Annotated in this window: 48 protein-coding genes and 3 pseudogenes (1 of these 51 cut by a window edge); 25 read left to right on the top strand and 26 right to left on the bottom strand. The window is 62.8% G+C overall.

The annotated features are described in order from the left end of the window. From BLO80_RS00895 to BLO80_RS00935, 9 genes are all read left to right on the top strand, one after another. Positions 1-1,366, top strand: partial view of an LLM class flavin-dependent oxidoreductase gene (locus tag BLO80_RS00895; RefSeq protein ID WP_092326164.1) — the 3' portion only. The gene continues 53 nt to the left of window position 1, outside the view; only the last 1,366 of its 1,419 coding nucleotides appear in the window; the start codon falls outside the window, past its left edge; its stop codon occupies positions 1,364-1,366. 4 nt (positions 1,367-1,370) lie between these two features. After that, complete coding sequence (locus BLO80_RS00900; RefSeq protein WP_092326165.1) at positions 1,371-2,342, top strand: AMP-binding protein; 972 nt, start codon at positions 1,371-1,373, stop codon at positions 2,340-2,342. After that, on the top strand, positions 2,339-3,109 hold the full coding sequence (locus tag BLO80_RS00905) for an ABC transporter ATP-binding protein (RefSeq protein ID WP_072405043.1): 771 nt from the start codon (positions 2,339-2,341) through the stop codon (positions 3,107-3,109). The genes BLO80_RS00900 and BLO80_RS00905 overlap by 4 nt, the downstream gene beginning before the upstream one ends. Further along, positions 3,106-3,987 carry a branched-chain amino acid ABC transporter permease gene (locus tag BLO80_RS00910; protein ID WP_092326167.1) on the top strand — a complete coding sequence of 294 codons (882 nt, stop codon included), beginning with the start codon at positions 3,106-3,108 and terminating at the stop codon, positions 3,985-3,987. The genes BLO80_RS00905 and BLO80_RS00910 overlap by 4 nt, the downstream gene beginning before the upstream one ends. A gap of 4 nt (positions 3,988-3,991) precedes the next feature. Then, positions 3,992-5,056, top strand: a complete 1,065-nt coding sequence (locus BLO80_RS00915; protein ID WP_092326168.1) for a branched-chain amino acid ABC transporter permease — start codon at positions 3,992-3,994, stop codon at positions 5,054-5,056. A gap of 105 nt (positions 5,057-5,161) precedes the next feature. Further along, positions 5,162-6,496, top strand: a complete 1,335-nt coding sequence (locus BLO80_RS00920; RefSeq protein WP_092326170.1) for an ABC transporter substrate-binding protein — start codon at positions 5,162-5,164, stop codon at positions 6,494-6,496. A gap of 65 nt (positions 6,497-6,561) precedes the next feature. After that, positions 6,562-7,338 carry an ABC transporter ATP-binding protein gene (locus BLO80_RS00925; protein WP_092326171.1) on the top strand — a complete coding sequence of 259 codons (777 nt, stop codon included), beginning with the start codon at positions 6,562-6,564 and terminating at the stop codon, positions 7,336-7,338. Between the two features lie 159 nt (positions 7,339-7,497). Continuing rightward, positions 7,498-8,730: an SfnB family sulfur acquisition oxidoreductase gene (locus BLO80_RS00930; RefSeq protein ID WP_092326173.1), complete on the top strand. Its 1,233-nt coding sequence runs from the start codon at positions 7,498-7,500 to the stop codon at positions 8,728-8,730. 9 nt (positions 8,731-8,739) lie between these two features. Continuing rightward, positions 8,740-9,135: a hypothetical protein gene (locus BLO80_RS00935; protein ID WP_092326174.1), complete on the top strand. Its 396-nt coding sequence runs from the start codon at positions 8,740-8,742 to the stop codon at positions 9,133-9,135. A 76-nt stretch (positions 9,136-9,211) separates the two neighbouring features. On the opposite strand, the gene BLO80_RS00940 is transcribed toward BLO80_RS00935, so the two are convergent. The 5 genes from BLO80_RS00940 to msuE form a co-directional block, all read right to left on the bottom strand. Further along, positions 9,212-10,060 carry an amidohydrolase family protein gene (locus tag BLO80_RS00940; protein WP_092326176.1) on the bottom strand — a complete coding sequence of 283 codons (849 nt, stop codon included), beginning with the start codon at positions 10,058-10,060 and terminating at the stop codon, positions 9,212-9,214. Continuing rightward, on the bottom strand, positions 10,057-11,187 hold the full coding sequence (gene ssuD, locus BLO80_RS00945) for an FMNH2-dependent alkanesulfonate monooxygenase (RefSeq protein WP_092326177.1): 1,131 nt from the start codon (positions 11,185-11,187) through the stop codon (positions 10,057-10,059). Before ssuD ends, BLO80_RS00940 begins: the two co-directional genes overlap by 4 nt. Before the next feature lie 127 nt (positions 11,188-11,314). After that, the gene (locus BLO80_RS00950; protein ID WP_092256295.1) at positions 11,315-12,418 is read right to left on the bottom strand and encodes a sigma-54 interaction domain-containing protein; all 1,104 of its coding nucleotides are present in this window, start codon (positions 12,416-12,418) and stop codon (positions 11,315-11,317) included. An 8-nt stretch (positions 12,419-12,426) separates the two neighbouring features. Beyond that, complete coding sequence (locus BLO80_RS00955; RefSeq protein WP_092326179.1) at positions 12,427-13,614, bottom strand: acyl-CoA dehydrogenase family protein; 1,188 nt, start codon at positions 13,612-13,614, stop codon at positions 12,427-12,429. A gap of 59 nt (positions 13,615-13,673) precedes the next feature. Next, positions 13,674-14,237 carry an FMN reductase gene (gene msuE / locus BLO80_RS00960; RefSeq protein ID WP_092165460.1) on the bottom strand — a complete coding sequence of 188 codons (564 nt, stop codon included), beginning with the start codon at positions 14,235-14,237 and terminating at the stop codon, positions 13,674-13,676. 139 nt (positions 14,238-14,376) lie between these two features. Between msuE and BLO80_RS30105 the strand changes: the two genes are divergently transcribed. Together BLO80_RS30105 and BLO80_RS30110 are read left to right on the top strand one after the other, a co-directional pair. Continuing rightward, positions 14,377-14,586: a hypothetical protein gene (locus BLO80_RS30105; protein ID WP_256574051.1), complete on the top strand. Its 210-nt coding sequence runs from the start codon at positions 14,377-14,379 to the stop codon at positions 14,584-14,586. Between the two features lie 24 nt (positions 14,587-14,610). Further along, positions 14,611-14,775 (top strand): annotated as a pseudogene (locus tag BLO80_RS30110) (YceK/YidQ family lipoprotein); the annotation flags it as partial. A 32-nt stretch (positions 14,776-14,807) separates the two neighbouring features. Here BLO80_RS30110 and BLO80_RS00970 read toward each other — a convergent pair. Genes BLO80_RS00970 through BLO80_RS00980 form a run of 3 tightly spaced genes read right to left on the bottom strand, consistent with a single transcriptional unit; the run spans position 14,808 to position 17,952 of the window. Further along, complete coding sequence (locus BLO80_RS00970; RefSeq protein ID WP_092326180.1) at positions 14,808-16,112, bottom strand: CitMHS family transporter; 1,305 nt, start codon at positions 16,110-16,112, stop codon at positions 14,808-14,810. Between the two features lie 54 nt (positions 16,113-16,166). Further along, positions 16,167-16,895 carry a transporter substrate-binding domain-containing protein gene (locus tag BLO80_RS00975; protein WP_092326182.1) on the bottom strand — a complete coding sequence of 243 codons (729 nt, stop codon included), beginning with the start codon at positions 16,893-16,895 and terminating at the stop codon, positions 16,167-16,169. A gap of 10 nt (positions 16,896-16,905) precedes the next feature. After that, positions 16,906-17,952 carry an Ldh family oxidoreductase gene (locus BLO80_RS00980; protein WP_092326184.1) on the bottom strand — a complete coding sequence of 349 codons (1,047 nt, stop codon included), beginning with the start codon at positions 17,950-17,952 and terminating at the stop codon, positions 16,906-16,908. A 161-nt stretch (positions 17,953-18,113) separates the two neighbouring features. On the opposite strand from BLO80_RS00980, the gene BLO80_RS00985 reads away from it, so the two are divergent. Further along, on the top strand, positions 18,114-19,001 hold the full coding sequence (locus BLO80_RS00985) for a LysR family transcriptional regulator (RefSeq protein ID WP_092326185.1): 888 nt from the start codon (positions 18,114-18,116) through the stop codon (positions 18,999-19,001). A gap of 13 nt (positions 19,002-19,014) precedes the next feature. Here the strand turns inward: BLO80_RS00985 and BLO80_RS00990 are convergent, their stop codons facing one another. After that, entirely contained in the window at positions 19,015-19,884 is an 870-nt protein-coding gene (locus BLO80_RS00990; protein WP_092326187.1) for an NmrA/HSCARG family protein, read from the bottom strand. 141 nt (positions 19,885-20,025) lie between these two features. Here BLO80_RS00990 and BLO80_RS00995 point away from each other — a divergent pair, with 141 nt between their 5' ends. Next, complete coding sequence (locus BLO80_RS00995; protein ID WP_092326188.1) at positions 20,026-20,901, top strand: LysR family transcriptional regulator; 876 nt, start codon at positions 20,026-20,028, stop codon at positions 20,899-20,901. Between the two features lie 6 nt (positions 20,902-20,907). On the opposite strand, the gene BLO80_RS01000 is transcribed toward BLO80_RS00995, so the two are convergent. Further along, on the bottom strand, positions 20,908-21,366 hold the full coding sequence (locus BLO80_RS01000) for a winged helix-turn-helix transcriptional regulator (protein ID WP_092326190.1): 459 nt from the start codon (positions 21,364-21,366) through the stop codon (positions 20,908-20,910). Between the two features lie 125 nt (positions 21,367-21,491). On the opposite strand from BLO80_RS01000, the gene BLO80_RS01005 reads away from it, so the two are divergent. Beyond that, complete coding sequence (locus BLO80_RS01005) at positions 21,492-22,817, top strand: MFS transporter (RefSeq protein ID WP_092326191.1); 1,326 nt, start codon at positions 21,492-21,494, stop codon at positions 22,815-22,817. On the opposite strand, the gene BLO80_RS01010 is transcribed toward BLO80_RS01005, so the two are convergent. Further along, on the bottom strand, positions 22,742-23,632 hold the full coding sequence (locus BLO80_RS01010; protein ID WP_003200706.1) for a LysR family transcriptional regulator: 891 nt from the start codon (positions 23,630-23,632) through the stop codon (positions 22,742-22,744). The two genes, BLO80_RS01005 and BLO80_RS01010, sit on opposite strands and share 76 nt — an antisense overlap. Positions 23,633-23,800: 168 nt before the next feature. Between BLO80_RS01010 and BLO80_RS01015 the strand changes: the two genes are divergently transcribed. The 5 genes from BLO80_RS01015 (at position 23,801) to BLO80_RS01035 (ending at position 30,561) form a co-directional block, all read left to right on the top strand. Further along, a complete protein-coding gene (locus tag BLO80_RS01015; RefSeq protein WP_092326193.1) occupies positions 23,801-24,883 on the top strand; it encodes a 4-oxalomesaconate tautomerase in 1,083 nt (360 codons plus the stop codon). A 42-nt stretch (positions 24,884-24,925) separates the two neighbouring features. Continuing rightward, on the top strand, positions 24,926-26,251 hold the full coding sequence (gene dctA / locus BLO80_RS01020) for a C4-dicarboxylate transporter DctA (protein ID WP_092326195.1): 1,326 nt from the start codon (positions 24,926-24,928) through the stop codon (positions 26,249-26,251). A gap of 142 nt (positions 26,252-26,393) precedes the next feature. Beyond that, complete coding sequence (locus BLO80_RS01025) at positions 26,394-27,698, top strand: CitMHS family transporter (protein WP_092326196.1); 1,305 nt, start codon at positions 26,394-26,396, stop codon at positions 27,696-27,698. A 93-nt stretch (positions 27,699-27,791) separates the two neighbouring features. Then, on the top strand, positions 27,792-29,045 hold the full coding sequence (locus BLO80_RS01030) for an OprD family porin (RefSeq protein ID WP_092326198.1): 1,254 nt from the start codon (positions 27,792-27,794) through the stop codon (positions 29,043-29,045). 241 nt (positions 29,046-29,286) lie between these two features. Further along, positions 29,287-30,561 (top strand): MFS transporter, encoded by a 1,275-nt coding sequence (locus BLO80_RS01035; RefSeq protein ID WP_371914557.1) that lies wholly within the window; start codon positions 29,287-29,289, stop codon positions 30,559-30,561. A gap of 33 nt (positions 30,562-30,594) precedes the next feature. Here BLO80_RS01035 and BLO80_RS01040 read toward each other — a convergent pair whose 3' ends face one another. From BLO80_RS01040 to BLO80_RS01050, 3 genes are read right to left on the bottom strand one after another with little or no spacing between them, the layout of a single operon-like run. Beyond that, positions 30,595-31,965, bottom strand: a complete 1,371-nt coding sequence (locus tag BLO80_RS01040; protein ID WP_256574053.1) for a sensor histidine kinase — start codon at positions 31,963-31,965, stop codon at positions 30,595-30,597. Further along, entirely contained in the window at positions 31,958-32,644 is a 687-nt protein-coding gene (locus BLO80_RS01045) for a response regulator transcription factor (protein WP_092326200.1), read from the bottom strand. The genes BLO80_RS01040 and BLO80_RS01045 overlap by 8 nt, the downstream gene beginning before the upstream one ends. Continuing rightward, positions 32,644-33,441: a MipA/OmpV family protein gene (locus BLO80_RS01050; protein WP_092326201.1), complete on the bottom strand. Its 798-nt coding sequence runs from the start codon at positions 33,439-33,441 to the stop codon at positions 32,644-32,646. Before BLO80_RS01050 ends, BLO80_RS01045 begins: the two co-directional genes overlap by 1 nt. A gap of 97 nt (positions 33,442-33,538) precedes the next feature. On the opposite strand from BLO80_RS01050, the pseudogene BLO80_RS30515 reads away from it, so the two are divergent. After that, a pseudogene (locus BLO80_RS30515) lies at positions 33,539-33,631 on the top strand (hypothetical protein); the annotation flags it as partial. Between the two features lie 27 nt (positions 33,632-33,658). Here BLO80_RS30515 and BLO80_RS01055 read toward each other — a convergent pair. The 9 genes and pseudogenes from BLO80_RS01055 to BLO80_RS30120 all read right to left on the bottom strand — a co-directional run. Beyond that, positions 33,659-34,414, bottom strand: a complete 756-nt coding sequence (locus tag BLO80_RS01055; protein WP_092165480.1) for an ABC transporter ATP-binding protein — start codon at positions 34,412-34,414, stop codon at positions 33,659-33,661. Beyond that, entirely contained in the window at positions 34,408-35,469 is a 1,062-nt protein-coding gene (locus tag BLO80_RS01060; protein ID WP_063321700.1) for a FecCD family ABC transporter permease, read from the bottom strand. The genes BLO80_RS01055 and BLO80_RS01060 overlap by 7 nt, the downstream gene beginning before the upstream one ends. Then, the gene (locus tag BLO80_RS01065; protein WP_092326202.1) at positions 35,466-36,653 is read right to left on the bottom strand and encodes an ABC transporter substrate-binding protein; all 1,188 of its coding nucleotides are present in this window, start codon (positions 36,651-36,653) and stop codon (positions 35,466-35,468) included. The genes BLO80_RS01060 and BLO80_RS01065 overlap by 4 nt, the downstream gene beginning before the upstream one ends. A gap of 64 nt (positions 36,654-36,717) precedes the next feature. Beyond that, positions 36,718-39,129 carry a TonB-dependent receptor gene (locus BLO80_RS01070; RefSeq protein ID WP_092326203.1) on the bottom strand — a complete coding sequence of 804 codons (2,412 nt, stop codon included), beginning with the start codon at positions 39,127-39,129 and terminating at the stop codon, positions 36,718-36,720. A 100-nt stretch (positions 39,130-39,229) separates the two neighbouring features. After that, positions 39,230-40,207, bottom strand: a complete 978-nt coding sequence (locus BLO80_RS01075) for a FecR domain-containing protein (RefSeq protein ID WP_092326204.1) — start codon at positions 40,205-40,207, stop codon at positions 39,230-39,232. Beyond that, a complete protein-coding gene (locus BLO80_RS01080; protein WP_072405012.1) occupies positions 40,208-40,723 on the bottom strand; it encodes a sigma-70 family RNA polymerase sigma factor in 516 nt (171 codons plus the stop codon). A gap of 97 nt (positions 40,724-40,820) precedes the next feature. Further along, a complete protein-coding gene (locus BLO80_RS01085; RefSeq protein WP_092326205.1) occupies positions 40,821-42,065 on the bottom strand; it encodes an MFS transporter in 1,245 nt (414 codons plus the stop codon). A 16-nt stretch (positions 42,066-42,081) separates the two neighbouring features. Next, entirely contained in the window at positions 42,082-42,291 is a 210-nt protein-coding gene (locus BLO80_RS30115) for a hypothetical protein (protein ID WP_256574094.1), read from the bottom strand. Between the two features lie 95 nt (positions 42,292-42,386). Continuing rightward, positions 42,387-42,455: pseudogene (locus BLO80_RS30120) on the bottom strand (hypothetical protein); the annotation flags it as partial. 114 nt (positions 42,456-42,569) lie between these two features. Between BLO80_RS30120 and BLO80_RS01095 the strand changes: the two are divergent. Continuing rightward, complete coding sequence (locus BLO80_RS01095; RefSeq protein ID WP_092326206.1) at positions 42,570-44,792, top strand: TonB-dependent receptor; 2,223 nt, start codon at positions 42,570-42,572, stop codon at positions 44,790-44,792. Positions 44,793-44,926: 134 nt separating this feature from the next. Here BLO80_RS01095 and BLO80_RS01100 read toward each other — a convergent pair whose 3' ends face one another. From BLO80_RS01100 to BLO80_RS01110, 3 genes are all read right to left on the bottom strand, one after another. Continuing rightward, positions 44,927-45,145, bottom strand: a complete 219-nt coding sequence (locus BLO80_RS01100; protein WP_003200762.1) for a tautomerase family protein — start codon at positions 45,143-45,145, stop codon at positions 44,927-44,929. Between the two features lie 137 nt (positions 45,146-45,282). Next, positions 45,283-47,067 (bottom strand): IlvD/Edd family dehydratase, encoded by a 1,785-nt coding sequence (locus BLO80_RS01105; RefSeq protein ID WP_092326207.1) that lies wholly within the window; start codon positions 47,065-47,067, stop codon positions 45,283-45,285. Between the two features lie 47 nt (positions 47,068-47,114). Beyond that, entirely contained in the window at positions 47,115-48,296 is a 1,182-nt protein-coding gene (locus tag BLO80_RS01110) for a fumarylacetoacetate hydrolase family protein (RefSeq protein ID WP_092326208.1), read from the bottom strand. A gap of 114 nt (positions 48,297-48,410) precedes the next feature. On the opposite strand from BLO80_RS01110, the gene BLO80_RS01115 reads away from it, so the two are divergent. The 4 genes from BLO80_RS01115 (at position 48,411) to BLO80_RS01130 (ending at position 52,651) form a co-directional block, all read left to right on the top strand. Further along, on the top strand, positions 48,411-49,349 hold the full coding sequence (locus BLO80_RS01115; RefSeq protein ID WP_072404995.1) for a LysR family transcriptional regulator: 939 nt from the start codon (positions 48,411-48,413) through the stop codon (positions 49,347-49,349). A gap of 306 nt (positions 49,350-49,655) precedes the next feature. Further along, positions 49,656-51,035 (top strand): MFS transporter, encoded by a 1,380-nt coding sequence (locus BLO80_RS01120; RefSeq protein WP_092203592.1) that lies wholly within the window; start codon positions 49,656-49,658, stop codon positions 51,033-51,035. Further along, a complete protein-coding gene (locus tag BLO80_RS01125; protein WP_092326209.1) occupies positions 51,032-51,772 on the top strand; it encodes an SDR family oxidoreductase in 741 nt (246 codons plus the stop codon). The genes BLO80_RS01120 and BLO80_RS01125 overlap by 4 nt, the downstream gene beginning before the upstream one ends. Positions 51,773-51,802: 30 nt before the next feature. Continuing rightward, positions 51,803-52,651 (top strand): ureidoglycolate lyase, encoded by an 849-nt coding sequence (locus BLO80_RS01130; RefSeq protein ID WP_092326210.1) that lies wholly within the window; start codon positions 51,803-51,805, stop codon positions 52,649-52,651. Positions 52,652-52,766 lie beyond the last annotated feature (115 nt).

Raw genomic sequence — 52,766 nt, forward strand, 5'->3', positions numbered from 1 at the left:
GTCGCCCGGTCTCTGGAGGCATCCCAAGGATCGCGCCTGGCAGTACAAGGACCTGGATTACTGGACCGACTTGGCCAAGCTGTTGGAGCGCGGCAAGTTCGACGGCATCTTCATCGCCGATGTGATTGGTATCTACGATGTGCTCGGTGGCAATGGCGATGCGGCCATCCGCCAGGCGACGCAAGTGCCGGTCAACGATCCCTTGGCGTTGATCACGCCGATGGCGCTGGTGACCGAACACCTGGGCTTTGGCCTCACCGCCTCGCTGACCTTCGAACACCCTTATCCCTTCGCCCGTCGCCTGTCCACGCTGGACCACCTGACCAAGGGGCGCATCGGTTGGAACATCGTCACCTCTTACCTCGACAGCGGGGCGCGCAACCTTGGGCAGAAAGCCCTGAGCGATCACGATGCGCGCTACGACTACGCCGACGAATACCTGGAGGTGCTCTACAAATTGTTCGAAGGCAGTTGGGAGGAGGGCGCGGTGGTGCGCGACCGTGAGCGCGGCATCTTCAGCGACCCGAGCAAGGTCCACGAGATCCGCCACCAGGGCAAGCACTTCCAGGTGCCGGGCATCCACCTCTGCGAGCCGTCGCCGCAGCGCACGCCGGTGCTCTATCAAGCGGGAGCGTCGAGTCGTGGCAAGGACTTCGCCGCCGGCCACGCGGAATGTGTGTTCGTTGCCGCACCGTCCAAGGTGATCCTGAAGAAGACCGTGGCCGATATACGCCGGCGTGCTGCCGAAGCCGGACGCGACCCACGCAAGGTGCTGATCTTCAACCTGCAGACGGTGATCGTCGACGAGACCGACGCCAAGGCGCAGGCCAAGTGGCGGGAACTGAAATCCTACAGCAGCTATGAGGGCGCGCTGGCGCTGATCTCCGGTTGGACCGGTATCGATTTCGGTCAATACCGGCCCGACCAGGTGCTCAAGCACATCCATACCAACGCCATCCAGTCGGCCGTGGAAACCTTTTCTACCGCCGACCCAGACAAGCAGTGGACCGTCCAGGAGCTGGCCGACTGGGTCGGTATCGGCGGCTTCGGCCCGTTGATTGTCGGCAGCGCGCAAACCGTGGCCGACGAGCTGCAGGCCTGGGTCGAGGACACCGATGTGGACGGTTTCAACCTGGCCTACGCCTTGGCCCACGAAACCTTCCGCGATGTGGTTGAGCTGCTGGTGCCCGAGTTGCAACAGCGCGGTGCGTACAAGACCGAATACCGCCCTGGCACCTTGCGCGACAAGTTGTTCGGCGACGGTCCGCGATTGCCCGCTAACCACCCTGGCGCCGGCTATCGGGACTTGAAGCGCCTCGCTCCGCGCAGCCGCCTCGCTGAACCGGCCCTGGCTGGTGAGGAGTAAGCGCATGAGTATCTACGAACTCAATTCGCCGCTGCTCGACCGAGTGACGGACAGCGCCCTGGCGGCCTTGCAACGCTGGGCCAGGGAACGACCGACGCAGATCGCCCTGCGCCATCGGCGCCTCGGTCTCTGGAAGGCCTGGCGTTGGATCGATGTGCAGCGCGAGGTCGAGCGTGTGTGCGATGGCTTGCGCCAGCAGGGCTTCGCCCCTGGCGCGCGGCTAGCCCTCAGTGGTGCCTTCGAGCCGAGCCTGCTGATCCTGGCACTGGCCGCGCGCCAACTGGGTGGGCACAGCGTGGTGATCGACCGCGACAGCCGGGGTGAGGATCTACAACGTCAGTTACGCCTGACCCGCCCGGCGTTCGCCTTTGTCCAGCGCCGCGAAAGCGTGTCGCACTGGCTGCAGTGCGGCCTGGATGAGGAGTGGCCGCTGCGGCTGTATTCGGCCCAGGTCAACATAGCGAATCGGGGTCTGTGGCAGGTGCAGTCGCTGTCGGTGCTGTTCGTCACCGAGGCACCGAGCGCGCAACGCCAGGGCTGGGCCCAGGTCGCCGAGGACGCGGTGGTGTGGGTCGATGAAGGCACCGAGTGGCGCGATGGCCTGGCCCACTTGTTCAGTCGCTGGCCGGAGGACGGCGAAGGCTTGGCGTTTCCGGAAACGCGCGAGTCAGCCAGTCGCGATCGTCGCGAGATCGCCCCCACGGCCTTATTGCTGTCCGCGGTGCGAGTCGAATCCCTGGCGGCGGAAATCGAAGCTCGCCTGCCACTTCCAGGCAGTTGGCGCCGACGCCTGTGCGAATGGACCCTGGACGATCCGCGGCGTGGCCTGCGACGTTGGCTCAAGGCGCGGGTACGGCACCTGCTCGGCTTCCAGCGGCTGCGCCGGATCGAAGTGCCGAGCGCGCCCGCAGACGCGGTGCTGCAAGGCCCGGCACGCCAAGCGTGGTTGCGGGAGTACCTGGAGCGAGCGGCATGAGTGCGCTGCTGGAGGTGCGCAACGTGTCGCTGTCGTTCCAGGGCGTGAAAGCGATTTCCGACCTTTCGTTCAGCGTCAAGCTTGGCGAGATCTGCGCGCTGATCGGGCCGAACGGCGCGGGCAAGAGTTCGCTGCTGAACATCCTCAACGGCGTCTACCGGGCCGACGCCGGCCAGTTGTTCTTCGCCGCCGAACCGTTGCGTCGCCCGCATCCGCTGAAAGCGGCGCGACTCGGTATCGGTCGGACGTTCCAGAACAATGCGCTGTTCAAGAAAATGAGCGTGGTGGACAACCTGCTCACCGGCCTGTCGCGCTTCCAACGGACGTTTTTTCTCGAGCAGGCCTTGGGTTTGCCGCGTGCCCGGCGCGAGGCGCGGGCGTTCGCCGAGCGTGCCGAGCGGGTGCTGGAATTCCTCGAGTTGCAGGCCTGGCGCGACGTCGCCGTGGGCAGCCTGGCCTACGGCCTGCAGAAACGCGTGGAGCTGGGCCGGGCATTGATCGCGCAGCCGACGCTGCTGTTGCTCGACGAGCCGATGGCCGGCATGAACGCCGAGGAGAAACAGGACATGAGCCGCTTCATCGCCGATATCAATCGTGATCTTGGCACCACGGTGATTCTCATCGAGCACGACATCCAGGTGGTCATGGGCTTGTCCAGCCATGTGGTGGTGCTGGATTACGGACGCAAGGTCGGCGACGGCTCGCCGGCCGAAGTACAGGCCAATCCCGATGTGATCGCTGCCTATCTGGGGACGCCTCGCCCATGAATTTCTTTCTGGAAACCCTGATCGGCGGGCTGCTGGCCGGCACCTTGTATTCGCTGGTAGCCATCGGTTTCGTGCTGATCTACAAGGCCAGCGGCGTGTTCAATTTCGCCCAGGGCGCCATGCTGTTGTTCGCCGCGCTGACCTTCGTCAGCTTGCGCGAACAGGGCCTGTCCTTTGCCCTGGCGTTGCTCCTGACGGTGTTGGTGATGGTCGTCGGTGCGCTGCTGATCGAGCGCCTGGTATTGCGGCCGTTGGTCAACCGTTCGCAGATTACCCTGTTCATCGCCACCCTCGGCCTGTCGTTCATTATCGAAGGCCTGGCCCAAGGCTTGATGGGCGCCCAGGTGCGCGCGCTGGACCTGGGCATCGAGGACGTCCCGCTGTTCGTCGGCGAGATCATGATCAGCCAGTTCGACCTGATCGCCGCCGGGGTGTCCGCGCTGACCGTGGCGGTGCTGGCCCTGCTGTTCAACAAGACCCGCATTGGTGTTGCCCTGCGCGCCGTGGCCGACGACACCCGTGCAGCGCTGTCGCTGGGCATCAACCTCAACCGCATCTGGCAGATCGTCTGGGCCGTGGCCGGGGTGGTCGGGCTGGTCGCCGGGCTGCTCTGGGGCGCGCGCCAGGGCGTGCAGTTTTCGCTTTCGCTGGTGGTGCTCAAGGCGTTGCCGGTACTGATCATCGGGGGCTTCACCTCGATTGGCGGGGCCATCGTCGGCGGGCTGATCGTCGGTGCCGCCGAGAACCTCGCCGAGGCCTATATCGGCCCGCTGATCGGCGGCGGCATCACGCCCTGGTTCGCCTATTTCCTCGCCTTGATCTTCCTCTACATCCGACCGGCCGGCCTGTTCGGCGACCGGATCATTGAACGGGTATGACGCCATGACCGCTACTGTTCCGCGCCTGACTGCCAGCTTCGACGAGGCGCCCCTGACCCTGGTGCGCCGGCGCTGGCGGCCGGGCTTGCTGCTGTTGTTGCTGGTGGCCTTTGTCGGCCTGCCGTGGCTGGGCAACGACTATTGGCTCAACGCGATCCTGATTCCGTTCCTGGTGCTGTCGCTGGCCGGCCTGGGGTTGAACCTGCTGACCGGCTACACCGGCCAGACGTCGGTCGGCGCCGCCGGCTTCATGGCGGTGGGCGCGTTCGCCACCTACGGCCTGCTGCTGCGCGTACCCGGATTGCCGCTGCCACTGGCGCTGATCGGCGGTGGTTTGATCGCCGGGCTGGTGGGGTTGCTGTTCGGCATCCCCAGCTCGCGGATCAAGGGCTTCTACCTGATGGTCACGACGCTGGCCGCGCAGTTCTTCCTGGAGTGGGTGTTCGCCAAATTCCCCTGGTTCTACAACTACGCCTCGTCCGGCACCATCAGCGCCCCACGACTGGAGCTGTTGGGCCATAACCTGACCACCCCAGTCGGTCGCTACCTGTTGACCCTCAGTTGCGTGGTACTGCTGACCTGGATAGCGGCCAACCTGGTGCGCAGCCAGGTCGGCCGTAACTGGATGGCGATCCGTGACATGGACACCGCTGCCGCCGTGATCGGCATTCCTGTGGAACGCTACAAGCGCCTGGCCTTCGCGGTCAGTTCCTTCTACCTGGGCATCGCCGGGGTGCTCTGGGCGTTCGCCTACCTGGGCACGGCCAGTGCCGGCAGCTTCGACATCAACCGCTCGTTCCAGATTCTGTTCATCATCATTATCGGCGGCATGGGCAGCATCGCCGGCAGCTTCATCGGCGCGGCCTTCATCAGCCTTGTGCCAATCCTGCTCAGCCATGCCGGGCTATGGCTGTTCAACGGCAACGTCGACGCCGGGCAGTTGCAGAACCTGCAGAAGGTGCTTTTCGGCGGCCTGATCATCTGGTTCCTGATCAAGGAGCCGGAAGGGCTGGCCCGCCTGCTTGGTGACTTGCGCGAACGCATCAGGGTCTGGCCGCTGCGGTTCTGAGCGCCGACCCACGACCCAACAGACCTTGACCCGACCCAGGGAAAGGAGGTTTCCAACCGCCGGCCGTCATGACGCGGCCAGGCACTCAAACCGAGAAAGACAATCATGCATGCAACCTTCAAACGTCGTCTCGCCGCCATCGGCCTGGCACTCGGCGCCTGCGCGGCGCTGGTACCGGCTGCCCAGGCGGCCAACGAACAATTCTTCCCCCTGGCCACCTACCGGGTCGGCGCCTATGCCTCCAGCGGCATTCCGGTGTGGGCCGGAATGATCGACTACCTGCGCTACATCAACGAGGTGGAAGGTGGCATCAACGGCGTCAAGCTGGTCTGGCAGGAGTGCGAGACCGAATGGACGGCGGAGAAGGGCATCGAATGCTACGAGCGCTTCAAGAACGGTCTCGATGGCGCGCCGGTGGCGGTCTATCAGCCCAACGGCGCACCGGCTGCCTACGCCCTCGCGGACAAGGCCGAGGCCGACAAGATTCCCTTGATCACCCTTGGCTATGGCCGTACCGAAGCCACCGACGGCAGGGTGTTCCCCTATAACTTCCCGGCCATGCTGACGTTCTACAGCGAGGCCTCGGCGTTCATCAACTACGTGGCCGAGCGGGAGGGCGGGTTGGACAAGCTCAAGGGCAAGAAAATCGCCACCGTCTACCACGACTCCGCCTACGGCCGGGAAACTCAGGGGCCGTTGGCGTTGCTGGCGCAGAAGTACGGCTTCGAGAACATCCAGATCGCGGTGGCCGATCCGGGTAACGAACAGGCCGGGCAGTGGCGCCAGGTGCGGCAACTCAAGCCGGACTGGGTGTTCCTGCGGACCTGGGGCGTGTCCACGCCGGTGGCGATCAAGACCGCGGCACGTTTCGGCTACCCGGTGGAACGCATCGTCGGCGACATCTGGGCCAGCTCCAACGAAGACGTGCTACCGGCCGGTGAGGCGGGCAAAGGGTATCTGGCATTGACACCCTATCCGGGCGGCGCCGACTTCGACATCCACCAGCGTATCCGCCAGCACATCCTCGATACCGGCAAGAGCGACCTCAAGGATCCGAAGAGTTTTGGCAGCGTCTACTACAACTCCGGCCTGGTGAATGCCGCCATTGCCGTCGAAGCGATCCGCACCGGGCAGAAGCATTTCGGCAACCGTCCGCTCAACGGTGAGGAAGGTCGCTGGGGCCTGGAGCATCTCGACCTCAACGATGCGCGCCTCAAGGAAATCGGTTTTCTTGGGCTGATGCAGCCGTTGCGGTTGTCCTGCAGCGACCACGAGGGCGGCGGGGCGGCCAAGGTGCAGCAATGGGACGGCCAGCAGTGGAACCTGATCACCGACTGGGTCCAGGCCGATCGCGCCACGTTGCGCCCGTTGATCGATGCCAAGGCCGCCGAATACGCGAAAGAGAAGGGCGTGACCCCTCGCGATTGCGCGGCGCAGTGACCCTGCACACGGCTCGGCAAATCGAAACGCAACCGGGCGCGACTGCGCCCAAGGAGTAGGGAACCATGACCCTTGCGGCCCTGGCGGGCGCCGAAAGCAGCGAGTTGCTGGCGGTGCAAGACATCGAAGTGATCTACGACGGCGCGATCCTCGCCGTGGCCGGGGTTTCCCTGCGGGTCGGACAGGGCGATATCGTCGCCCTGCTCGGCGCCAACGGCGCGGGCAAGAGCACTACGCTCAAGGCCATTTCCGGGCTGGTCCAGGCCGATCGGGCGCAGGTCAGCCGTGGGCGGATTGTCTTCCAGGGACAGGACACCGCCGGGGTTGCGGCCAATCTGCTGGCCCGCCAAGGCATCGTCCATGTGCTGGAGGGGCGGCATGTGTTCGCCCACCTGAGCGTCGAGGACAACTTGCGCAGCGGCGGCTTCCTGCGCAAGCCGACGCGCCGGGAGCTGGAGCAGGATCTGGAACGGATCTACGCCTGGTTCCCGCGGTTGAAGACCAAGCGCAAGACCCAGGCCGGGCTGACCTCGGGCGGCGAGCAGCAGATGCTTGCCATCGGCCGGGCCTTGATGACCCAGCCTCGACTGGTGCTGCTCGATGAACCCTCGATGGGGCTGGCGCCGATTCTCGTCGAAGAGATTTTCGCCATCGTCGCGCAGCTCAATGCTCAGGAGGGCGTGAGCTTTCTGGTGGCCGAGCAGAACATCAATGTCGCCCTGCGCCATGCCAGCTACGCCTACATCCTGGAGAACGGGCGGGTAGTGGGCGAGGGCGACGCCACTGAGCTGGCGGCGCGGGAAGACCTCCAGCATTTTTACCTGGGTGGCAAGGCTCGCTGAGGAACTGTTCGCTGGGCAACAGTTCACCGACAGTTTGCCGCTCGCGGGGCTTTCAAACGTTCCCGGGTATTTCTTCAAGTAATTGAATATAAAGCGTTTTTAATGTTGGTACGGGCTGTGCTTTAACGCTGGATGAACCCGTTATGCATGGAGTAGCACATGACCGCCTCACCGTCTTTCGATCTGCCTGGACAGGCCCATCCGGCACCGCGCAGTCCGGCTCACATTATCCGTAGCGACGCCGAGGCCATCGAGGTGGCCCAGCGCCTGGCCGAGGATTTCGCCCGCGAGGCGGCCTTGCGCGACCGCGAGCGACGGCTGCCCTGGGAAGAACTCGAACGTTTTTCCGCGAGCGGGCTGTGGGCGATCCGTGTGCCGAAGGCCTACGGTGGCGCCGAGGTGTCCTATGCCACCCTCAGCGAAGTGATCGCGATCATTTCCGCTGCCGATCCGTCCCTCGGCCAGTTGCCGCAGAACCATTTCGGTGTGCTCAGCAACCTCAGCCTGACCGGCAGCGAGGAGCAGAAGCGCCACTACTACGCCAAGGTGCTGCAGGGCTATCGTTTCGGCAACGCCTTTTCCGAAGCGCGCAGCCAGTATGTCACCACCTTCCAGACGCAGATCCGCTTCGACGGCGACACGGCCGTACTCGACGGCGAGAAGGCCTACTGCACCGGTGCGTTGTTCGCCCACATCGTGCCGGTCGCCGGGGTGGACGAAGCGGGGCACGTGCATATCGCCTTCGTTCCACGGGATGCGGCGGGCCTGACGGTGATCGACAGTTGGGACGGCTTCGGTCAGCGCATCACCGCCAGTGGCCAGGTGCGCATTGAAGGTGTACGGGTACCGGTGAGCGACGTGGTGCCGGCCTGGAAGGCCTATGACCAACCCACCTCCGATGGCCCGATCTCGCAAATCATTCAGGCTGCGGTGGACACTGGTATCGCCCGGGGCGCGTTCGCCGAGACCTTGCGCGTAGCACGCCAGGCGCGGCCATGGGTGGACAGCGGGCTGCAACACGGCTGGCAGGACCCGCTTGGCCAGGCGCTGATCGGTGAGTTGGCCTGGCGCCTGCAAGCGGCCGAAGCGATTCTGCGTCGCGCGGCGCACGCGGTCGACCGGGCCGTCGCCGAGCCCAGCGAGGAGCGGGTCGCTGAAGCTTCGGTGATTGTCGGCCAGGCCAAGGTGCTGTCCACCGAGATTTCCCTGGAGGCTTCCAGCCGTCTGTTGGAGTTGGGCGGCACCCGCAGCGTCTCGGCCAGCCAGGGGTTGGACCGGTTCTGGCGCAATGCGCGGACCCACACCCTGCACGATCCGGTGCGCTGGAAATATCACTTGGTCGGCAATCAACTGCTCAACGGCATCCAGCCGCAACGTCATTCCTGGAACTGAGGTATCGCCATGTCCAACTTACATTCCCCAGGCCGTAGCGACCTGGCCCATGCTCGGCATGTCGAGGTGGCGCTGATCGACTATCTGCGTGCGCAAAGTGCCCGCCACGAAGCGCTGGTGATCGCCGCCGTCGGCGAACTGCGCATCCGCATCGACGCTGCTGACGCCTTGCTGGAATACGCCGATGAGTCCCAGTCGGCCGCCATTGCCTTTCGCTTGGCTGCCGCGGAGGCGGTGCGCCTGGCGGGTGACGTGTACTTCGAACTGGCCGGCAGAAGCCTGCCGCGGCCCCTGCCACACAGCGCCGAACCGGTATTGCCGACCCAGCGTCGACTGCTGGGCGACCACTACCTCAACGGCGCCGCGTTGGCCGACGAGCAAGAAGGGCGCCTGGCTGCGGGATAGGCGATGGATCGGCCAGGCAACGTGATGAAATCGGGGAGTGCCGGAGTGCTCCCCGGGAAACAGAGCCGACGCCGGCTCAAGCCAGCCCAAACACCCTGCGCGCGTTACCGTGGAAGAACTTCTCCAGCACCTCGTCTTTCAGCCCCAGTTGCAGGGCGTCTTCGATGCTTTGACGGATCGGTCGGAAGGTGTAGGAGGAGCCGAACAGCAACTGGTCGGCCAGGTAGCCGTTGGCCGCTTGCACGTAACCCTCGCTGCCCGGCTGGAACAGGTACATGTCCGGCACCAGGTGAATGTTTTCAAAGCGGAAAGCAACGCCGAGGGCCTGCTGCACGTTGGGCCAGTAGCCGTGGTAGACGACGATCGTCAGCTCCGGGAACGCACGGGCTACGGCCGCCAGGCGTGCCGGGTCGTTGTAGCTCGGGTCCGGGGTGGTCGGCCCGCTCATCAGGAACAGCGGGATACCGCGCTTTTGCAGGTGTTCGTAGAGCGGCCAGTACAGCGTATCGTCGGGGTGCCGGGCCGGCTCGGCGAAGCCCGGTTCCAGGTCGATGCCGGCCAGGCCCAGGTGATCGATCGCCCGATCTATTTCCGCCAAGGCGCCTTCGACTCCTTGTAGCACCGGCTCTACCGAACCGATGCCGATCAGCTCGTCGTGACCCCGAACGATTTCATGGATGCGCTCATTCGGCAGGTGCTGGCTCGGTGTGTGGCGGCCCACCACCACGGCTTTGTCCAGCCCGGCGTCACGCACCTCGGCGAGAAAACCCTCCGGTGTCAACGAACGTTCGAAGTGATCGTCCGGGCCGCGGGTGCCGACGCGCCGGTTGAGCCAGCGCGCCACGGCGTGTTCGGGCGAGCCCGGTACCCCGCCGAAGAATGGGTGCAGGTAGGCCGGGCGACAACGCAGGTCGATGACGTTCATGCGACTTTCTCCTTGCCGGCGCGAACGTCGAAGGCGCCGCCAGTGAAGGCGCCTTCCACGGTGACCTTGCCCTTGCCCGGCAAGAGCGGGAACACCAGTTCGGCGAAGCGATAGGCCTCTTCCAGGTGCGGGTAACCCGAGAGGACGAAGCTGTCGACGCCCAAGTCGGCGTATTCCAGCAGACGTGCGGCGACGGTTTCCGGATCGCCGACCAGTGCCGTACCGGCACCGCCGCGCACCAGGCCGACACCGGCCCAGAGATTGGGCGCCACTTCCAGCTTGTTGCGGTCGCCGCCGTGCAACGCGGCCATGCGCCGCTGGCCTTCGGAATCCATCTTGACGTAGTTGGCCTGGGCTGCGGCGATGGTGGCGTCGTCGAGGTGGCTGATCAACTCGTCGGCAGCGGCCCAGGCGGCTTCGCTGGTTTCCCGCACGATCACGTGCAGGCGCACGCCGAAGCGCACGCTGCGGCCATGCCTGGCGGCACGAGCGCGCACGTCGGCGATCTTCTCGGCCACGGCCGCCGGCGGTTCGCCCCAGGTCAGGTAGGCATCGACATGCTTGGCTGCCAATTCGTGGGCGGCCTCTGATGAACCGCCGAAGTACAGCGGCGGGTGGGGGTGTTGTACCGGCGGGAAGAAGTTCTGGGCGCCACGCACTTTCAGGTGCTTGCCGTCGAAGTCGACGGTTTCGCCCTGGAGCAGGCGACGCCAGATGGTCAGGAACTCATCGGAGGCGGCATAGCGCTCGTCGTGCGTGAGGAACACTCCGTCGGCTTCCAGTTCGGTGGCGTCGCCGCCGGGTACGACGTTGAGCAGCAGGCGGCCACCACTGGCCTGATCCAGGCTGGCGGCCTGGCGCGCCGACGCCGTGGGGTTGCCCAGCGAGGTGCGCAGCGCCACCAGCAGCTTGATGCGCTGGGTCACCGGAACCAGGCTGGCGGCGGTCACCCAGGGATCCAGGCAACTGGCCCCGGTGGGGATCAGCAGGCCATCGTAGCCGAGCTGATCGGCGGCCACGGCGATCTGGCGCATGTAGGCATTGGTCGCCGGTCGGCCACTGTCGGAGTGTCCCAGGTAACGAGTGTCGCCGGAGGTGGGAAGGAACCAGAAAATATCCAGGCTCATGAGGTTCGGTCCTTGTGCGGTTGGGCGTATGGAAGGGCGCATGGGCCCTTCCGGCATCGCAACGCTTGGCATATTGGGGCGTTGTCGGTCACCCACGGGGGCGCCGCATCGCCTGGTTTTATTGTGCTCAGATCGACAGTTGCAGCGCCCGATCCGGGCGTGTGTGGGTGTCCGGGCGACGTCGATTGACCACCAACTCGCCAATGGCGATCAGGCGTGCTCGCGTGACGTTGCGACTCAGGCCCAGCAAGCTGGCGGTGCGCACCTGGTTGCAGTGGCAGAAGCGGTAGGCGGCGCGCAGTAGGCTGTCTTCAACCTTCTCGTGGAGGCCGCCAGCCTGTTCTTCGAACAACCGGTGGAACGTGCGCAACAGTTGTTCGTCGGCGCTCTCGCCGAGGGCGGCCTGCGGTGGCTCCTGGCGCTCGATGCGCAGGGACGACAAGCGCAAGTCGTCTTCCTGCACCAGACCGTTGCGGCACACCAGCAGGGTGTGGTGGATGACGTTCTCCAGTTCGCGGATGTTGCCCGGCCAGCTGTAGCCCGCCAGTTTGCGCTCGGCTCCGGAAGTCAGGCGCACTTCGCCGTAGCCCAGGCGGTTGCAGTAGGTCTTGATGAAGTGACGGGTCAGCGGCAGGATGTCGCCGGGCCGTTCACGCAACGGATAGAGTTGCAGGCTGACCACGTCGAGACGGTAGTACAGGTCTTCGCGGAAGTGGCCGGCGCCGATGGCCTTGTCCAGCTGCACGTTGGTGGCAGCGACCACTCGCACGTTGATCGGGATGCTCTTGCGCGAGCCCAGGCGCACCACCTCGCGCTCCTGCAGCACCCGCAGCAGCTTGACCTGGATGGCCATCGGCAGGTCGCCGATCTCGTCGAGGAACAGTGTGCCGCCGTTGGCTTCCTCGAACCAGCCGGCCTTGGCGGTGAGGGCGCCGGTGAAGGCACCTTTCTCGTGGCCGAACAGCTCCGCCTCCACCAGCGATTCGGAAAAAGCCCCGCAGTTGACGGCGACGAAGGGCCCGGCGCGACGGCCGCTGAGGTTGTGGATGTGACGTGCGACCAGCTCCTTGCCCGTGCCGGTCTCGCCAATGATCAGGACGCTGGCCTCGCTGGGGGCGACCTGTTGCACGTGGGCGAGCAGCGCCTGCGATCTAGGGTCTTCGAAGACCTGTGCGGTCGCCCGGATCGAGGTAGCCAGTGTCGGCGAAGGGGGGAGAGTCAGCAGTTGCATGGGCATCCCTATGAGTAGAAGGAGGGGGTGGGGCGCGTCTGGTTCAGTGCCCATTCACCCAGTTCGTGGAGTTTGTAATCCACGGGGTCGTGCAGGCTCTGGGTGCGCAGGTTGCGCCAATGGCGATCCAGGCGCAGCGAAGCATGGGTGGCGCGGGCGCCGGTGACTTCGAACAGGCGGCTACAGATATCCAGGCCGGTGCGTACGGCGGCGACTTTGGCGGTGGCGATGGACAGCGCCAGTTGGGCACGCTCCTCGGCACCCAGGGCGTGGCCCTTGTGCCAGGCCTCATCCAACTGGTCGGCGGCGCGTTCCACCAGCAGTCGCACACTTTCCAGGCCAACCCAGAACTCGCCGTAGTGGCGCAACACATAAGGGTCTTCGCTGACATGCTGGGCCTTGGAACGGAACCACGGACGGCCTTCCTTGAGGGTGTATTGCCGGGCTTCTTCCAGGGCCCCTTCGGCAATACCGAGGAAAATGTGGGAGAAATGCAATTGTGCGATCAGCGGGCGCAGGCAGGCGAAGGGCGTACTCAGGGGGCCGGGGTCGAGCAGCAATTCGTTCTCTTCCACCCGCACCCGTTCGAAAGTGGCACTGCCGCTGTCGGTCTGGCGTTGGCCCATATTGTCCCAATCGCCGTGCAGGGTGATGCCGGTGCGGCCACTGGGGATCGCGGCGATCAGCAGTTTGCCGCCAGCGCTTTCGTCGATGGCCGAGGCGATCAGCATTTCCGAGTCGCTGGCACCGGAGCAGAAGCTCTTCTTGCCGGAGAATTCGCGCCAGCCGTCGAAGGTCTTGACCACGGTACGGGTGTCCAGTGGGTTCAGCGCGTTGCCCCAGAACCAGTTCTTGCGGGCGGTCTGTTCGAACCAGGGTTGCCACTGATCAGGGCGCGAGAACAGGCGCACGGTGGCCAGCATCAGGTGCTGAAAACCGAAGACGTGGGCGATGGAGCTGTCCACCTTGGCGAACTCGCGCACCACGCCAAGGGTTTCGCTCCAACTGGCCCCGAGGCCACCGAACTGGGTGGGAATGCTCAAGGCCAGCAGACCGCTCTGGCGTATGGCGTCGCGTTGCAGCTTGGGCGTGCCGCCGGCCTCGTCGCGCTCGACGGCGGTTTCGGCGAACTCCGCAGCCAGGCGGCGGGCGGTTTGCAGCGGCGTCAGCACGGTGGGTTGTGGTTGGATTCTCATGCGATGTCCCTCGCAAAAACGCCTTCCAGGCAGATGCAATCGTGATTCATGCGGGCTCCTCAGGCGATCTTGCGCAGGGCGTGCGCCTGGCCGGCAAACAGGCGAGCGGCGCGTGCGGCCGCCAGCTCGATGCGCGACTGCAAGGCCGCGTTGACGATGCGGTAGTCGGCGAAATCGGTCTCGCTGGCGTACACGCCGATGGGCAGGGTGAGTGACTGGAAGAAGCTGAACAGCGGGCGCAACTGGTGATCGAGGACCAGGGCATGGCGTTCGCTGCCACCGGTGGCGGCCAGCAGTACCGGCGTGTTGATCAGCGCGTCCTGGCCGACCAGATCGAACAAATGCTTGAACAGGCCCGGATAGGTGCCGCGATAGACCGGCGCGGCCACCACCAGCAAATCGGCAGACTCGATCAGGCGCAGTTCGTGCTCGACGGTTTCCGGCAGTTCCTTGCGCCACAGCGCACTGCCCAACGGACGGGCAATGTTGCCCAGTTCGATCAAGTGGGGGTCGATGACCAGATGCTGACCGAGCTCGCCCAGGATGGCTTCGGTCAATGCCAGTGTGCGCGAGGGGCGGGCGGTACCGCCGGAGACGGCGACGACTTTCAGTGGAGTGCTCATCCTAGGTGTTCCTGTTGGACTGTTGATCGAGGTACATAGGCTTGAGCAAGGGCCGTACCAACGCGAAAAGCCCAGCGTTTACTGGGCTTCGCGGGGATGGGAGGGGGCGTGACTGTTGGTCTGGCGGATGAATTGTTGAATGGCTGTTGCCCAGGCAACAACCGAGCCGCTGTTTCTGGGGCAACAGTCTTCAGTGGCAACAGTCTTCAACCCTACAGGTCGTCCGCCATCGATGCTACAGTCCCGCCTTTCCAGGGGAGAGCGCGTCATGCGGATCGTGGTATTGGCTTTGACGATGGCGCTGCTGGCGGGATGCGCGACGGCCAACGAAACCTTTGGCATGGGGTAAGTTTGCGGCCTTCACCCGTACTGCGGTGCGGCTACCGATATCGAGATCATCAAGGGCTCGATGAACGACAACGATGTGTATTCACGCGCGCTGGCACCGTTTGCAATCGTTGACCTGCCTTTCAGTGTCGTGGCCGATACGTTGATTCTGCCCTATACGATTTTTCATATGAGGCCCGCGGAGGAGTAATGGATTCCCCGGGGCCTTCAAATCAGCCGTTTTCAAGTGAACAGGGTGATCGCGCCTGTAAGCAGCGACAACCCGGTCATTGCAAGTGAGAGCAACACCGCCCACTTGACCGTGCTCTTTTGAAAGTCTCCGAGGTCTCGATCGATCATGCCGACCAGCAACAAGGTCGATGCCACCAACGGACTGATTTGATGCACCGGTTGGCCCAGCACGGAGGCGCGGGCGATTTCGATGGGGCTGATGCCGTAAGCCGCCGCGGCATTGGCAAGGATCGGGACCACACCGAAATAATAAGCGTCGTTGGACAGCAGAAACGTCAGCGGCATGCTCGTGATCGCCACCACCAGTGGGAACAGATGCCCCCAGGACGGCGGGATGGTCTGGACCAGCAGTTGGGCAATCGCATCGACCATCTTCGTGCCGGAGAATATGCCCGCAAACACTCCCGCCGCAAACACCAGCAGTACCACGACCATGGCATTGCTGGCATGGGCGAGCATGCGCTCTTTCTGCAAGTCCAAGCGTGGGTAATTCATGACCAGGGCGATGATGAAACCCAGCAGGAAACTGATCACTGAATTGAGCAGCCCGGTCACCAGGCAGACCATTACCGCCAGTACCAGGATCAGGTTGGGCACCACCCGCTTCGGTCTCTTATGCTCGCCATGGCCGATGATGGAGTCGATGTAGCAGTCATCGCCTCCACTGGACAAGGTCATGACGCCGATTCGCCGACGCTCGCGTCGTCCCAACACAAAGGCAACGTAAAGTACGCCGGCCGCGCCGAGCGCCATGGTCGGTAGCAGTGGAATGAAAAACTCGGCGGCATCCAGCCCGAGCACGGCGATCACCCGTGTCGCCGGCCCACCCCAAGGGGTCATGCCGCCCATCACGCTCAAGGACAGCACGCAGATGCTCGCGAGGATCATGGGGTTCATCTGAATGCGCTTATACAAGGGCAACATCGCGGCGCAAGTGATCATGTAGGTCGTTGTGCCGTCGCCATCCAACGCTGTGGTCAACGAGAGAATGGCTGTGCCGATCGCAATTCTCACCGGATTGCCGTTCACCGCCTTCAAGATCATCTTGATCATCGGATCGAACAATCCAGCGTCGAATAACACGCCGAAGAACAGGATCGCGAACAGCAACAACGCTGCCGACGGTGCGACCATCTTGATACCGTCGATCATCATCTTGTCAGTGGTCAGCGCAAAACCCGCGATGATCGAAAAGATCACCGGTACGACGATCAACGCAACAATGGGCGAAAGCCGCTTCGCCATGATCAGGTAAGTAAAGACCACGACCATTGATAAGCCGAGAAATGCCAACATGTCAGATACTCTTGTTTTTATTGGGGATGTCGCTTGCCAGCGGGGCGCCGAGGGTCAAGGGGCGACTGTTGCACCCTGGATGCCGTGACGTTGGAGTGCCTCGGCAACGAAGCCGCTGGCCTTGGCCCACTCGACAAAATGCCGCAACCGTTCAGCGGCTTCCCTGCCATAGGCCTGGGGAATGCCCATGGCCTGGCGGATCTCCATGAACCGCCCCGGCAACAAGCGCAGGCCGGGGAAGCGTTGGGCGTCGAATGCCAGCTGTTGCTTCACACCCGCCGCCACGGCGGCGCCCTCGGCCAGAAAGGTTTCGACGACGGTTGGCGAGGTCGGTGAGCGAATGATCGTGGCGTGCTTCAGTTCGCGCGTCAGGTGCAGGTCGTACGCACTGCCTTTGCCAACCACCAGTTCGATACCTGGCTGATCCACCTGATCGATGCCTTTCAAGGGCGAGTCGTCCCTGACCAGGTAGCAGCCTTCGATCAGCACATACGGGGCGGTAAAGGCCAGTTGTTCGGCGCGAACCGGGTCAATGGCGAAAAAGCCGAAGTCGGCCTGGCCTTCGCAAACCGCTGTCACGGACTCACCCGCGCTTTTGAAGACCCGCAGTTCAAGGGGTAGGCCAAGTTCCGCCGCGAAGGCGGTCGCCAAGTCGACGGATACACCCCGCGCATGACCTGCCTCATCAAGGCAGGCGAGGATCGGATTGCCCACATTGATTGACGCCCGAAGTACGCCGGTGGGGGTGAAGGTGGCAGCAAGTTTTGTGTTCAATGCGTTCATGTCGACTTCCTCAGGCTACGCGGCTGGCGTACAGGTCAAGCAGCCGCTGGGTGGTCGGATCAACCGGCACACCTTCGCGTACATGGCGGTGCATTTTCTTCAGTTCGATTTCCCCTGGGACGATGACGGGGGAGGCGGGTTCGACGGCGGGGCTTTGATGCAGGATCGAGGCGAAGTCGGTCATCCGGCCTTGCAGCCAGTCAGGGGAGCCCAGTCGCGCGGTATCGATCAGGATGAAGAAATGCCCCAGGTTCTGTGGCTCATCCGGTGCATCGACCCATGATTTCACGTGGGTCAGATAAGCTGCATCCGAGAGCAGGCCGGCCAGCAGGTCCACGACCAGCGCGAGCCCGTAACCCTTGTGACCGCCGATGGGCAGCAGAAAACCTTCCAGCGCGGTACGAGGGTCGGTGGTGGGCTTGCCGTTGGCATCCGTTGCCCAGTTGTCTGGAATACGTTCCCCGCGTGTGAGTGCATTGCGGATCTTGGCGCGCGCGACCACGCTCATGGCCATGTCCAGCATGAAGTGGTTGCCATCCGGGTTCGGTACGCCGAACCCCAGGGGGCTATTGCCCAGGCGGGCGTCGCTGCCGCCCGAAGGCGCGATCGTGGTGGTCGCGTTACTGCCGATGATGCTGGCAAAGCCTTGCTCGGCCGCGATGTAGGCGTACGGGGAAACAGGTCCGAAATGATTGCTGCCCCGAGCCATGACCAAGGCGATACCGAACTGTCTGGCCATTTTCATGCCGGCCTCCAGGGCCGTCATGCCCACCAAGGGACCGACCGCATTACGCCCATCGACCCGCGCGATGGCAGGGGCGAACGTTTCCGTCACAGGCTCGGCCGAAGCACTGATGCCGCCGCATTCGAGTCGCTCGCCATAGGATTCGATGCGGCTCAAACCATGGGTGGTCAGGCCGAACAAGTCGGCCAGTACCAGCACATTGGAAACCTGTTCGGCCGCCGTATGGCTCAGTCCCAATCCCTGGAAGGCAAGACGCCCAAGTTGGCGTAGATCATCAACCGCGACAGCAGAATATTCGTTGTTGTTATTCATGAAAATAGGCTCGTTCCGATTCGAATCCGCGCACGCTGACCGACGCGGTTCCGCTTGGTAATAGGGCGATGTCATCGTCGTTGTATCGACGAGTTGACAGGGTGCAGGGCGACGATTAAAAAGAGAAATGCAAATAAAAGTGCGATCTATGAGGAAAACGCATGAATTTCGATCTCTCGGATCTTCGCGGTTTTCTCGCGGTGGCCGACCTGGGAAGCTTCAGCGCGGCGGCTCAGGCGTTGCACCTGTCGCAATCGGCGCTCTCTCGTCGGGTCGATAAGCTGGAGCTGGCGTTGGGTGTACAGCTGTTCGAACGCACAACGCGACGTGTGGAGCTTTCCACCATCGGTCGTGGTTTTCTGCCCCGTGCGAGAAACGTGCTGAACGAACTTGAAAGTGCGCTGATCGGCTTTCACGAACTGGCCTACAGGCTTTCCGGGGAGGTCACCATTGCCTGCGTGCCATCGGCGGTGGCGTATTTTCTGCCGGACGTGATTCGGCAATATCACGCCAAATACCCAGGCATTCGGGTTCGGGTGATCGATGAATCGTCCTCCGCGATCTTGACCGTCGTGGCCCGGGGTGAAGCGGACTTTGGCTTGACCTACATCGGCACGCAGGATGCCGATGTGGTTTTCCAACCATTGCTGGAGGAAGCCTTCGTCGTTGCACTCCAGGTCGGACATCCGCTGACCGAGCGTCCATCGCTGACCTGGGATGACCTGACCGGCGTTGACTACATCAGTCTGGCGCAAGGCAGCGGCAATCGTTTCCTGATCGACCAGGCCCTTGCCAACCGCGATATTCGTCCCCGATCATTCTGCGAAGTGAAACACGTGCCTGCCCTCGTCAGTCTGGTTGAGGCAGGGTTGGGGGTCGGTGTGGTGCCCAAGTTGGCGATGCCAGCCAACGGCCATGCGACCTTGGTCACTCGGCCCCTCACCGACCCCTCGATCAGCAGGACCCTGGGGTTGATATCGCGGCGTGGGCGGGCACTGCCTACTGTCGCACAACTGCTGTTCGACTCGCTGGTGGCGATCGGAAAGTAGTGCCCTGCGCTGCTCAAACTCCGGCGACAGCCTCGCGAACGAAATCTTCATAGGTACGCAGCGGGCGTCCCAGAATCGCCTGGAGCCGCGCCACGGTGCCTTCAGCGGCCTGCATGCCAAACGTCTGGATACCGGACATCATCAGGCGCATGTCATAAGCCAGCCAGGCAGGGCCATGCGCAGCCAATTGTGCTTCGAAGGCGACCACATCGTCACCGCCGTAGGCGACCTCGCGCCCCAGGGCGGCGCTCCAGATTTTCGCCACGGCGGTACCGGTCAATGCGTGCGGGCCGACCAACTCCAGGGTGATTCGATCCAGGGCCGAAGGTGCCTTGTCACGACGCAGCAACTCGGCAGCGGCGATATCGGCGATGTCCCGGGTATCGATCATCGACACGCCCGCCGAGCCGATCGGCATCGGGTACACCGAGTAGTCCTGAATCGTCTGCTGGACTATGAATTCGTTTTGCATGAAGTAAGCCGGGCGCAGGATGGTCGCCGGGATGTCGAGGCTTTCGATCATGCGCTCCACCGTGTGCTTGCCGGTGAAGTGCGGCACGTAGGTGAATTTGTCGGCATGGATCACTGACAGGTAGACGATGCGCTCGATGCCGGCTTCGCGAGCGAGGTTCAAGGTGATGAGGGCTTGTGTCACCTCGTCGGGCGTCACGGCGTTGAGCAGGAACAGCGTACGCACCGATGCCAGTGCGCTGCGCAGCGAAGGGACGTCGGTGAGGTCGGCAACGACTTCAGTGACGCCCACCGGGAAACTGCCCTTGCCCGGCTGGCGCACGAGGGCCTTGACCTCGGCGCCTGCACTGGCGAGGCGTTGAATGATGAGTGAACCGAGGGTGCCCGTGGCACCGGTAACGAGAATGCTCATTTTGAATCTCCTGCAAAGGGTGGGTGAGTCAGACAGTTCGCTACGACCTTGTCGGCGGTTGCGATGGACAAACGATAGGGTGTTGCAGGAATAAATCGAAGACCCCAGGATGTAGACACTCCGTTGCAAAAGTGGAACACCATGAACCTGAACGCACTGATCGATTTCACCCTCGTGGCCACGAACGAGGGGTTGGGCAAGGCAAGCCGTGCCAGCGGAATCTCCAAGGCGACCTTGTCGCGCCGCATCGCCGACCTTGAGGAGCAATTGGGGGTCAGGCTGATCGAGCGCAGCGCCCGCGGCCTGAGGCTCACCGAGGCCGGTGCGCTGCTGATGGCCAGGGCCGAAGGGCCGCTGGCCGAGGTGGCCGAGGCCATGGCGGCGGCGAAGGAGGGTGTCTCGACGCCGCGTGGACGCTTGCGTGTCGCTGCTCCGGTCCTGTTCTCGCAGCTGGCGATGGGACGCATCGGCGCAGACTTTTGTGCGGCTTACCCTGACGTCACGATCGAGGTCATTGCGGAGGACCGCGTGGTCGATCTCGTCGAGGAACAATTCGATGTCGCCATCCGGATCAACCCCGGCCCGGACAGCGATTTAGTCGGTCGCTGTTTCGCCAAGGACCGGCTGGTGGTGGTGGCCGCGCCTGAACTGCCAATGCCTGCACCCGGGGCCATCCGCTCGGTTCCCGGCATTGTGGTGTCCAGTTTCGAGGCCACGCAGTGGACACTGGACGGCGGCCACTTGGTCTTGGAACCGATTCCCAGGTTGCGGTTCTCTTCGTTCCTGATGATCCGCGATGCGGCCATCGCCGGTGGTGGGGCGGCCCTTATCCCGCAGTCGATGGTATGGAGCCAGTTGGCCAGTGGCGAGTTGGTCCAGTGGGGCACGGTATCGGGGAAAGAAGCCGAACTCTGGGTCTTGCACACGTCCCGACGTCTTGCTGCGCCGAAGGTGCGGGCATTTGTCGATTTCATGTGTGCCAGGTACCCGGACATGTCCCTGGTTTTGCAGGGATAAAAACGCTCACGTCAGGTCGTTGGTCATGAGTCTTGCCCTGTGGCAATCGGTCGGCCCGAGTTTCTGACCGCTTGCCGAGCGCACCTCCATCGGCATGAGAGTTTGCCCGGACGCGTTGTCCAACAGCACGGAACGCGTTTCCCCCGGCTCAAACAGGAAACGTTCGCCCCACTGCCGCAGGCTGACCACCACCGGAAAGATCTCCCGGCCTTTCTCTGTCAGGACGTACTCCTTGTAGGCGCTCCCATCCGAGGCGGGTCGAATGTCGAAGACGCCGGCCTCGACCAAGGCTTTGAGTCGCGAAGCCAGAATGTTCTTGGCCACGCCCAGGCTCTTTTGAAATTCGCTGAATCGACGGATGTCGTCGAATGCGTCGCGGATGATCATCAGTGACCAGCGATCACCCATCACATCCAGTGTCCTGGCGACCGGGCATTCGTTGTTTTGCGATGAAGCGGTTTCCATTTTATTGACCCTCTGGAAAGCATTGCCACGTTGGCCGGAATTTTGTGGTTGCAAATTGAAACCTGATAACGCAACAATCCACACAGGTTTTTAATTGAAACCAGTTTAGCGCCAAGGAGACGTGCATGACAGCAGAGGCCGACGGTTTCACCCAGCAGCCTTCGGGAAATCAGGAGGGCGAGGGAGCAAGCTCCTTCTCCACGGGCTCTTTGAATGAACAGCAGTGCCCGGGGCTTTCGCCGTCGCTCACGTTATTGTTTTCCGTGACCTGCGCATTGGCCGTCGCCAATGTCTACTTTGCCCAGCCCTTGCTCGCCTCGATGGCCGAGAGCCTGGGCGTCGCTTCCGGATTGATCGGGGCGGTGGTGACGGCCACCCAGGTGGGGTACGCGCTGGGGTTGCTGTTCATCGTCCCGCTGGGGGACAGGGTCGACCGTAAACGGCTGGTTTTCGCGCAATTGGTGTTGTCTGCCATCGCGCTGGCGGCCGTCGGTGCAGCCCAGCATTGGTTGGCTTTGCTGGGCGCCATGGTCGTGATGGGGCTGCTGGCGGTGGTTGTCCAGGTGCTGGTGGCCTATGTCGCCGTGCTGTCCTCGCCCTCCCAACGGGGACAGGCCGTGGGCACCGTCACCAGTGGCGTTGTCCTGGGGATTCTCCTGGCGCGGTTTACCTCCGGGGCGATCGCCGACCTGGCGGGCTGGCGCGGGGTTTATTTCGTTTCCTCGGGCTTGATGCTGACCATCGCGGCAGTGTTCTGGGCTGTGGTGCCTGCCGCTGTGTCGCCCCGTCACCGGCAGCCCTACCTGGCGCTTATCCGTTCGCTGTTCGTGCTGTTCGTGACCGAGCCGATGCTACGGGCCAGGGGGCTGCTGGCCTTGCTGATCTTTGCCGCTTTTTCGGTGTTGTGGACTGCGATGGTGCTGCCGTTGAGCGCCGCGCCGCTGTCACTTTCACACACGGCCATCGGCCTGTTTGGCCTGGCGGGTGTCGCCGGTGCCCTGGCGGCCAGAAGCGCCGGTCGTTGGGCCGATCAAGGTTTTGGACAACGGGTGACCGGTTTGTCGCTGGGGCTCCTGACGTTCTCCTGGCTGCCCATCGCATTTACCGAGAGCTCCCTGATCGCACTGGTCTGCGGCGTGGTGCTACTCGACTTCGCCGTACAAGCCGTGCACGTCACCAACCAGAGCCTGATTTTCGCCGCGCGGCCCGACGCCCAAAGTCGCATGGTCGGTGCGTACATGTGTTTCTACTCGGTGGGCAGCGCACTGGGAGCGGCCGCCGCGACCCAGGTCTATGCGCTGTGGGGCTGGATGGCGGTCAGCCTGCTGGGTGCCTCGATCAGCCTCGTCGCGTTGGTGGTGTGGAGACGCTCGCTTCATTGCGGCCACTGCTCAAGCAGGATCGAGACGAATTTCTCCGCGGCCGGGGAGAGCGATGCGCCCCGGCGGTAAACCAGGCCCAGGGAGCGGTTTACCACCGGCTCGATCAGCGGCACGCTGACCAGGGTGGGATGATCCCCGGCCGGCATGGCCAGGCTGGGCATCGCCGACACGCCCAGGCCGGCCTCGACCAGTCCCAGGGACGTAGACAAGTGCTGCACTTCGTAGAACCACTGTGGGCGCCAGCTCAGGCCCGACAGCGCGTGGTCCAGCAGCATGCGGTTGCCGCTCAGGCGCCCGACCCCGATCAGCCGGTAGTCGCTGAGTTCCGACCAGGTGACCGCACTGCGTTCAGCCAATTCATGGTCGCGTCGGCAGGCCAGCACAAAGGGTTCGTTGACCAGGGGCACGAACTCGATGTCCGGGTGCTGGCCGCTCATCATGTTGATGCCGAAGTCGGCTTCGCCGCGCAGCACCGCTTCGAGCCCTTCGTTGGCGCTGAGGTCGAGCAGGCGGATGCGGATTTTCGGGTAGCGCTCGTTGTAGAGGCGGATCACCGAAGGCAGGAAATAGAACGCCGCCGTGGGGATGCACGCCAAGGTCACCCGGCCGATCTGCCGCTCCGCCAGCTCGCGGATGTTGAGAATCGAGTCGTCGAAATCATCCAGCAAGCGTCGCGCCTTGGGCAGGAAATCACGGCCGACACTCGTCAGGCTGACCTTGCGGGTCGTGCGATCGAGTAGGGCGGTTCCCAGGCCCTCCTCGAGTTTTTTCATCCGACGGCTCAGGGCCGGTTGTGACAGATGCAGCGCATCGGCGGCTTCGTGGAAACTGCCCAGTTCGGCGATTTTCACGAAAGATCGTATGTCCTGAAGCTCATATTCCATGTTCTACCTCACCGGAGAGGGGGATGCGCGGTACAAATCATCGTAAAGTAATTCATTTGTGAAACGCAATAATCTCTCTGATCTTTGCATTGGAAACACTTTTCAAATTTTGCCACTCTTGTGTCCAGAGCATCAATTATCCAGATTGATCAACAAGAGTTAGTGAACATGCAGCGAATTCCTTGTGTGCTAATGCGCGGCGGTACGTCCAAAGGCCCGGTGTTTCTCGCCTGGGATCTACCGGTCGCCATCGCCGAACGTGACGAGCTGCTGCTCAACCTGATGGGCTCCGGCCACGAGCTGGAAATCGATGGCATCGGTGGTGGCAGCCCACAAACCAGCAAAGTGGCGATCGTCAGCCCATCGCTGCACCCAGACGCGGATGTCGATTATTTGTTCGTCCAGGTCATGGTTTCCCAGCGTCGTGTCGATACCGCCCCCAACTGCGGCAACATGCTCTGCGCCGTCGGCCCCTTTGCCATCGAGCAGGGGCTGGTCAAGCCTTCTGGCAATCTGACCCGGGTGCGCATTCGCAACCTCAACACCGGGACTTTCGTGAATGCCGAAGTGCAAACCCCGGAAGGCAAGGTCAGCTATGAAGGCGACACCGCCATCGACGGCGTGCCTGGCACAGCCGCTCCGGTACAACTGACGTTTCTCGATGCGGCGGGCAGCAAGACGGGGAAACTCTTCCCGACCGGGCAGACCCAGGACCTGATCGACGGTATCCCGGTGACCTGCATCGACATGGCGATGCCGATGATGATCGTCGAGGCCAGCCAGCTCGGCAAACGCGGCGATGAAAGCCCTGCCGAACTGGACGCCGATAAAGCCTTCCTGCAGCGGCTGGAGTCCTTGCGGCTGAAAGCCGGCCTGGCGATGGGTCTGGGTGATGTCAGCGACAAGGTCATTCCCAAGCCGGTGCTGGTGTCTCCGGCCAAGTCTGGCGGGACGATCCAGGTGCGCTACTTCATGCCGCACAACTGTCACCGCGCCCTGGCGATCACCGGCTCCATCGGCCTGGCCACGGCGTGCGTAACCGAAGGCAGCGTCGTTGCACAGTTGCTCGGCAACGTCAGTAAACCGCGCTTGCAACAGGTTCGGATCGAACACCCAAGCGGCGGTATTGATGTCGTACTGTCTTACACGGGTGAAAAGGGTGAGACCATTCAGGCTTCGGTAGTACGTACCGCGCGCCGGCTTTTCTCGGGTTACGTCTACGCCACGGCGTCCCAACGTCTGGCCGGATAGCCCTGGGCCGCCAGGGTCTTTTGCATCAGAACAATTCTAAAAATGGGTGATGCCATGAAAGTTGTTAAATCGCTCTACTTCCAGATCATCTGCGCCGTGCTGCTGGGCGTGGTCGTCGGGCACTTCTGGTCGCAACAGGCAATTGCCTTGAAGCCGCTGGGCGATGCCTTCATCAAGCTGATCAAGATGATGATCGCGCCGGTGGTGTTCTGCACCATTGTCACGGGCATCGCCGGTATGAGCGACAAGCGCTCGCTGGGGCGCTTGTTGAGCAAGACCCTGCTGTTGTTCCTGGCGCTGACGGTGATTAGCCTGATCATCGGCCTGGTGTCGGTCTACCTGTTCAAGCCCGGCGCGGGCATGAACATCGACCCGACGCAGTTGAGCACCCAGGGGTTGTCGCAGTACACCGAATCCGCCGCGAAACTGAGCGTGGTGGACTTCTTCATGCACATCATTCCCGACACCTTCATCGGCGCTTTCAATAAAGGCGAGGTGCTGCCGGTGCTGTTTATCGCGGTGCTCTGCGGTTTTGCCCTGTCGTCCCTGGGCGAGCGCGGCAAGCCTGTGCTGGAGGTCCTGGAATCGGCTTCGCACATGGTGTTCAAGATTTTCTCCTACCTGATGCGTTTCGCTCCGATTGGCGCTTTCGGGGCCTTGGCTTTCACGGTGGGGCAGTACGGCATCACGTCGCTGGGCTCGCTGGCCAAGTTGATCATGACCTTGTACATCGCCTGCGCCTTCTTCGTCTTCGTGGTGTTGGGCAGCCTTTGCCGGGCCCACGGTTTCAGCCTGTGGAAGCTGTTGCGTTACCTGCGTGAAGAGTTCCTGGTGGTGCTCGGCACGTCCTCGACCGAACCGGTAATGCCGCGGATGTTGGAAAAACTCCAGGCCCTGGGGTGCAAGAAAGGGGTTGTGGGGCTGGTGCTGCCGACCGGCTACTCGTTCAACCTCGACGGCACGGCGATCTATCTGTCGCTGGCGGCGATCTTCATTGCCCAGGCCTGCAACATCGACCTGACGCTGACCCAGGTCATCACCATGCTGGCGATCATGCTGCTGTCGTCAAAGGGTGCTGCGGGTGTGACCGGCAGCGGGTTTGTCGCCCTGGCCTCGACCTTGACGGTCATCCACGACATTCCCCTGGCGGGCCTGGCCCTATTGATCGGGATCGATCGGTTCATGTCCGAAGCGCGGGCGTTGACCAGTCTGGCGAGCAACGCCGTCGCAACCGTGGTGATCTCCCTCTCGGAGAATGCCTGTGACCGCGAAGTGCTGTTGCAGACCCTGGATGGCAAACCCGCCCTGACACAGACCCCGGCAACGGACTCGAGCTGGGACGGCACGAAGGTCGCCAAACACATCTAGCCGCTCACGGCTGACTCGACAGCACCGCGCAAGCTCACTTAATACCTCTGCGCCAGGCACACTTGAGCGTGTAGCCTGGCGGGTGGGAGGGCGTGCGCCTGGGTGTCTGCCAAGCTACTCATAACAACAAGAGATCTGACATATGCTCGCTTTACTTGGCTTGGCCATGGTGGTGGTCTTCACCTTCCTGATAATGACCAAACGGTTGTCCCCGATCGTCGCCTTGACGGTAGTGCCCATCGTCTTTGCCGTGCTCGGCGGCTTTGGCGGGACTACTGGCAAGATGATGCTGGACGGCCTGAAAATGGTCGCGCCCTCGGCGGCACTGCTGTTGTTCGCGATCCTGTTTTTCGGCCTGATGATCGACGCCGGTCTGTTCGACCCGTTGATCCGCAAGATCCTCAAGCGGGTCAATGGCGATCCGATGAAAATCGCCGTGGGCACCGCGTTGCTGTCGCTGTTGGTGGCACTGGACGGTGACGGCACGACGACCTACATGATCACCTGTGCCGCGATGCTGCCGCTGTATAAGCGCATCGGCATGAACCCGATGATCCTGGCGACCATTTCCATGCTGTCCTTGAGCATCATGAGTGGCATGACCCCTTGGGGCGGCCCGGCGACCCGTGCGATCGCAGCGCTGGGCCTGGATGCCGGTGAGTATTTCGTGCCGTTGCTGCCGACCATGATCGGCGGTGCGATGTGGGTGGTGTTCACGGCCTTCCTGCTGGGCCGTGCCGAGCGCAAGCGTATCGGCAACGTCCAGCTGCAAAGCGGTGGCGGTGACTGCTACATCAACGCGATCATCGAGGACACGCCACACAAGCGTCCGAAACTGGCCTACGTCAACCTGCTGCTGGTGGTCGCGGTGATGGTCGCGCTGGTGATGGGGCTCATGCACTCGGCGATTCTGTTCCTGATCGGTTTCGTCCTGGCGCTGATGATCAACTATCCGCAACTGGATATTCAGAAGGAACGCATTCTCGCCCATTCGGGCAACGCCATGACCGTGGTCCTGCTGGTGTTTGCCGCGGGCATCTTCGCCGGGATCTTCTCCGGAACGAAAATGGTCGATGCCCTGGCACAGACCCTGGTCGATTGGATTCCGCCTTCCTGGGGCCATCTGTTCCCGCTGGTGGTGGCGATTACCAGCATGCCGCTGACCTTCGTATTGTCCAACGATGCCTACTACTTCGGTGTCGTGCCGATCCTGGCCAATGCCGCGGCTGCCTACGGGATTGCTCCGGTGGAAATTGCCCGGGCCTCCATTCTCGGCCAGCCGGTACACCTGATGAGCCCGCTGGTGGCCTCGACCCTGTTGCTGGTGGGCATGGTCGACCGCGACTTGGGCGACTTCCAGAAAGCCACCGTCAAATGGGCGGTGCTCACCTCCCTGGTGATTACCGCGCTGGCCCTGCTGACCGGGGCACTGACGCTGTTTTCCTGATTCACCCGACAACCTTGTTTTCCTGCCTGGCACGCCCCCGCAAGCGGGGGTGCGCAGGCGTGCGCGTCCAATAACAACAACGAGTAGCCAGACATGACCATTTTGCTGACCCGCGGGGCTTTGTTTCCAATCCTTGGCCTGTTGCCCCTGGCCACGGCCAGCGCCGAAGGTTTCATCGATGACAGCAAGCTGAAGCTGCAATTGCGCAACGTCTACTTCAACGAAAATTTCCGCGACGAGCACGGTATGAGCGCCCGGGCGGCAAGGACCGCCAAGAGTGAGCGCACCGAATGGGCCCAGGGCTTCCTGCTGGATTACCAGTCAGGCTTTACGCCGGGCACCCTCGGCTTCGGGGTCGATGCCCTGGGCCTGCTCGGGGTCAAGCTCGACTCCGGGCGTGGCCGCAGTGGCACCGGCCTGCTGCCGGTGCATGACGACGGTCGCGCCGCCGACGAGTTCGCCTGTGCGGGCATGACCGCCAAGGCCCGGTTGGCCAAGACCACGCTCAAATACGGCACCTTGCTGCCCAAGACCCCGGTGCTGGTCTACAACGATGCGCGGCTGTTGCCCCAGACTTACCAAGGCACCCAGATAAGCAGCAATGACATTGACAACCTCACCGTCACCGGCGGGCATCTGGAGCGTTTCAAGCTGCGGGATTCGAGCGACAGCATGCCCATCGTGCCGGACGGCTACGGCGGCGATAAGTCCGGTGACTTCAGCTATGCCGGTGCCGACTACAAGCTGGGCAAGCAGATCCGCCTGAGTTACTTCTACGGCGAGCTGGAGAATTTCTATCGACAGAACTTTGTGGGCATCCAGCATGATCTGCCCCTGGGCGCCGGGGTATTGACCAGCGACCTGCGCTACTTCAACAGCGTCGATTCGGGGTCGGCCTACGGCGGCAAGATCGACAACGACATGCTCAGCGGGTCGCTGTCCTACGCCGTGGTCGGCCACACACTGAGCGCCGGTTACCAGACCCTCAGCGGCGAGGCGGGCCTGCCTTACATCAGCGGCGCCACGGTGTACTCCTTCAGCAACGTCGGGATCGGCAAGTTCATCGAGGAAGACGAGAAGACCTGGATGCTTGGTTACGGCTACGACTTCGCTCGCCTCGGTGTGCCCGGCCTGACGTTCTCCACCCGCTATCTGAGCGGTAACGACGGTAAGTCCAACACCACGGTCAAAGAGTGGGAACGTGACGCAGAGATCGCCTATGTGGTGCAGCAGGGGACGTTCAAGGGGCTGGGGGTGAGGTTGCGAAACTACGTCTATCGCTCGGACTTTTCCCGTGGCCGTGACAGCAACCGGATCTACTTTACCTACGACATCGCTCTTTGGTAGGGCATGCAGTTCATCTAAGAAACAACGATGGACCTGTGGCGAGGGAGCTTGCTCCCGCTCGGCTGCGAAGCAGTCGTGAACCGGCGGGTGCGGTGTGTTACGCGTTCGGCAGGTTTTGGGGTCGCTTCGCGACCCAGCGGGAGCAAGCTCCCTCGCCACGGTTTTCTCAGTGGCCCCGCGCTCATCACGGTGGCCCGGTTCGATTCTTTGCGACATCATTGCGTCAATTTTCTTTGGGGCAATGCCCGTCGAGGCCGCTGTGGATCGAAACCGAGAGCGACGCAACAACCTTTCCCTGGATGGCCTGAATTTTTTCCTCGCGGATGTGCGCGATGGTTTGGGGCCTTACCTGGCGATCTACCTGCTGGCGGTGCATCACTGGGACCCGGCCAGCATTGGCGTGGTGATGACGGTCGCGGCCATGGCCGGGCTCGTCGCCCAGGCGCCCGCCGGCGCGCTGATCGACCGGGTGCGCAGCAAGCGTGCCGTGGTGGCCGTGGCCGCCTTGGTGGTGACGCTGGGTTGCCTGATACTGCCGTTCACGTCGTCCTTTGGCCTGGTGGCATTGACCCAGGCCATCGGCGCCGTGGCAGCGTCAGTCTTTGCGCCGGCTATCGCGGCGATTTCCCTGGGCATTACCGGCGCCAAGGCCTTTACACGGCGCACGGGGCGCAACGAAACATTCAATCACGCGGGCAATGCCTGCGCCGCGCTGCTGGCGGGTGGGTTCGCCTGGTTGTTCGGTCCCATCGCGGTGTTCTACCTGATGGCCGCCATGGCGTTGGCCAGCATCGTGGCGGTCGGTTGCGTGTCCGCCGAGGCCATCGACCATGACGTGGCCCGGGGCCTGGAGGCGGGGCAGTTGGTTCACGGCCCTGTACCCTCGACGCTGCGGGTCCTGCTGGATAACCGTACGCTGCTGTTGTTCGTCATTTGCTGCGGGCTGTTCCACCTGGCAAACGCGGCGATGCTCCCGCTGGTCAGCCAGAAGCTCGCCCAGGCCAATGTGCACCTGGCCACGCCGTTGACGTCGGCTTGTATCGTTGCGGCGCAACTGGTCATGGTGCCCATGGCGTGGCTGGTGGGCGTCAAGGCCGATGCCTGGGGCCGCAAGCCGTTGCTGTTGGCCGGCTTCCTGATCCTGCCCATCCGCGGTGTGTTGTACGTGCTCTCGGACGACCCCTACTGGTTGGTGGCGGTGCAACTGCTGGACGGTATCGGTGCCGGGCTGTTTGGCGCGCTGTTTCCCCTGGTGGTCAAGGACCTGACCCAAGGCACCGGGCGCTTCAACGTCAGCCTCGGGGTGTTGTCGACGGTGTTCGGGCTCGGTGCTGCGTTGAGCAACAGCCTGGCCGGCTTCGTGGTGCAAGGGGCTGGCTACAGCGCGGCGTTCCTGACCCTGGCGGTGATTGCCGCGCTGGCATTCGGCCTGTTGTTGGCGATGCCGGAGACCTTCAGACCAAGCCGCGTGTCCCAGACCGACCCCCTTGCGGTGCCCGACGGCGGAGTCGCCTGAGGTCGGGTACACCTCGGTTCGACCCCGTGCTGTTCAAGCCCGTGCGGGGTCGCTGGCGTGTTCCCGTCGAGACAACTGAAGCAGCAAGCCTGGTTCCGCTCTCGTGGCTGAAAGCGTCCAGCCATGGGCCTGGGCGATTTCCTGGCAGATCGTCAGGCCCAGGCCGGCGCCATGGTCGCGGCGATGGGGGCCGCGCCAGAAGCGCACGAACAGTTGGGGCAGTTGCTCCCGATCAACCCCGGGGCCCCAATCGCGCACGCTCAGGTGATCCCTGCCGATGTCCACTCGCACCTCCGTGCCTCGAGGGGCGTGTTGGAGGGCGTTCTCCAGCAGGTTTTTCAGCAAGGTGAAGAGGGCGCTGCGATCAGCCTGCCAGGGGGCAACGCCCGTGCAATCCTCGGCCAGTACCAGGCGCACCTCGACGGCTTCGGCCATGCGCTGCAAATAGTCGGTGGCCTCCCTCGCGACATCGGCCAGTTCGACCGCGGCAAACCTATAGTTCTGGGCCTCACTGGTTTCGGTCAACAGCAGCAGTTGCTGGGCTTGGCGGGTCATGTGGGCCACGTCGTTGAGGAGCGCGTTGCGATCGGGACTGTCTGCCATCAATTCGATCTGCGCGCGTATCAGCGCCAGCGGTGTCTTCAGCTCGTGCGCCGCCGTGGCCAGAAATTCCTGCTGGATCCGGTAGCCATTTTCCAGGCGCTGGAGGACCCGATTGAAACTGTCCACCAGTGGCACGATTTCGGACGGGACGCTGCTGACCTGCAAGCGCGAATGCAGCGAGCGAGGCGAGATGGCCGCGGCCGACTCGGACACTTCGCGCAAGGGCTTGAGCGTATAACCCAGGATGACATAGGCGCAGGCGCCAAAGACGAAGAGCAGTACCAGGCTGAACAGGGCGATGCCGGCCCCCATGAAGGGCAGCGCGAAGGCCCCGTGAAAGAGGTCCATCAACCGTTCGCTGACGGCAAGCTGCAGGAACCAGGTCTGGCCGTCGTGTTCGATTGGCGCGGTGGCACCGTACATCAGGATGCCCTGGCGCTCGAACTTGAACGGTTCATGCTCCAAAGGGCGTAGCGAGGCACTCGCCGGCCAGAAGGTCGCGTCGGTGGACGCCAGGGCCACGCTTGCCGAGGCATCCAGCACACGGTAGCCGATTTCCTGTCCCATGCTGTCAAAGGTCCAGATTCGATCCGCCTCGCTGGGGTCGAGTCCGACCGGGCGCCCGCCAGCATCGAACTGGAGTTTCTCCGCCAGTTCCTGGGTGCGTTCGGCCATGTTCATGACCGACAGGATGTCGCTCTGTGAGCTGACCAGGGCCAACACCGCCGACACGATCAACAGAATGCTCAGTGCCACGCCGGCAATATAGGCCAGCAGCACCTTGAACCTGAGGCTACTCAACCACGTCGACCTGGCGGAGCGCATAACCGAGACCTCGCAGGTTGACAATGCGTTGGCGGGAGCCGATGGCAAGCAGCTTGCGGCGGATACGGTGCAGGGCCACATCCAGGGCATTCGGCGTGACCGCCTCGCTCAAGCCCCAGCCCGCCGCCTCTATGCTGGGGCGGCGGACGACTTCCCCAGGCTTGCGCAACAGCAGCAGCATGATCTGCATTTCCGCCGGCGCCAGGGTAATGCTTTCATTCGCACAACACATAGTGCCGGTATCGGGTTGCAGGCTCAGGTCTCCGTGGCTGGGCGCCAGAGGGCGACAGTCCACGGGGCGCCGCAGCAAAGCCCGCACCCGGGCAACCATTTCATCCATGGCAAACGGCTTGGGCAGATAGTCATCGGCACCGGCATCGAGCCCCTGTACCCGATCATGCAGGGCATCCCGTGCCGTGAGCACCAGGCACGGTAGGCCAAGCCCGGCGCTACGCAGGCGCTTCAACAAGACAAGCCCGTCGCCGTCCGGCAAGCCGCGATCGAGAATCAGCGCCTGGTAGGGCACCCGCTGGATGGCCGCCCATGCACCGTCCATGCGGTTGATCACATCGACGGCGATCCCGGCGTTCATCAATCCCGTGCTGACCAGTTGGGCCAAGCGTTCGTGGTCCTCGACCAACAGAATGCGGCTCATCAGAAGCGGTACAGGTAGCCGAACAACGCGTTGTTTTCGGTAGAACGATCTACCAGCGGGCTGTCCTTGATCTCATTGGCGAAGCGGGTTGCCTTGATATCGAGGAACACAGAGTGGTGCTTATCGAACATGTAGTTTCCCCGGACGCCAAATTCGGTATTGAGGGCAGACTCGCCATCATAGGCCGCGCGATCGATGCGGGCTTCACTGTCGCGCACGCCAAAATAATAATCGACGTATTTCTTGTCCTGCCACATCGCCGTCACGTGGGGCGTGAGGGTGATGTGGTCGTCGAGCCGCCAGGTTCGCTCCAGGCCCAGGTTGAAGCGCTGTCCCTTGCTGTTGCCCGATACATCCGCCAGCCACTCGGTGTGCATGTCTACCCAATCGGTGTGCCACTGCACTTTCGCTCCGGCCCAGAAGCTGCTTTTACGGTCACTCATGCCATCGAAAACCCGCGAGTCATCGACATCATAGCCACTGAAATCGTACTGGCCCACGAGGCTGAAATCGATGTGCTGGGTGTCGTTGATCTCGACCTGCGACAGCTTGACCTCGGCGTTGGGGCCGAACACCTGCAGGTATTGGTTCTCAAAGTAGATCAGCGGTATCGCCTTGTTGTCGCGATCGATGCCGGTATAGGGCTGCTGGCTGCTGATTGCGCCGAACCCCAGCCCCCAGGACGAAGACGGTTCGGCGGTTTCAGGTTCGGTGGCCTGGGCGGCCAGCGCTGATGTGGTCGCAGTGAGTATGATCAGGCTCGGGATTGTTGAAACGGCTAAGCGCAGCAAATGCATGGGGTGCTCCAACGGGACAGGATGAAATGCGCGCCTATCGTTGAGCGTTTTCCCTTACCGCATACTTACGGTTATTTGTCGAAAGCTTGACCTCGACGCCTGCGCAGCCGAAGAGCAGAGCGCGGTGTCCGAGGACATCAATCGTAACGTGAACGAGATCGTTGGCCTGGTTATCCAGGTAAGTCCTGGGCCTTTGGTGCAAGGCCCGGATGTTCGCTCAAACGATATCGTCGATCAGGATGTGGCGCTCGCCCCGGCTGCACCGCTCGATCCGCGCTTCGACCTTGTAGACTTGGCGCAGCATCGACTCGGTGATCACCTCGGCGCTTGGGCCGCTGCCCTGGGCGGTGCTGTCGGCGATGACCAGCACTTGGTCGGCAAAGCGCAGCGCCTGGTTCAGGTCATGGATGGCGATGAACACAATGACCTGGCGTTGGCGCGCCAGGGCCCGCATGAAATTCAGCACCTGGACTTGTCGATGCATGTCCAGGGCGCTGGTCGGTTCATCCATCAACAGGATTTCCGGTTCGCGCACCAGGGTCTGGGCGATCGACACCAGTTGCTGCTGTCCGCCGCTGAGCTCTCCGAGATTACGGAACGACAACTCAGTGATGCCCAGCGCGGCGAGAATGTCGTCCACCCGCTTCAGTTCATCATCATGGACGACCCAGCCCGGCGTGAGCTGCTTGCGCGCCAGCAGCACCGACTCGTATACCGTCAACCGGGCGCTGGCGTTCAAGCCCTGGGGCATGTAGCTGATGCCCTGCGGTCCCTTTTTCGAGTCCTCCAGGACCACCTGTCCGGGGCCGTCGATCAACCCGGCCATGCGCTTGAACAAAGTGGATTTGCCCGCCGCGTTGGGGCCGACTACCGCCACCACCTGGCCACCGACAAAAGCTGCCGTGGTCACGCCGTGAATGACCAGGCGCTGGCCATAGCGGGCCCCGAGATTCTCCAGCCGAATCGTTACCATGAGTTTTTCTTCCCACCGAGAATCAAGGAGATGAAGAAGGGCACGCCGATCAGCGACGTCACCACGCCGATGGGGAAAATGGCCCCAGGAATCAGGGTTTTGCTGATCACCGAACTGGCGGACAGAATCAGTGCGCCGGTCAACAAGGACGCAGGCAGGAAGAACCGTTGGTCTTCGCCGATCAGCATCCGCGCGATGTGCGGGCCGACCAGGCCGATGAAGCCGATCGTGCCGACGAACGCCACCGGGAACGAGGCGAGCAGGCTGACCATGATCAGCGTCTGAAAGCGCAGGCTGCGCACGTTGATGCCGAAACTCGCGGCCTTGTCGTCCCCCAGCCGCAGCGCGGTCAAGGCCCAGGCGCGCCGGGCGAAAATCGGCAGGGTGACCAGGATCACCAGACAGATCACTCCGAGCTTGGGCCAGGTGGCTTTGGTCAGGCTGCCCATCGTCCAGAACACCACGGCGGCCACGGCTTGTTCGGTGGCGAAGAATTGCACCAGCGCCAGCAACGCGTTGAAGGTGAACACCAGGGCGATGCCAAGCAGCACGATGGTCTCGGCGGTGACACCGCGGCGCAGGCTCAGGAAGTGGATCAGCAATGCCGACAGCATGGCCATGATGAACGCGTTCACCGGCACCATGTACTGCGCCGCCAGCGGGAACAAGGCCACGCCAAACGCCAGCCCCATGGCCGCACCGAAACTGGCGGCGGCGGAAATGCCCAGGGTGAACGGGCTGGCCAGCGGGTTGTTGAGGATCGTCTGCATCTGCGCGCCGGCCAGCGACAACGCGGCGCCGACCGCAACGGCCATCAGCGCCACGGGCAGTCGGATGTCCCACATCACCACGCGGACCTGGGGCGATGCGCTGTCCGGTGAAAACAGCGCGCCGAGCACTTCGTCGAGGCTGTAGCGTGCCGGTCCGAGTGCCAGGTCGAGCAGGACGCTGCAGATCAGCAACAGCGTGAGCCCCCCGAGAATAAGCCGCTTGCGCAGCACCAGGCGCCGGTAGGTGTCACGCTGCATGACCAGGGTTTCGTTCAACGACGTCATGGCTGGTCCTCGGTCTGGCCCAGGCTGACGGCATAACCCGGCTCATAAGGGACCGGCAGGAACTGCTCGTGCAATTGGCGGAACGAGGCGTCCGGGTCCAGGTCGGCGAACAACGTCGGGTGAAACCACTTGGCCAATTGCTGGATGGCCACGAACTGATAGGGACTGTTGTAGAACTGATGCCAAATGGCGTGGAACGCCTGGTCGTCCTGGGCCTTGATGCCGGCGTAGGCCGGTCGCTGGGTGTACCACGCCAGTTTTTTCCTGGCTTGGGCCATGTCCGCCCCGGGGCCGACGCCGACCCAATGGCCACCGGGTGCAAAGGCTTCCCAGTTGGCGCTGGTGATCACCACCTGTGCCGGGTTGGCGACCACCACTTGCTCGGCATTCAACTGGCCGAACGTGGTGGGGATGATGCCTTTGGCGATGTTGTCGCCACCGGCCATTTCGACGAACAGGCCGAAGTTCTCGTTGCCGAAGCTCAGGCAGCAATCATCGGTGTAGCCGCCGATGCGTTCGATGAAGACCTTTGGCCGGGCAGGGTGGCGCGCTTCAATGACGTCGGTGACCCGTCGAATCTGTTGGTTGCGAAAATCGATGAAGGCTTCGGCACGGGCTTGCTTGCCGAACAGTTGGCCGAACAGGCGCATGGTCGGCTCGGTGTTCTGCATCGGGTTGTTGCGAAAGTCGACGTAGACCACCGGGATGCCCAAGGCGTCGAGCTTCTCGATGTAGCGCGCATCCTCGGTGGCGTGCTGGGCTTCGATATTGAGGATGATCACATCCGGACGCTGGGTGATGGCCTGTTCGATGTCAAAGGTGCCGTCCTCGAACCCGCCGAAGGTCGGGATCTTGGCAATGTCGGGAAATTTGCGCAGATAGGCGCCGTAGGTGTCCGGGTCTGACTGGATCAGGTCCTTGCGCCAGCCGACGATGCGTTCGATGGGATTTTGCGTGTCCAGCGCCGCCACCAGGTACAACTGGCGGCCTTCGCCGAGGATCACCCGCCTGACCGGGAGATGGACCTTGACCTGGCGCCCGAGCAGGTCGGTCACGCTGCCCAGGGCAGGGTCCGCCTCGGCGGCCAGGGCGTTGCGGGGCGTCAGCGAAAGAAACGACACACCGAGCAGCCCGGCGAACAGCAGGGCGGCGAGGGTGTGAGGGCGGCGAAAAACGGTAACCATGGTTCAGGCCTTTACAAAAGCCGGACCGGACAACGGCGCCAGTCGCCGCCCCGGCCCGCAGGTTTCAGAAATCAACGGTGGCGGATAACAACAGCGTGCGCGGTGCGCCTTGGGAGAACGCGCCATAGGACGCGACCCCCGACCAATAGGCGCGGTCAAAGACGTTTTGCACCGTGGCGCGAAATGTCGTGGGGCGTTCGGCAATGCGCGTGGCATAGCGGGCACCGACATCGAAGCGGGTCCAGGCATCCAGTTCCTGGGTGTTGGCCTGGTCGACGTACTGGCTGGCGGTGTAGATCGCACCGCTGGTCAGTGTCAGCCCGTCGATGCCCGGGGTGTCCCACTCGGCCCAGAGGTTGGCCTGGACCTTGGGCACGCCCACCGGTGTATTACCGCGGTTGGCGGTGACGCTGGTGCGGGTCAGTTCCCCGTCGAGTAGCGTCACGCCACCGAGCAGGCGCGTGCCCCGGGCAATCTCGCCGGACAGGTTCAGTTCCACGCCACGGTTGCGTTGCTGGGCCTGGACCGAAAACACCCCGGACGACAATTCACCGCTGGGTTTCTTGATCTGGAACAGCGCCAGCGTGGCCATGAAACGTTCGTAGTCGACCTTGACCCCGATCTCCTGCTGGCGGGAGATGTAGGGTGAAAAAACCTCTTCGGCGTTCGTGGCGGCAGACGGCGCGATGTCGCCCTTGCTCAGGCCTTCGATGTAGTTGTAGTACAGCGCGACATGGTCCCAGGGCTTGGCGACGATACCGAGCAGGGGTGTGGTCTTGCTTTTATCGTAGGACGGGGTGGCGACGGTGGTGTTGTAGTTGTCCGACTGGATGTTTTGCCGGCGCAACCCGAGGGTGACTTGCAGGCGCTCATCGAGCACCGACAAGGTGTCGGCCAAGGCGACGCCCGACAGTTCGCTTTCGGAGACTTTTGGCGTGTGAGGTTCGGCGAGGTTGGGCCTGGGCCGGTCGACCGGGTGATAGATGTTCGAGAGGATGGCGGGGCCGGAAACAATGCCCCGGGACAATTCATCGCGATAACGGCTGACTTGCAGCACCGCGCGGTGGCTGACCGGCCCGGTGTCGAAGCCCAGGCGCGCGCCGGCGTCTACGGTGTAGCGCTGGACGTTGAATTTGTAATAACCGGGAACCGATGACGTGTCGCCGGCGGCGTTGATGATGGTCGGGGTCTGGTCGGACATGCGCTCGACCTCGGATTTTCCGCCGCCGGCGTGGGCAAACAGGGTCAGCTGGTCGTTGACGTCGTACTCGCCACTCAACAACGCCGACTTATCCCTGGCCCGGGAGCGTCCCCAGTCCTGGCTGACACTGGTGCGGCCGTTGGCGGCGGAGGGAATTTGCACGCCAGGGGCGATCAGAAAAGGGCGTGAGGCGGCGTCGAACTTTTCATCCTGGCTGATCAGGTCGAGGGTCATGCGCAAGCTATCACCTTGGTAATCCAGGGCCATGGCGCCGGTACCGACGTCTCGGGACTGCTTGTCGATGGCCGTGTCACCCTGCTGCAGGCTACCGTTGAGCCTGATCCCGAACCGGCGTTCTTCGCCAAAGCGCCGACTGACGTCGAGGTGGCCGCCCAGTTGTGAGTCCGTGGCGTAGCGGCTGCTGAATCGGGTCAGGTCCTCGTCGAGGGCGCGCTTGGGGACCACGTTGATCACGCCGCCCACGGCGCTGTTGGGCGACATGCCATACAGCAGCGCGGCGGGCCCCTTGACCAGTTCGATGCGCTCGGCGTAATCGGTGAACACCCGGTAATTGGACGCCACGCCATACACACCGTCGAAAGCCAACTCCCCGAGGTTGCCTTCCCCCAGCGGAAAACCGCGGATGAAGAACGAGTCGACGATGCCGCCCGCCTGGCCAGTGGAGCGCACCGAAGCGTCGCGTTCCAGCAAGTCGCCCACGGTGGTCGCCTGTTGATCCCTGATCATCGTCGAGGTGTAGCTGCTGACGCTGAACGGTGCATCCATTACATCGGCGTTGCCCAGCAGGCCGAGGCGTGCGCCGCGGGCGACCTGGCCGTTGGCGTCGGTAGGTGGCAGGTCGGTGCTGCGTCTGCCGGCGGCGTCGACGCTGATCTGCGGCAAGGTCACCCGGCGCAGCACCAGTGTGTAGCTGCCATCGTCGCGGGCAACCATCTCCACGCCGCTGTCGGCCAGCAGATGGGTGAGTGCTTGCGCTGCCGGATACGTGCCGGAAAGTCCCGGGCTGACCAGGCCCTCAGTGATCAAGGGCTGGAACGACAAGGCAATGCCGGCGGTCACCGCAAAGCGCGACAGGGCAGGGCCGAGCGGCCCCGGGGCGATGTCATAGGCGCGGGGGGCGACGGTTTCCAGTTGCGCGGGCGCGGCGGCGAAGGCGAACGGCCCGGTGACCCCGCTCAACGCAAGGCTCAACAGCACACTGCGCATGACGGGCTTGGACGGACGATCCGGACGCAGGGGCCGTGCAACGAGCATGGATGGATGACCCTATGGACGAGATGAAATGGTTATTCCTTTCTTTGCCAGTTGAGATCAAAAAAAGTATCACCCGAGCAGCAAATAATTTTTTGTGGGGTCAGGCTGGGGAGAGCGTCACCCAGTAACCGCTCAAATGACCGGTGACCAGGACCGGGTAGGTTTGCACCAGCATGTTGAGCGTGCGCTGGGTATCGCTGATGGGAAACGCGCCGGACACCCGCAGTTCGGCAATGGCCGGGTCGCAACGCACGAAGCCTCGGCGATAGCGCGCCAGTTCGGCGACGAAATCCGCCAGGCGCATCCTGTCTGCCATCAGCATGCCTTGGGTCCAGGCGCTGGCGTTGCGATCTGTCGGGGTCAACGGGCCGAAGGCCTGGGAGGAGAAGTCGGTGCGCTGTCCGGCGTTGACGATGAGCGGCGCGGCCTGGCGAGCCTCGGTCAACTCAATCCGCACCGCGCCTTCGAGTACCGCCAGATGGGTGCGCGATGGCAGTTGGCGCACGATGAACCGCGTACCCAGGGCCTGCATCCGGCCTTCGCGGGTGCTGACCAGGAACGGTCGGGCCTGTGGCAAGGCATCCGGCGCGGTCTGCACCAGGACTTCCCCTTCGCGCACATGGAGGAGCCGCTGTCGGGTGTCGAACAGCACGTCGATGGCTGTGCTGGTATTGAGGGTGAGGTGAGAGCCGTCGGCCAGGGTCAACTCGCGGCGCTCGCCGATGGCGGTGCGGTAGTCGGCGGACCATTGCTGCGATTGCGCCAGTTTCCAACTGCCCCAACCGACAGGCACCGCTGCCAGCAGCAACGCCAGTTTGCCGAGGGCCGCGCGCCGTTCGGGGCTGCTTGGGCGATCCAGCGCCGACATCGCCAACGCGCGTGGCAAGCCGCCGAGCTTGCTTTGCAGCAATTGCGCACGAGACCAGGCCCGACCGCGCTCGGGGCTGCTGGCCCGCCAACATTCCCATTCGACGCGCTCGGTGTCACTGAGGTCGCTTTCGCTCAAGCGCATCAGCCACTCGGCGGCTTCTTCGAGGACCTTGGGGTCGAGCGGCGGCTCACGGCGACGAGTGAGCATTCATTCCACCAGCATCAAGCACTGTACGAATGCCTGCTTCATGTAGCGCTTGACCGTGATCAGCGAGACGTTTAGCTGTTGGGCGATGTCGTCGTATTTCAGGCCGCCGATCTGCGACAGCAGGAATGCCCGCTTGACCGGCGCCGGGAGGGTGTCGAGCATGGCGTCGATTTCGTGCAGGGTTTCCAGCACCAGAAAGCGCAATTCAGGGGACGGCACTTCCTGGGCCGGCAAATGCGCGAGCGCCTCCAGGTAGGCACGTTCCAGGGCCTTGCGCTGATACCAATTGATGAGAATGCCCTTGGCCACGCAGCTCAGGTAGGCCCGGGGCTGGTCAATGGCCGTGACTTGGGAGGCGAGAATGCGCGTGAAGGTGTCTTGCGCCAGGTCCGCCGCATCCATGGCGTTGCCCAGCTTCTTCTTCAGCGTGTTGTACAGCCAGCCGTGATGGCCGGCGTACAGGTCTTCGATCACGCGCAGATGCTGGTCGTTGTTCGCGGGCAGGGTTTCGCTCATGGCTGCGTTTTTTTTGCAATTGAGAAGTATTCCCAATGCTAAAGGACAACTTGCCTGCGGCGCAAGCGGCATGCAGGGTCCAAGGGAAACTCCTTGATCAGTCCCCGGGCGGGGCGGGGCTGGCTTGCAGGCTCGCGGGCCAGTACCGCAAGGCGACGATGGGGATCAGGGCCAACACATAGGCCAGGCAAACGAACAGGTAGGTGTACTGCAAGCCATAGACCTGACTGAGCAACCCACCGGCCGAGATGCCCGCGATCGAGGCGAATTGCGCAGTGCCTTGGGCTATGCCCAGCACCTGGCCTTGTCGCGCGCTGTCGGCGGATTTCGAGATCAACGCCATCAGCACCGGCGTGGTAGCCCCCAGCAGCACCCCCCAGATGAAGTAGACGACGACAAAGACGATGGCATTGCGCGTAACCCCCGCCAGGGCGGTCAGGGCGATGCAACCGAGCACGACGTAGATGATGCGGTGCAAGGTGTCCTGCTGGGTACGGTGCTCGAAGTAGCGCGACCAGGCCGTGGCCGAGAGGATGAAACCCAGCGCCAGCAAGCCGTAGCACAGGCCGACCACCGAGTTGCTGACGTCGAATACCGAGCTCACATACAAGGAGAATGAGGTCTGTGGCAGCATCCGGGCCAACAGCAGGATGCCCATGACCCACAGCAACGACAGCAATGGCGATCCTTGCCAGACGCTGCCGGTACGGCTCGCGGTCGTCGGGGCCTGGCTGACTGCGGGTTTTTTCACCGGTGGCACGTCCGGCAAGGTCACGGTGGCCACCACCGTGCATACCGCGCACAAGGCCGAGGCGATGATGTTGATCCAGAAGAAGGTGGCGTAGTCGAGGATCAGGCCCCCGACCACCGCGCCGAGCAATGAGCCGACGTTGGTGGATATTTGCAGGATCGCGAACAGCCGCGCCCGTCGCGAGGGGGCTTCGATGCTGACGCCATAGGCCTGGGCCGGGGCGATGTACCCGGCAAAGGCGCCCTGCAGGAACCGCAGCACCAGGATGATCCAGATGTCGCTGCACAGCGCCAGCCCGAGCTGAGTCAATGACAGGCCCGCCAGGGCGCGGATCATCATCAACTTATGACCGTAGCGATCACCGATACGGCCCCAGAAGGCACTGGTCAGAATGATGCCCAGCATCGGCCCGACATACACGGCGATGCTGGCGAAGCTGAAGACCGTCTCCGAGGACGTCAGCCCGCGCAGATGGACCGGCCAGAACGGCCCGCTCATTTCCATCGCACCCATGGAGATGAGCTGGATCGCGAATAGAAGGCAAATCAGGATTCTGACGTTCGAACCCTGGATGGCACCTGCGTGGGACATGACTCAGCCTCGGTGGTTAAACGCTCGCAAGCGGGTGGGTCAGCGTGTGCTGTAAACGATAGTTGGAGTACTGCAGCAGGTGCATGCGCAACAACGATCGGGTCGGCCACAAGGCGATCTTGTGCAGGTGGGTGAGGAACACCGCGTCGAGCACGCACATGCGCATCGGCTCGATATCTTCCATGAACACGGTCGGCAAGATGCCCGGCTGCACATGAGGTTGCAAGATGTACCCGCGTTCCTCCAGCAGGGACGCGCGTAGCCGAAATCGCGGATCAGCAGGCTACGCGCTTTGCCATCGGGGGCAAACATCACCATGGTGTTTTGCTGATGGGCTTCAAGGCCGATGCCGTATATCAGGTAGATCGCGACCACTGGGCGGGTGACCACCTGAGGGCCCGGCGCACTCTGAAAAAATAATCCCCGGGAGGTGATACTTTTTCGCAGGTCGACTGGCAATAGGAGTGATTACCATTTTCTCTCGTTGAAAAGGATCCTTAAGCCATGTCTGTTGCACGTCGACCTTGTGGTGAGTCTGCGTTATCCCTCGCGATTCGTAGCGCCACGCTGAGTTTCATTCTGGTCGCAGGAAGCGCCACCGCCTGGGCGGCAACTCCCGAGCAGGCGCCTGCCGCCGATAAAACCCTGGACGTCTCCAACGACAACGGGCAAGGCTTGACCCTTGACGCCACCACCATCAGCGGCACCCACAACGATCCGGGCGCACTGCCACCCGTGCTGGCCGGCGGTCAGGTGGCGCGCGGTGCACGCTTGGGGATGATGGGCAACAAGGACGTGATGGACACGCCGTTCAGCGTGACCAGCTACACCGAAAAGACCCTGGCCGACCTGCAAACCGTGACCGTGGCCGATGCCCTGCAACGAGACCCTTCGGTGCGTTCGACGGGCCAGGTGGGCGGCATTGTCGATTCGTTTTTCATCCGTGGTTTTCCCATCGGCGAGGGCAACCTCGGCGAGTTGGCCTACGACGGTGTATACGGCGTGGCACCCAACTATCGGGTGTTCACCGACTACGCCGAACGGGTCGAAGTGCTCAAGGGGCCGGGTGCGCTGATGTACGGCATTTCTCCGAACAGCGGGGTGGGCGGGGTGATCAATATCGTTCCCAAGCGTCCGTTGGACGAAGACCTGACGCGCTTTACCGGCAGCTACGCGTCCGATTCCCAAGTGGGCGGGCACCTGGATGTCAGCCGTCGATTCGGCTCGGAAAACCAGTTCGGCGTGCGCTTCAACGGCAGCCTCGAGGGGGGCGACACGGCCATCGACGACCAGAAACGCGAACTCGACATCGGTGCTATCGCCCTGGATTATCGGGGCGAGCGTCTGCGCTTGAACCTCGACTTCATCAGTCAGAAAGAAAGCTTTGACGGCGCCTCGCGACCCTTCACCGTCGCGCCTGGCGTTGAAATCCCATCGGCCCCCAACGGTCGCACCAATGCGTCACAGAAATGGGGTTGGTCCGACACCAAGGAGCAGTCGGCCTTGCTGGGTGGCGAATACGACCTGACGGACGCGGTCACGGTGTTTGCCCACGCCGGTGGTGGTCGCTCGGACGTCAAGCGGATGTCCGACCAGGTACCAAGAATCCTCAACAACGCCGGCGATATCAGCAACACGCCGGGGTATTACAAATTCAACGTAGACCGTTCGACAGCCGATGTGGGGGGTCGTGGGGTGTTCGACACCGGCCCTGTCAGCCACACGACCACGCTGATGGCGACCACCTACCAGGATGAACTGTCCCGGGGGATCAACAACGGGCCGGAGGTCCGCTCGAACATCTATCACCCGGTGGACGTGCCCAAGCCGGCCATCAATGCGCCCAAGGTGCTGCGGATCTCCGAGTCGCAGTTGTCCGGCTTCGCCTTGACCGACACCTTGTCGGTCCTGGATGACCGTCTGCAACTGACCCTGGGGCTGCGTCGGCAAAATATCGAGTCGCGCAACTACAACGCCAGCGGCTCGGTCAGTTCCCGTTATGACGACAGCGCAACGACCCCGATGGTCGGCGTGGTGGTCAAGCCCTGGGAGGACGTGTCGCTCTACTACAACTATGTCGAGGGGCTGAGCAAAGGTGACGTCGCGCCAGGCAATGCGAGCAATGCCGGCGAAACGTTTGCACCTTATGAGTCCAAACAGCATGAGGTTGGGGTCAAGTACGAGCACGGCACGTTCATGACCACCCTGGCGCTGTTCCAGATCGAGAAGCCCAGTGGCGAAATCGGTGCGAACAATGTTTTCTCTGTACAGGCTGAACAGCGCAACCGTGGCGTGGAGCTGAGCGTGTTCGGCGAAGTGGCCCCCGGCACACGCTTGATGGGTGGCGTGACATTGCTCGATGGTGAGCTGACGGATTCCGCCACAGCGGCCAACCGTGGCAATAAGCCGGTGGGCGTGCCAGACGTACAAGCCAACCTGTGGGCTGAATGGGATACCCCGTGGGTGGAAGGCTTTACCCTCACCAGCGGCGCGATCTACACCAGCAGCCAATACGTGAACCAGGCCAACACCCAGGAGCTGGATGCCTGGACCCGCTTCGATGCCGGCGCTCGTTACGCCACCAGGATCGAAGGTCGACCGACGACTTTCCGAGCCACGGTCCAGAACGTCTTTGACCGCGAGTACTGGTCGGGTGTCGCCTCGTACGGTGCCTTCTCTCCAGGCTCGCCGCGCACACTGCAGTTGTCGGCTACGGTGGATTTCTGAGGCATGGCGAGGGGTGGCTCAAGCACAAGGTCACCCCTGTCACTCTTCTTTCCTGATCTCTTCTCTATAAGGTAAGGCTATTCACTCAAGAAAAACGATGAACCTGTGGCCAGACAAACCTTAAGCGAACAGCATTATTGGCCTTTGGCAGGCAGCCCCATCTTCGCCAGCGTCAGCGTTTCATCGGCACGCCCCCAGCCACCGTCTGCCACCTCTTCGACCAGGACCATGGTGAATGGACGGACCCCTTCGCCGAAGTATTCGACGAACATTTCCGTGGTGCGATGGATGATCTCTTCCTTGCGGGCGTGGTCCAGGATTCCTTCGGGAAATTTGTAGTTGGCAAATGGCATGGATCGACTCCGTGGGTGTGAAAGATTCGGCAGGGGCGATGGCCCCTGGCGCGCATCTTTCTCCTTTAAGCCCGTTGAATAAACCCTTCTGGATTGGCATCTGAATTCAACGTGTGTGAACAATTGCCCCCTTGGACTCAGTGCGAATGACGCGGCTCGCCACTGCGGGCGATCACGCGCAGATGCAACGTGGCAGGCTCCAGGCAGCCCCCAGTGGACAATTGTCCGACCAGTTGCCGGTACAGTTCCTGCCAGGGTGTTTGCGACGGTGGGATGTTCGGTGTCCATTCGAGTCGGCGCCGGGCCATTTCTTCGTCGTCGATCAGCAGGTTCACGGTGCGTGTGTTCAGGTCCACTTTCAGCCGGTCGTTGGTTTGCAGCAATGCCAGGCCGCCGCCCACGGCTGATTCAGGGGACATGTTCAGGATCGATGGGCTCGCCGAGGTGCCGCTCTGGCGCCCGTCGCCCAGGCAGGGCAGGGAGTCGATGCCTTGTTTGATCAGCGCGGCCGGTGGGGCCATGTTCACCACCTCGGCGCTGCCGGGGTAGCCCACGGTGCCGACACCGCGAATGACGAGGATGCAGCGCTCGTCGATGTCCAGCGCCGGATCGTCGATGCGGGCGTGGTAATCCTCCGGTCCTTCGAACACGATGGCCCGGGCTTCGAAACTGTTCTCGGCACCGGGCTCGGAGAGGTAGGTCTTGCGAAACGCTTCGCCCACCACCGACATCTTCATGATCGCGCTGTCGAAGAAATTGCCGCTGAGCACGATGAAGCCGGCCCGGTGCTTGAGCGGGGTGTCGAAGGGATAGATCACATCGGCGTTGCTGGTCAGGCTGCCGCTGACGATTTCGCCGATGGTCCTGCCGCTGACCGTGGCGCAGTCTTCGTGCAGGCGCCCGGCTTTTTGCAGTTCGTGCATGACCGAGGGCACACCGCCGGCCCGATGGAAACCTTCACCCAGGTACTTGCCAGCGGGCATGCAATTGACCAGCAGCGGCACGTCCTCGCCAATCCGTTGCCAGTCATCCAGGCTCAGTTCGACGCCCATGTGCCGGGCGATGGCGATCAGGTGCGGCGGGCAGTTACTCGAAGCACCCAGGGCCGAGGCGACGGCGATGGCGTTCTCGAAGGCCTGGCGGGTCATGATCTGTGACGGACGAATGTCTTGCAGCACCAACTCACAGATGCGTTTGCCGGTGGCATAGGCCATTTGCCCGCGCTCGCGATAGGGCGCCGGAATGCTCGCGCAACCGGGCAGCGACATGCCCAGGGCTTCGGCCAGGGCGTTCATCGACAGGGCGGTGCCCATGGTGTTGCAGTGACCCACCGAAGGCGATGCCGCGGTGGTCATTTCCATGAAGCCTTCGTAATCGATCTCGCCGGCGGCCATTAGGTTGCGCGCATGCCAGAGCACGGTGCCCGAGCCGATCAGCTCGCCCTTGTGATGGCCGTCGAGCATCGGCCCGCCGGACAAGACAATGGCGGGCAAGTCGGTGGTCGCCGCCGCCATCAGGCAGGCGGGCGTGGTCTTGTCGCAACCGGTGGTGAGCACCACGCCGTCCAACGGGTAGCCGTGGAGGATTTCCACCAGCCCCAGGTAGGCCAGGTTGCGGTCCAGGGCAGCGGTGGGCCGACGCGACTGTTCGGCGATCGGGTGCACCGGGAATTCCATGGGGATGCCACCGGCGTCGCGGATGCCGGCCTTGACCCGTTGGGCCAGTTCCAGGTGATGACGGTTGCAGGGGGTCAGGTCGCTGCCGGTCTGGGCGATGCCGATGATCGGGCGTCCCGATTGCAGCTCTTCGCGGGTCATGCCGTAGTTCATGTAGCGCTCGACATACAGGGCGGTCATGTCCGCGTGAGCCGGGTCATTGAACCATTGCTCGCTGCGCAGGCGGCGTTTAGGCGTGTCACTCATGATTCATGTCTCTCTTGTAATTGGATGAATCGGTCACGGTCGTAGCGTCAGCGGCCCAGCAGTCCACGGGCGGCGAGGTTGCGCAACAAGGCGCTGACGCCAAAGGTCCAGGGGGCGGCGTCGCAGCTGTGGGTCACCTGATTATGCAGGCTGCCGAGCAATGGGCTGCTGATGCTGACCCGGTCCCCGCGCTTGTGGGTGAAACCGCTGCCGGGATGGTCGCGGTCTTCGGTGGGGGCGAACAGGGTACCGAGAAACAGCACAAAACCATCCGGATATTGGTGGTTGGCGTTGAGTGTCTGGCTTGCCAGGTCCTGCGGGTCACGGCTGATCTGGCTCATGGAGCTCGAACCGTGCAGGCGGTAACCATCTTCGCCTTGTACCTGGAGGTCGACCACGCAGGCGCGTACGTCATCCAGGCTGAAGTGTTCGTCGAACAGGCGAATGAACGGCCCGATGGCGCAGGACGCATTGTTGTCCTTGGCCTTGCTCAGCAACAGCGCGCTGCGACCTTCAATGTCTCGCAGGTTGACGTCGTTGCCCAGGGTGGCGCCGTGGATCTGGCCACGGCTGTTTACCGCCAGCACCACTTCCGGTTCCGGGTTGTTCCATTGCGATACCGGATGAATGCCAATTTGGCTGCCGCTGCCCACGGCGGACAGGACCGGCGCTTTGGTGAAGATCTCCGCATCCGGGCCGATGCCGACTTCCAGGTACTGCGACCACATGCCCTGTTCGATGAGCAAGGCTTTCAGGCGCATGGCTTGTTCGGAACCCGGCACGATCGCCCGCAGGTTATCGCCGATCACGTTGTGCACGGTGGCGCGTACCGCCTCGGCCCTTGCCGCGTCGCCGCCTGCCTGTTCCTCGATTACTCGCTCGATCATGCTGGCGGCGAAGGTCACGCCGGCGGCCTTGATCACTTGCAAGTCCAGCGGCGGCAACAGAAACGGCTTGGCCGGGTCGGCATGAAGGCCGGTGTTGGCCAGCAGCGCTTCGACGCTGGCGATGAAAGTGCCGGGCGTTTGCCTGACCGCCGCCAACGGTGAGGACGTTTCCAGCACATCGCTCAAGGTCGCGAAACGGTCCGACAGGTCGAATACCCCATCACTGCGCAGCACGACGGGTGAAGGCCCGGCGACACGGCCAGGCACCCAGGCACGACCGATCAGGGTACCGGCGACGCCATCCACTGGCAGGGTGTTCTCGGGAGTAAGCATCAGCGACATGGGCAGTCTTCCTGGTTCGTAAAACTTTCAAGCTAGGGCGCGCGGTTGATGAACTCCAATGAGATATATTCAGTATCTGATAACGTCCGGTTATTGCATCGTTGAGGGTTGCCCATGTCCGATCTGTCTTTCTCCAGCTTCTGCGGCTGGCTCAAATTCCGCCATCTGCTGTTGATCGATACCTTGGGGCGCACCTGCAACATGCATCTGGCGGCCGAGCAGATGAACCTCAGCCAGCCCGCCGTGAGCAAGATGCTCAAGGAAATCGAAAGCCTGCTCGGCTTCGCCCTGTTCGAGCGCCGCCCCCGGAGCATGCCGCCCACCGCATTGGGCGAACATGTGCTGCGTTACGCGCAGATCGCCTTGAACGATGCACGTTCGTTCGTCGAGCAAATCAGCAGCCTGCGCGAAGGCGGCCATGGCTACCTCAAGGTCGGCGGTATCTTTGCCGCGACGGCGGTGGCTTTGCCCGAGGCGATCCTGCAGATCAAGCAACGCTGGCCCTTGCTGTCCATCGAGGTGGTGGAGCAGACCAGCAACCATTTGATGAAGATGCTTGAAGAGAAAAAACTCGACCTGGCAGTGGCCCGGTTTACCGAGCAAAGCCAGCAACAGCGCTACGACTTCCAACCCCTGGCCCCGGAACCGTTCTGCATCGTGGTCAATGACCGCCATCCCCTGGCGAACGCCGGGCCGACCTCCCTGCAGCAACTGGTGGACCTGCCATGGATTCTCTACCCGGTTGGCACGCCGATCCGTGCGCGCATGGAACTGGCCTTTGCCGAGGCCGGGGTGGGGATGCCGCGCAATACCATCGACACCATTTCCATGCAGACCTTTCTCCAGGTGCTGCAACGCGGGCCCATGATCGGCATGCTGCCCAATGCCATGGTCGATCCGTTGCTTGAAAGCGGCCAGCTCAAGACCCTCGATACCCCGCTGCACCTGGTGCCGCAGGACTACGGCATCCTCACGCGAAAGGACGAACCGCTGGTAGGCGCGGCGCTGGAGTTCGCCGAGATTCTCAAGGACAACGCCCGTTTGAGCGGTTAAGTGTGCCGCCGCCATCGCGAGCAAGCTCGCTCCCACAGTTGTTTGGTGTTGACTGAAAGATCCGCGACACTCCCGTCCCTGTGGGAGCGAGCTTGCTCGCGATGGCGGCGCATCAGCCTGCACTGAACCCTGTGGCGAGTACGCAGCAGTCCCGCTTGCCAAACCCAAGCCTCGATAACAATACGTTATCGACTAATCCAAAAATGCCATTGGGAAGAATCGATCCCCGACAGTAGAGTCCTCGTTCAACCGCCGGATGAGTCACTCATTCGACGTGACCCAATAAAAACAATCAGGGGTTACCTCATGCAAACCATCTCCGAGCCGTTGCCCGCCCAGGCCGCTTGCGAACCGGATTTCGAAGACCGGACCTACCGCAAGGTGATCTGGCGGATCCTGCCCGTGTTGCTGTTGTGCTACATGGCGGCGTACCTCGATCGGGTGAACATCGGGTTCGCCAAGCTCGACATGCTCAACGAGCTGCAATTCAGCAACACGGTGTATGCCTTGGGCGCCAGTATGTTTTTCTGGGGCTATTTCCTCTTTGAAGTGCCCAGCAACCTGTTGCTGCATCGCTTTGGCGCACGGTTCTGGATCGCCCGGATCATGCTCAGTTGGGCGGTGATCTCCATGGCCGTGGCCTACACCGTGCCGCTGGCGGCTTTCTTCCACATCGAATCGAGCACGATGTTCTATGTGCTGCGCTTCCTGTTGGGCATCTGCGAAGCGGGCTTTTTCCCGGGCGTGATCCTCTACCTCAACTACTGGTTTCCGACCCACCGCCAGAGCCGGGTGATGTCCGGGTTCCTGCTGGCGCTGCCCGTGAGCCTGACCCTGGGCGGCATACTCTCCGGCTGGCTGATGAACAGCATGCAAGGGGTGCATGGCCTGTCTGGCTGGCAATGGATGCTGCTCATCGAAGGCATCCCGTCGATCATCATGGCGTTCGTGGTGATCGTCTGCCTGGCCGATAACATTGACAAAGCCAAATGGCTGACGGTCGCGGAAAAAGCCCTGCTCAAGGCCAATCTGCAAACCGACAACCAGGGCAAGGCCACGCGCTTGAGCGAAGTGTTCTTCAACCCGCGGGTGTGGTTGCTGGTATTGATCCTGCTGACCTTCAACACCGGTTTCTACGGCCTGGCGTTCTGGATGCCTTCGATCATCAAGAGCACCGGCATCACCAACAGCTTGCACATCGGTTTGCTCACCGCCATCCCGTATTCGGTGGCGGTGGTGGCGATGCTGCTCAACGCCCGACACTCCAACCGCACCGGTGAGCGGCGCTTGCATGCGGCGATCCCGGCGTTCATTGGCGGCGTCGGCCTGATCCTCAGCGCCTTCTTCGCTGACAACCTGGTGTTGTCCGTGCTCTTTCTCAGCGTCTCCGCTTCGGGGATCCTCAGCCTGATGCCGATTTTCTGGACCCTGCCAGGCACCGTGCTGTCGGGGGTCGCCGCGGCAGCCGGCATCGGCATGATCAACGCCATCGGCAACCTGTCGGGCTTCACCGGCTCGATGATCACTGCCGTGGCCGAAACCCTCACAGGCAACATCAACAACGGCACTTATGTGCTGGCCTTGTGTCTTTTGGTCAGCGGCGGGCTGATCCTGGCCATCCCCGCTTCGATGCTCGGCAGGACCCCCAAGCACGCCGCCACGGCAGCGCAACTGGAGACCGCATGAACCTGCAGAACAAGCGCGTGCTGGTGACGGCAGCGGGGCAGGGCATTGGCTTGGCCAGCGCCATTGCCTTCGCCCGGGCCGGGGCCGAGGTGATCGCCACGGACATCGATATCCATGCCCTGGCGGGGCTCGAAGAGGTCACCGCCATGCCCTTGGATGTCACCTCGACCGCTGCCATTAGTGCCGCCTGCGAGCGCATCGGCGGGCTCGACGTGCTGTTCAACTGCGCAGGCTACGTGCACAGTGGCAACATACTGCAATGCGACGAAGCGGCCTGGGCACGCTCGATGGACCTCAATGTCACGGCCATGTACCGCATGATCCGCGCCTTCCTGCCAGGCATGCTGGCCCGGGGCGGCGGCTCGATCATCAACATGTCGTCGGTGGCCTCCAGCGTCAAGGGCGTGCCCAATCGCTTCGCCTATGCCTCCAGCAAGGCGGCGGTGGTGGGCCTGACCAAGACTGTCGCCGTCGACTTCGTCAGCCAGGGCATCCGCTGCAACGCGATCTGCCCGGGCACCGTGGACTCGCCTTCGCTGCGCCAGCGTATCGCCGACCAGGCCGTGCAACAGGGCGTCGATGAGGCGCAGGTCTACCGGCAATTCCTCGACCGCCAGCCCATGGGGCGCATCGGCAGCACTGAAGAGATCGCCCAGTTGGCGGTGTACCTGGGCAGCGATGCGTCTGCCTACACCACGGGTGCCATTCACGTCATCGACGGTGGCATGAGCCTCTGAACCCGGTCTTCACTTGAGCAGGAGTACGACATGAAACTATTGCGCTACGGCGAAAAGGGTTCGGAAAAACCCGGGCTGTTGGATCGCGACAATCAGCTACGCGACCTCTCGGGCCATGTGCCGGACATCGCCGGTCAGGTCCTGGGCGCGGACAGCCTGGCAGCGCTCGCCGCCCTCGACCCGCGCAGCCTGCCGCTCGTTGCCGGCCAGCCACGCATCGGTGCCTGTGTCGGCCAGGTCGGCAAATTCATCTGCATCGGCCTGAACTACGCCGACCATGCGGCCGAGTCGAACATGGAGGTGCCGAAAGAGCCGATCATCTTCAACAAATGGACCAGTGCCATCTGCGGGCCGAACGATGACATCCAGATCCCGCGCGGCTCGCTCAAGACCGATTGGGAAGTCGAGTTGGGCGTGGTCATCGGTAAAGGCGGGCGCTACATCGACGAAGCCAATGCCATGGAGCATGTCGCCGGCTACTGCGTCATCAACGATGTGTCCGAGCGCGAATGGCAACTGGAGCGCGGCGGCACCTGGGACAAGGGCAAGGGCTTCGACACCTTCGGCCCACTTGGCCCCTGGCTGGTGACCCGGGATGAAATCGCCGACCCGCATACGCTGGATCTGTGGCTGGAGGTTGACGGACACCGCTATCAGAACGGCAATACCCGAACGCTGATCTTCAGCGTGCCGCAACTGATTGCCTATCTGAGCCGCTGCATGAGCCTGCAACCGGGGGACGTGATCTCCACCGGCACGCCGCCCGGCGTCGGCTTGGGCATCAAGCCCGCCCCGGTGTTCCTGCGACCGGGCCAGACCATGCGCCTGGGAATCCAGGGCCTGGGCGAACAGCGCCAGGTCACGGTGCAGGCGGACTGATGGCTGGGCTCGCTGCCACAGTTTAATCTATAGCCCCTCAAGCCTCTGTGGGAGCGAGCTTGCTCGCGAAGGCGGCGTCACGGTCAATGAAGATGTTGAATGTGCTGGCCTCTTC

This window comes from Pseudomonas sp. NFACC56-3, assembly GCF_900100025.1.
GTDB lineage: Bacteria > Pseudomonadota > Gammaproteobacteria > Pseudomonadales > Pseudomonadaceae > Aquipseudomonas > Aquipseudomonas fluorescens_AA.

What these genes read in the sequence shown, in the direction of transcription:
- BLO80_RS01070 (WP_092326203.1), bottom strand. Translation starts at nt 39,129, where the DNA reads ATGCTCGTTGCACGGCCCCTGCGTCCGGATCGTCCGTCCAAGCCCGTC.
- BLO80_RS30105 (WP_256574051.1), top strand. Translation starts at nt 14,377, where the DNA reads ATGGCTGTTGCCCAGGCAACAACCGAGCCGCTGTTTCTGGGGCAACAG.
- BLO80_RS01050 (WP_092326201.1), bottom strand. Translation starts at nt 33,441, where the DNA reads ATGCATTTGCTGCGCTTAGCCGTTTCAACAATCCCGAGCCTGATCATA.
- BLO80_RS01125 (WP_092326209.1), top strand. Translation starts at nt 51,032, where the DNA reads ATGAACCTGCAGAACAAGCGCGTGCTGGTGACGGCAGCGGGGCAGGGC.
- BLO80_RS01105 (WP_092326207.1), bottom strand. Translation starts at nt 47,067, where the DNA reads ATGAGTGACACGCCTAAACGCCGCCTGCGCAGCGAGCAATGGTTCAAT.
- msuE (WP_092165460.1), bottom strand. Translation starts at nt 14,237, where the DNA reads ATGAGCACTCCACTGAAAGTCGTCGCCGTCTCCGGCGGTACCGCCCGC.
- BLO80_RS01005 (WP_092326191.1), top strand. Translation starts at nt 21,492, where the DNA reads ATGACAGCAGAGGCCGACGGTTTCACCCAGCAGCCTTCGGGAAATCAG.
- BLO80_RS00925 (WP_092326171.1), top strand. Translation starts at nt 6,562, where the DNA reads ATGACCCTTGCGGCCCTGGCGGGCGCCGAAAGCAGCGAGTTGCTGGCG.
- BLO80_RS00950 (WP_092256295.1), bottom strand. Translation starts at nt 12,418, where the DNA reads ATGCAACTGCTGACTCTCCCCCCTTCGCCGACACTGGCTACCTCGATC.
- BLO80_RS01030 (WP_092326198.1), top strand. Translation starts at nt 27,792, where the DNA reads ATGACCATTTTGCTGACCCGCGGGGCTTTGTTTCCAATCCTTGGCCTG.
- ssuD (WP_092326177.1), bottom strand. Translation starts at nt 11,187, where the DNA reads ATGAGCCTGGATATTTTCTGGTTCCTTCCCACCTCCGGCGACACTCGT.
- BLO80_RS01000 (WP_092326190.1), bottom strand. Translation starts at nt 21,366, where the DNA reads ATGGAAACCGCTTCATCGCAAAACAACGAATGCCCGGTCGCCAGGACA.
- BLO80_RS00910 (WP_092326167.1), top strand. Translation starts at nt 3,106, where the DNA reads ATGAATTTCTTTCTGGAAACCCTGATCGGCGGGCTGCTGGCCGGCACC.
- BLO80_RS00900 (WP_092326165.1), top strand. Translation starts at nt 1,371, where the DNA reads ATGAGTATCTACGAACTCAATTCGCCGCTGCTCGACCGAGTGACGGAC.
- BLO80_RS01015 (WP_092326193.1), top strand. Translation starts at nt 23,801, where the DNA reads ATGCAGCGAATTCCTTGTGTGCTAATGCGCGGCGGTACGTCCAAAGGC.
- BLO80_RS01065 (WP_092326202.1), bottom strand. Translation starts at nt 36,653, where the DNA reads ATGGTTACCGTTTTTCGCCGCCCTCACACCCTCGCCGCCCTGCTGTTC.
- BLO80_RS00995 (WP_092326188.1), top strand. Translation starts at nt 20,026, where the DNA reads ATGAACCTGAACGCACTGATCGATTTCACCCTCGTGGCCACGAACGAG.
- BLO80_RS01095 (WP_092326206.1), top strand. Translation starts at nt 42,570, where the DNA reads ATGTCTGTTGCACGTCGACCTTGTGGTGAGTCTGCGTTATCCCTCGCG.
- BLO80_RS01110 (WP_092326208.1), bottom strand. Translation starts at nt 48,296, where the DNA reads ATGTCGCTGATGCTTACTCCCGAGAACACCCTGCCAGTGGATGGCGTC.
- BLO80_RS01055 (WP_092165480.1), bottom strand. Translation starts at nt 34,414, where the DNA reads ATGGTAACGATTCGGCTGGAGAATCTCGGGGCCCGCTATGGCCAGCGC.
- dctA (WP_092326195.1), top strand. Translation starts at nt 24,926, where the DNA reads ATGGGTGATGCCATGAAAGTTGTTAAATCGCTCTACTTCCAGATCATC.
- BLO80_RS00980 (WP_092326184.1), bottom strand. Translation starts at nt 17,952, where the DNA reads ATGAATAACAACAACGAATATTCTGCTGTCGCGGTTGATGATCTACGC.
- BLO80_RS01075 (WP_092326204.1), bottom strand. Translation starts at nt 40,207, where the DNA reads ATGCTCACTCGTCGCCGTGAGCCGCCGCTCGACCCCAAGGTCCTCGAA.
- BLO80_RS01100 (WP_003200762.1), bottom strand. Translation starts at nt 45,145, where the DNA reads ATGCCATTTGCCAACTACAAATTTCCCGAAGGAATCCTGGACCACGCC.
- BLO80_RS00930 (WP_092326173.1), top strand. Translation starts at nt 7,498, where the DNA reads ATGACCGCCTCACCGTCTTTCGATCTGCCTGGACAGGCCCATCCGGCA.
- BLO80_RS00985 (WP_092326185.1), top strand. Translation starts at nt 18,114, where the DNA reads ATGAATTTCGATCTCTCGGATCTTCGCGGTTTTCTCGCGGTGGCCGAC.
- BLO80_RS00970 (WP_092326180.1), bottom strand. Translation starts at nt 16,112, where the DNA reads ATGTTGGCATTTCTCGGCTTATCAATGGTCGTGGTCTTTACTTACCTG.
- BLO80_RS01010 (WP_003200706.1), bottom strand. Translation starts at nt 23,632, where the DNA reads ATGGAATATGAGCTTCAGGACATACGATCTTTCGTGAAAATCGCCGAA.
- BLO80_RS01080 (WP_072405012.1), bottom strand. Translation starts at nt 40,723, where the DNA reads ATGAGCGAAACCCTGCCCGCGAACAACGACCAGCATCTGCGCGTGATC.
- BLO80_RS01045 (WP_092326200.1), bottom strand. Translation starts at nt 32,644, where the DNA reads ATGAGCCGCATTCTGTTGGTCGAGGACCACGAACGCTTGGCCCAACTG.
- BLO80_RS00955 (WP_092326179.1), bottom strand. Translation starts at nt 13,614, where the DNA reads ATGAGAATCCAACCACAACCCACCGTGCTGACGCCGCTGCAAACCGCC.
- BLO80_RS00905 (WP_072405043.1), top strand. Translation starts at nt 2,339, where the DNA reads ATGAGTGCGCTGCTGGAGGTGCGCAACGTGTCGCTGTCGTTCCAGGGC.
- BLO80_RS00990 (WP_092326187.1), bottom strand. Translation starts at nt 19,884, where the DNA reads ATGAGCATTCTCGTTACCGGTGCCACGGGCACCCTCGGTTCACTCATC.
- BLO80_RS01060 (WP_063321700.1), bottom strand. Translation starts at nt 35,469, where the DNA reads ATGACGTCGTTGAACGAAACCCTGGTCATGCAGCGTGACACCTACCGG.
- BLO80_RS01025 (WP_092326196.1), top strand. Translation starts at nt 26,394, where the DNA reads ATGCTCGCTTTACTTGGCTTGGCCATGGTGGTGGTCTTCACCTTCCTG.
- BLO80_RS01130 (WP_092326210.1), top strand. Translation starts at nt 51,803, where the DNA reads ATGAAACTATTGCGCTACGGCGAAAAGGGTTCGGAAAAACCCGGGCTG.
- BLO80_RS01115 (WP_072404995.1), top strand. Translation starts at nt 48,411, where the DNA reads ATGTCCGATCTGTCTTTCTCCAGCTTCTGCGGCTGGCTCAAATTCCGC.
- BLO80_RS00940 (WP_092326176.1), bottom strand. Translation starts at nt 10,060, where the DNA reads ATGAACGTCATCGACCTGCGTTGTCGCCCGGCCTACCTGCACCCATTC.
- BLO80_RS01120 (WP_092203592.1), top strand. Translation starts at nt 49,656, where the DNA reads ATGCAAACCATCTCCGAGCCGTTGCCCGCCCAGGCCGCTTGCGAACCG.
- BLO80_RS00975 (WP_092326182.1), bottom strand. Translation starts at nt 16,895, where the DNA reads ATGAACGCATTGAACACAAAACTTGCTGCCACCTTCACCCCCACCGGC.
- BLO80_RS00920 (WP_092326170.1), top strand. Translation starts at nt 5,162, where the DNA reads ATGCATGCAACCTTCAAACGTCGTCTCGCCGCCATCGGCCTGGCACTC.
- BLO80_RS01035 (WP_371914557.1), top strand. Translation starts at nt 29,287, where the DNA reads ATGCCCGTCGAGGCCGCTGTGGATCGAAACCGAGAGCGACGCAACAAC.
- BLO80_RS00935 (WP_092326174.1), top strand. Translation starts at nt 8,740, where the DNA reads ATGTCCAACTTACATTCCCCAGGCCGTAGCGACCTGGCCCATGCTCGG.
- BLO80_RS00915 (WP_092326168.1), top strand. Translation starts at nt 3,992, where the DNA reads ATGACCGCTACTGTTCCGCGCCTGACTGCCAGCTTCGACGAGGCGCCC.
- BLO80_RS01085 (WP_092326205.1), bottom strand. Translation starts at nt 42,065, where the DNA reads ATGTCCCACGCAGGTGCCATCCAGGGTTCGAACGTCAGAATCCTGATT.